This window comes from Streptomyces sp. NPDC004435, assembly GCF_042873895.1.
Taxonomy (GTDB): domain Bacteria; phylum Actinomycetota; class Actinomycetes; order Streptomycetales; family Streptomycetaceae; genus Streptomyces.
Window position 1 is genome coordinate 111,604 of sequence record NZ_JBIAMB010000013.1, and the last position, 53,770, is coordinate 165,373.

The 53,770-nt window shown below is 75.0% G+C and carries 59 protein-coding genes and 1 tRNA gene (2 of these 60 running past the window's edge); 34 read left to right on the forward strand and 26 right to left on the reverse strand.

Features of this window, described 5'->3' with window-relative positions; genetic code table 11:
- Positions 1-99, forward strand: the final stretch of a protein-coding gene (locus ACFYT9_RS23765) for a DUF5107 domain-containing protein (protein ID WP_389166940.1). Its footprint begins 1,863 nt before the window's first position; only the last 99 of its 1,962 coding nucleotides appear in the window; its start codon lies beyond the left edge, outside the window; the stop codon is at positions 97-99.
- A gap of 66 nt (positions 100-165) precedes the next feature.
- Here ACFYT9_RS23765 and ACFYT9_RS23770 read toward each other — a convergent pair whose 3' ends face one another.
- Positions 166-1,002 (reverse strand): methyltransferase domain-containing protein, encoded by an 837-nt coding sequence (locus tag ACFYT9_RS23770; protein ID WP_389166942.1) that lies wholly within the window; start codon positions 1,000-1,002, stop codon positions 166-168.
- Between the two features lie 595 nt (positions 1,003-1,597).
- On the opposite strand from ACFYT9_RS23770, the gene ACFYT9_RS23775 reads away from it, so the two are divergent.
- The 3 genes from ACFYT9_RS23775 (at position 1,598) to ACFYT9_RS23785 (ending at position 5,199) form a co-directional block, all read left to right on the forward strand.
- Complete coding sequence (locus ACFYT9_RS23775) at positions 1,598-2,815, forward strand: sulfite oxidase (protein ID WP_389166945.1); 1,218 nt, start codon at positions 1,598-1,600, stop codon at positions 2,813-2,815.
- Between the two features lie 81 nt (positions 2,816-2,896).
- Positions 2,897-4,162, forward strand: a complete 1,266-nt coding sequence (locus ACFYT9_RS23780; RefSeq protein ID WP_389166947.1) for an aminotransferase class I/II-fold pyridoxal phosphate-dependent enzyme — start codon at positions 2,897-2,899, stop codon at positions 4,160-4,162.
- The gene (locus tag ACFYT9_RS23785) at positions 4,159-5,199 is read left to right on the forward strand and encodes an MBL fold metallo-hydrolase (RefSeq protein ID WP_389166950.1); all 1,041 of its coding nucleotides are present in this window, start codon (positions 4,159-4,161) and stop codon (positions 5,197-5,199) included. The genes ACFYT9_RS23780 and ACFYT9_RS23785 overlap by 4 nt, the downstream gene beginning before the upstream one ends.
- Here the strand turns inward: ACFYT9_RS23785 and ACFYT9_RS23790 are convergent.
- Both ACFYT9_RS23790 and ACFYT9_RS23795 read right to left on the reverse strand, forming a co-directional pair.
- Complete coding sequence (locus tag ACFYT9_RS23790) at positions 5,179-5,838, reverse strand: DedA family protein (protein ID WP_387280442.1); 660 nt, start codon at positions 5,836-5,838, stop codon at positions 5,179-5,181. The two genes, ACFYT9_RS23785 and ACFYT9_RS23790, sit on opposite strands and share 21 nt — an antisense overlap.
- Positions 5,835-6,614 (reverse strand): MBL fold metallo-hydrolase, encoded by a 780-nt coding sequence (locus ACFYT9_RS23795; RefSeq protein WP_387280444.1) that lies wholly within the window; start codon positions 6,612-6,614, stop codon positions 5,835-5,837. The genes ACFYT9_RS23790 and ACFYT9_RS23795 overlap by 4 nt, the downstream gene beginning before the upstream one ends.
- A 90-nt stretch (positions 6,615-6,704) precedes the next feature.
- Here ACFYT9_RS23795 and ACFYT9_RS23800 point away from each other — a divergent pair, with 90 nt between their 5' ends.
- The 6 genes from ACFYT9_RS23800 to ACFYT9_RS23825 all read left to right on the forward strand — a co-directional run bounded on the left by ACFYT9_RS23800 (position 6,705) and on the right by ACFYT9_RS23825 (position 12,938).
- Positions 6,705-7,109, forward strand: coding sequence for a hypothetical protein (locus tag ACFYT9_RS23800; protein WP_376603788.1), 405 nt, complete (start codon positions 6,705-6,707; stop codon positions 7,107-7,109).
- Between the two features lie 116 nt (positions 7,110-7,225).
- Positions 7,226-9,391, forward strand: a complete 2,166-nt coding sequence (locus ACFYT9_RS23805; RefSeq protein ID WP_389166953.1) for a phage holin family protein — start codon at positions 7,226-7,228, stop codon at positions 9,389-9,391.
- A 223-nt stretch (positions 9,392-9,614) separates the two neighbouring features.
- A complete protein-coding gene (locus ACFYT9_RS23810; protein ID WP_389166956.1) occupies positions 9,615-10,031 on the forward strand; it encodes a hypothetical protein in 417 nt (138 codons plus the stop codon).
- 61 nt (positions 10,032-10,092) lie between these two features.
- A complete protein-coding gene (locus ACFYT9_RS23815; RefSeq protein ID WP_389166959.1) occupies positions 10,093-10,260 on the forward strand; it encodes a hypothetical protein in 168 nt (55 codons plus the stop codon).
- Positions 10,261-10,365: 105 nt separating this feature from the next.
- Positions 10,366-12,369 (forward strand): alpha/beta hydrolase, encoded by a 2,004-nt coding sequence (locus ACFYT9_RS23820; protein ID WP_389166962.1) that lies wholly within the window; start codon positions 10,366-10,368, stop codon positions 12,367-12,369.
- A 152-nt stretch (positions 12,370-12,521) separates the two neighbouring features.
- Positions 12,522-12,938: a hypothetical protein gene (locus tag ACFYT9_RS23825; protein WP_387279388.1), complete on the forward strand. Its 417-nt coding sequence runs from the start codon at positions 12,522-12,524 to the stop codon at positions 12,936-12,938.
- Here ACFYT9_RS23825 and ACFYT9_RS23830 read toward each other — a convergent pair.
- Positions 12,928-13,731 (reverse strand): helix-turn-helix domain-containing protein, encoded by an 804-nt coding sequence (locus tag ACFYT9_RS23830; protein WP_376605063.1) that lies wholly within the window; start codon positions 13,729-13,731, stop codon positions 12,928-12,930. The two genes, ACFYT9_RS23825 and ACFYT9_RS23830, sit on opposite strands and share 11 nt — an antisense overlap.
- Positions 13,732-13,834: 103 nt before the next feature.
- On the opposite strand from ACFYT9_RS23830, the gene ACFYT9_RS23835 reads away from it, so the two are divergent.
- Positions 13,835-14,140 (forward strand): 4a-hydroxytetrahydrobiopterin dehydratase, encoded by a 306-nt coding sequence (locus tag ACFYT9_RS23835; protein ID WP_376605061.1) that lies wholly within the window; start codon positions 13,835-13,837, stop codon positions 14,138-14,140.
- A 49-nt stretch (positions 14,141-14,189) separates the two neighbouring features.
- Positions 14,190-14,954 carry a class I SAM-dependent methyltransferase gene (locus ACFYT9_RS23840; RefSeq protein ID WP_389167195.1) on the forward strand — a complete coding sequence of 255 codons (765 nt, stop codon included), beginning with the start codon at positions 14,190-14,192 and terminating at the stop codon, positions 14,952-14,954.
- Here the strand turns inward: ACFYT9_RS23840 and ACFYT9_RS23845 are convergent.
- Complete coding sequence (locus ACFYT9_RS23845) at positions 14,951-16,579, reverse strand: ABC-F family ATP-binding cassette domain-containing protein (RefSeq protein ID WP_389166965.1); 1,629 nt, start codon at positions 16,577-16,579, stop codon at positions 14,951-14,953. The two genes, ACFYT9_RS23840 and ACFYT9_RS23845, sit on opposite strands and share 4 nt — an antisense overlap.
- Before the next feature lie 309 nt (positions 16,580-16,888).
- Between ACFYT9_RS23845 and ACFYT9_RS23850 the strand changes: the two genes are divergently transcribed.
- Entirely contained in the window at positions 16,889-17,920 is a 1,032-nt protein-coding gene (locus ACFYT9_RS23850) for a class I SAM-dependent methyltransferase (RefSeq protein ID WP_389166968.1), read from the forward strand.
- Positions 17,921-18,028: 108 nt separating this feature from the next.
- Here ACFYT9_RS23850 and ACFYT9_RS23855 read toward each other — a convergent pair whose 3' ends face one another.
- The 4 genes from ACFYT9_RS23855 to ACFYT9_RS23870 form a co-directional block, all read right to left on the reverse strand.
- A complete protein-coding gene (locus ACFYT9_RS23855; RefSeq protein ID WP_389166970.1) occupies positions 18,029-18,514 on the reverse strand; it encodes an RICIN domain-containing protein in 486 nt (161 codons plus the stop codon).
- A gap of 8 nt (positions 18,515-18,522) precedes the next feature.
- On the reverse strand, positions 18,523-19,314 hold the full coding sequence (locus ACFYT9_RS23860) for an aldo/keto reductase (RefSeq protein ID WP_389167197.1): 792 nt from the start codon (positions 19,312-19,314) through the stop codon (positions 18,523-18,525).
- A 169-nt stretch (positions 19,315-19,483) separates the two neighbouring features.
- Entirely contained in the window at positions 19,484-21,325 is a 1,842-nt protein-coding gene (locus tag ACFYT9_RS23865; RefSeq protein ID WP_389166972.1) for an AMP-dependent synthetase/ligase, read from the reverse strand.
- Positions 21,326-21,722: 397 nt separating this feature from the next.
- Complete coding sequence (locus ACFYT9_RS23870; protein ID WP_389166975.1) at positions 21,723-22,601, reverse strand: LysR family transcriptional regulator; 879 nt, start codon at positions 22,599-22,601, stop codon at positions 21,723-21,725.
- Between the two features lie 141 nt (positions 22,602-22,742).
- On the opposite strand from ACFYT9_RS23870, the gene ACFYT9_RS23875 reads away from it, so the two are divergent.
- Genes ACFYT9_RS23875 through ACFYT9_RS23885 form a run of 3 tightly spaced genes read left to right on the forward strand, consistent with a single transcriptional unit; the run spans position 22,743 to position 24,797 of the window.
- Positions 22,743-23,870 (forward strand): bile acid:sodium symporter family protein, encoded by a 1,128-nt coding sequence (locus ACFYT9_RS23875; RefSeq protein ID WP_389166978.1) that lies wholly within the window; start codon positions 22,743-22,745, stop codon positions 23,868-23,870.
- A 25-nt stretch (positions 23,871-23,895) separates the two neighbouring features.
- A complete protein-coding gene (locus ACFYT9_RS23880) occupies positions 23,896-24,417 on the forward strand; it encodes an isochorismatase family protein (RefSeq protein WP_387279373.1) in 522 nt (173 codons plus the stop codon).
- On the forward strand, positions 24,414-24,797 hold the full coding sequence (locus ACFYT9_RS23885) for a (2Fe-2S) ferredoxin domain-containing protein (RefSeq protein WP_376597212.1): 384 nt from the start codon (positions 24,414-24,416) through the stop codon (positions 24,795-24,797). The genes ACFYT9_RS23880 and ACFYT9_RS23885 overlap by 4 nt, the downstream gene beginning before the upstream one ends.
- An 18-nt stretch (positions 24,798-24,815) precedes the next feature.
- Here the strand turns inward: ACFYT9_RS23885 and fdhD are convergent, their stop codons facing one another.
- Positions 24,816-25,643 (reverse strand): formate dehydrogenase accessory sulfurtransferase FdhD, encoded by an 828-nt coding sequence (gene fdhD / locus ACFYT9_RS23890; protein ID WP_387279370.1) that lies wholly within the window; start codon positions 25,641-25,643, stop codon positions 24,816-24,818.
- Between the two features lie 218 nt (positions 25,644-25,861).
- Here fdhD and ACFYT9_RS23895 point away from each other — a divergent pair, with 218 nt between their 5' ends.
- From ACFYT9_RS23895 to ACFYT9_RS23915, 5 genes are all read left to right on the forward strand, one after another.
- Positions 25,862-26,806 carry a beta-ketoacyl-ACP synthase III gene (locus ACFYT9_RS23895; RefSeq protein ID WP_376597215.1) on the forward strand — a complete coding sequence of 315 codons (945 nt, stop codon included), beginning with the start codon at positions 25,862-25,864 and terminating at the stop codon, positions 26,804-26,806.
- Between the two features lie 166 nt (positions 26,807-26,972).
- A complete protein-coding gene (locus ACFYT9_RS23900) occupies positions 26,973-27,536 on the forward strand; it encodes a hypothetical protein (RefSeq protein ID WP_389166983.1) in 564 nt (187 codons plus the stop codon).
- A 152-nt stretch (positions 27,537-27,688) separates the two neighbouring features.
- A complete protein-coding gene (locus ACFYT9_RS23905) occupies positions 27,689-28,321 on the forward strand; it encodes a class F sortase (RefSeq protein WP_389166986.1) in 633 nt (210 codons plus the stop codon).
- 288 nt (positions 28,322-28,609) lie between these two features.
- Positions 28,610-28,697 (forward strand) — tRNA-Leu (locus tag ACFYT9_RS23910).
- 224 nt (positions 28,698-28,921) lie between these two features.
- Complete coding sequence (locus tag ACFYT9_RS23915; protein WP_389166989.1) at positions 28,922-29,524, forward strand: hypothetical protein; 603 nt, start codon at positions 28,922-28,924, stop codon at positions 29,522-29,524.
- A 9-nt stretch (positions 29,525-29,533) separates the two neighbouring features.
- On the opposite strand, the gene ACFYT9_RS23920 is transcribed toward ACFYT9_RS23915, so the two are convergent.
- The 3 genes from ACFYT9_RS23920 to ACFYT9_RS23930 are packed head-to-tail and all read right to left on the reverse strand — an operon-like array spanning position 29,534 to position 31,252.
- A complete protein-coding gene (locus tag ACFYT9_RS23920; protein ID WP_389166991.1) occupies positions 29,534-30,244 on the reverse strand; it encodes a class I SAM-dependent methyltransferase in 711 nt (236 codons plus the stop codon).
- 34 nt (positions 30,245-30,278) lie between these two features.
- Positions 30,279-30,719, reverse strand: a complete 441-nt coding sequence (locus tag ACFYT9_RS23925; RefSeq protein WP_387279837.1) for a hypothetical protein — start codon at positions 30,717-30,719, stop codon at positions 30,279-30,281.
- Positions 30,713-31,252, reverse strand: a complete 540-nt coding sequence (locus tag ACFYT9_RS23930) for an ATP-binding protein (RefSeq protein WP_376597225.1) — start codon at positions 31,250-31,252, stop codon at positions 30,713-30,715. Before ACFYT9_RS23930 ends, ACFYT9_RS23925 begins: the two co-directional genes overlap by 7 nt.
- Positions 31,253-31,466: 214 nt before the next feature.
- Here ACFYT9_RS23930 and ACFYT9_RS23935 point away from each other — a divergent pair, with 214 nt between their 5' ends.
- The 3 genes from ACFYT9_RS23935 to ACFYT9_RS23945 all read left to right on the forward strand — a co-directional run bounded on the left by ACFYT9_RS23935 (position 31,467) and on the right by ACFYT9_RS23945 (position 33,472).
- Positions 31,467-32,342, forward strand: a complete 876-nt coding sequence (locus ACFYT9_RS23935; RefSeq protein WP_376597227.1) for a helix-turn-helix domain-containing protein — start codon at positions 31,467-31,469, stop codon at positions 32,340-32,342.
- Complete coding sequence (locus ACFYT9_RS23940; protein WP_030495614.1) at positions 32,343-32,579, forward strand: DUF397 domain-containing protein; 237 nt, start codon at positions 32,343-32,345, stop codon at positions 32,577-32,579.
- A gap of 74 nt (positions 32,580-32,653) precedes the next feature.
- Positions 32,654-33,472, forward strand: a complete 819-nt coding sequence (locus ACFYT9_RS23945; RefSeq protein WP_389166995.1) for an SAM-dependent methyltransferase — start codon at positions 32,654-32,656, stop codon at positions 33,470-33,472.
- A gap of 61 nt (positions 33,473-33,533) precedes the next feature.
- Here the strand turns inward: ACFYT9_RS23945 and ACFYT9_RS23950 are convergent, their stop codons facing one another.
- Positions 33,534-34,877, reverse strand: a complete 1,344-nt coding sequence (locus ACFYT9_RS23950; protein WP_389166998.1) for a 6-phospho-beta-glucosidase — start codon at positions 34,875-34,877, stop codon at positions 33,534-33,536.
- A 103-nt stretch (positions 34,878-34,980) separates the two neighbouring features.
- Between ACFYT9_RS23950 and ACFYT9_RS23955 the strand changes: the two genes are divergently transcribed.
- Entirely contained in the window at positions 34,981-35,427 is a 447-nt protein-coding gene (locus tag ACFYT9_RS23955) for a YchJ family protein (RefSeq protein ID WP_389167001.1), read from the forward strand.
- 79 nt (positions 35,428-35,506) lie between these two features.
- Here the strand turns inward: ACFYT9_RS23955 and ACFYT9_RS23960 are convergent, their stop codons facing one another.
- The 3 genes from ACFYT9_RS23960 to ACFYT9_RS23970 all read right to left on the reverse strand — a co-directional run bounded on the left by ACFYT9_RS23960 (position 35,507) and on the right by ACFYT9_RS23970 (position 39,336).
- Positions 35,507-37,609, reverse strand: a complete 2,103-nt coding sequence (locus ACFYT9_RS23960) for an MDR family MFS transporter (protein WP_389167003.1) — start codon at positions 37,607-37,609, stop codon at positions 35,507-35,509.
- 63 nt (positions 37,610-37,672) lie between these two features.
- Positions 37,673-37,921: a hypothetical protein gene (locus ACFYT9_RS23965; protein ID WP_373307825.1), complete on the reverse strand. Its 249-nt coding sequence runs from the start codon at positions 37,919-37,921 to the stop codon at positions 37,673-37,675.
- A 356-nt stretch (positions 37,922-38,277) separates the two neighbouring features.
- Positions 38,278-39,336, reverse strand: a complete 1,059-nt coding sequence (locus tag ACFYT9_RS23970; RefSeq protein WP_376602279.1) for an ATP-dependent DNA ligase — start codon at positions 39,334-39,336, stop codon at positions 38,278-38,280.
- Positions 39,337-39,388: 52 nt separating this feature from the next.
- Here ACFYT9_RS23970 and ligD point away from each other — a divergent pair, with 52 nt between their 5' ends.
- Entirely contained in the window at positions 39,389-40,501 is a 1,113-nt protein-coding gene (ligD, locus tag ACFYT9_RS23975) for a non-homologous end-joining DNA ligase (RefSeq protein WP_387279827.1), read from the forward strand.
- A gap of 45 nt (positions 40,502-40,546) precedes the next feature.
- A complete protein-coding gene (locus ACFYT9_RS23980) occupies positions 40,547-40,819 on the forward strand; it encodes a WhiB family transcriptional regulator (protein ID WP_387279825.1) in 273 nt (90 codons plus the stop codon).
- Positions 40,820-40,847: 28 nt separating this feature from the next.
- Here the strand turns inward: ACFYT9_RS23980 and ACFYT9_RS23985 are convergent, their stop codons facing one another.
- From ACFYT9_RS23985 to ACFYT9_RS23995, 3 genes are all read right to left on the reverse strand, one after another.
- Positions 40,848-41,822 carry an acyl-ACP desaturase gene (locus ACFYT9_RS23985; protein WP_387279823.1) on the reverse strand — a complete coding sequence of 325 codons (975 nt, stop codon included), beginning with the start codon at positions 41,820-41,822 and terminating at the stop codon, positions 40,848-40,850.
- A gap of 205 nt (positions 41,823-42,027) precedes the next feature.
- Positions 42,028-42,282 (reverse strand): hypothetical protein, encoded by a 255-nt coding sequence (locus ACFYT9_RS23990; protein ID WP_389167007.1) that lies wholly within the window; start codon positions 42,280-42,282, stop codon positions 42,028-42,030.
- Between the two features lie 12 nt (positions 42,283-42,294).
- The gene (locus ACFYT9_RS23995; RefSeq protein WP_389167009.1) at positions 42,295-43,140 is read right to left on the reverse strand and encodes a helix-turn-helix domain-containing protein; all 846 of its coding nucleotides are present in this window, start codon (positions 43,138-43,140) and stop codon (positions 42,295-42,297) included.
- A gap of 193 nt (positions 43,141-43,333) precedes the next feature.
- Here ACFYT9_RS23995 and ACFYT9_RS24000 point away from each other — a divergent pair, with 193 nt between their 5' ends.
- Complete coding sequence (locus ACFYT9_RS24000) at positions 43,334-43,807, forward strand: ATP-binding protein (protein WP_389167012.1); 474 nt, start codon at positions 43,334-43,336, stop codon at positions 43,805-43,807.
- Here the strand turns inward: ACFYT9_RS24000 and ACFYT9_RS24005 are convergent.
- The 3 genes from ACFYT9_RS24005 to ACFYT9_RS24015 form a co-directional block, all read right to left on the reverse strand.
- Positions 43,793-45,463, reverse strand: coding sequence for an ABC-F family ATP-binding cassette domain-containing protein (locus ACFYT9_RS24005; protein ID WP_389167015.1), 1,671 nt, complete (start codon positions 45,461-45,463; stop codon positions 43,793-43,795). The genes ACFYT9_RS24000 and ACFYT9_RS24005 overlap by 15 nt on opposite strands.
- Positions 45,464-45,714: 251 nt before the next feature.
- Positions 45,715-46,131 (reverse strand): SsgA family sporulation/cell division regulator, encoded by a 417-nt coding sequence (locus ACFYT9_RS24010; RefSeq protein WP_376602287.1) that lies wholly within the window; start codon positions 46,129-46,131, stop codon positions 45,715-45,717.
- A 185-nt stretch (positions 46,132-46,316) separates the two neighbouring features.
- Positions 46,317-46,808: a (4Fe-4S)-binding protein gene (locus ACFYT9_RS24015; RefSeq protein WP_389167019.1), complete on the reverse strand. Its 492-nt coding sequence runs from the start codon at positions 46,806-46,808 to the stop codon at positions 46,317-46,319.
- A 190-nt stretch (positions 46,809-46,998) separates the two neighbouring features.
- Between ACFYT9_RS24015 and ACFYT9_RS24020 the strand changes: the two genes are divergently transcribed.
- Entirely contained in the window at positions 46,999-48,084 is a 1,086-nt protein-coding gene (locus ACFYT9_RS24020; RefSeq protein WP_389167200.1) for an oxidoreductase, read from the forward strand.
- Positions 48,085-48,153: 69 nt separating this feature from the next.
- On the opposite strand, the gene ACFYT9_RS24025 is transcribed toward ACFYT9_RS24020, so the two are convergent.
- Positions 48,154-48,453, reverse strand: a complete 300-nt coding sequence (locus ACFYT9_RS24025; protein WP_360315913.1) for a YciI family protein — start codon at positions 48,451-48,453, stop codon at positions 48,154-48,156.
- Between the two features lie 34 nt (positions 48,454-48,487).
- The gene (locus ACFYT9_RS24030) at positions 48,488-49,045 is read right to left on the reverse strand and encodes an SMI1/KNR4 family protein (protein ID WP_389167022.1); all 558 of its coding nucleotides are present in this window, start codon (positions 49,043-49,045) and stop codon (positions 48,488-48,490) included.
- A gap of 77 nt (positions 49,046-49,122) precedes the next feature.
- Between ACFYT9_RS24030 and ACFYT9_RS24035 the strand changes: the two genes are divergently transcribed.
- From ACFYT9_RS24035 to ACFYT9_RS24050, 4 genes are all read left to right on the forward strand, one after another.
- A complete protein-coding gene (locus tag ACFYT9_RS24035) occupies positions 49,123-49,839 on the forward strand; it encodes an endonuclease V (protein ID WP_389167025.1) in 717 nt (238 codons plus the stop codon).
- A 56-nt stretch (positions 49,840-49,895) separates the two neighbouring features.
- Positions 49,896-50,036 (forward strand): morphogenic membrane protein MmpA, encoded by a 141-nt coding sequence (gene mmpA, locus ACFYT9_RS24040; protein WP_389167027.1) that lies wholly within the window; start codon positions 49,896-49,898, stop codon positions 50,034-50,036.
- Positions 50,033-50,494 carry a VOC family protein gene (locus ACFYT9_RS24045; RefSeq protein WP_389167030.1) on the forward strand — a complete coding sequence of 154 codons (462 nt, stop codon included), beginning with the start codon at positions 50,033-50,035 and terminating at the stop codon, positions 50,492-50,494. The genes mmpA and ACFYT9_RS24045 overlap by 4 nt, the downstream gene beginning before the upstream one ends.
- Positions 50,495-50,566: 72 nt before the next feature.
- Entirely contained in the window at positions 50,567-50,998 is a 432-nt protein-coding gene (locus tag ACFYT9_RS24050; protein ID WP_387277534.1) for a RidA family protein, read from the forward strand.
- Between the two features lie 56 nt (positions 50,999-51,054).
- On the opposite strand, the gene ACFYT9_RS24055 is transcribed toward ACFYT9_RS24050, so the two are convergent.
- Complete coding sequence (locus ACFYT9_RS24055) at positions 51,055-52,272, reverse strand: saccharopine dehydrogenase family protein (RefSeq protein ID WP_376601022.1); 1,218 nt, start codon at positions 52,270-52,272, stop codon at positions 51,055-51,057.
- Between the two features lie 238 nt (positions 52,273-52,510).
- On the opposite strand from ACFYT9_RS24055, the gene ACFYT9_RS24060 reads away from it, so the two are divergent.
- Positions 52,511-53,770: the 5' portion of a CaiB/BaiF CoA transferase family protein gene (locus ACFYT9_RS24060; RefSeq protein WP_389167034.1), read on the forward strand. The gene runs 9 nt beyond the window's last position; 1,260 of the gene's 1,269 nt are visible here — the first part of the coding sequence; its start codon is at positions 52,511-52,513; its stop codon lies beyond the right edge, outside the window.

A 53,770-nucleotide genomic window follows, 5' to 3' on the forward strand; every position in this document is an offset into this window, starting at 1 on the left:
CCGGACCTGAGGGAGGGCGCCGAGATCCTGGGCGAGCTCTGGGCCCGGATCACCGACGAACCGCTCCCGGCGGCCTACGAGTTCCGCATGCGCCCGTAGGGGCGGCATGCGGAGCGGACCGGACCGGGTTCGCGGAGCGAGAGCCGGGACGCCCCTGGCCGGGGCTCAGGATACGCGGCAGAGGATCTCGCCGTGCGGGACCATGAACCAGGCGTCCTCGCGCGTGCCCCACTCGCGCCACGCCGCCTGGATCCCCGCCAGTTCTGCGCGGGTGGCGTGGCCGCCCTCGACCGCCAGGTCCGCGTAGGAGGAGGAGGTCGTGCGGTCCGCCCACAGGCCGCTCCACCAGGCCCGCTCGTCGGGGGTGGCGAAGCACCAGGTGCCCGCCGTGGTGGTGATCTCGGTGAAGCCGGCCTGCCGGGCCCAGGCGAACAGCCGCCGCCCGGCGTCCGGTTCGCCGCCGTTGGCGCGCGCCACCCGGTGGTACAGGTCCAGCCAGGCGTCCAGGGCGGGCCGTTCGGGGTACCAGGCGAAGGCGCCGTAGTCGCTGTCGCGGGCCGCCACGATCCCGCCCGGCCGGCAGACGCGCCGCATCTCGCGCAGGGCCTGGACCGGGTCGCCGACGTGCTGGAGCACCTGGTGGGCGTGGACGATGTCGAAGGAGTCGTCGGGGAAGTCCAGGGCGTGGACGTCGGCGACCGCGAACTCCACGTTCTCCAGGCCGCGTTCGGCGGCGGTCGCGCGGGCCTTCGTCAGCACGTCCTCGGCGGCGTCGACGGCGGTGACCCGTCCCGGGGCGACCAGCGCGGCCAGGTCGGCCGTGATGGTGCCGGGGCCGCAGCCGACGTCCAGCACGTCGAGCCCCGGGCGCACCTCGCCCAGCAGGTAGGCCGCGGAGTTGGCGGCGGTGCGCCAGGTGTGCGAGCGGAGCACCGACTCGTGGTGGCCATGGGTGTAGACGGCGGTCTCGTGGACCCGGGGCTGCTCGGAGGCGTGCGTCATCGAACCGACTCCCTCGGTGTGGTGTGTGGCTCCACGGTAGAGGCTCGCGCCGCATCGTGAGACTCCCGTCTTGCGATGTGGACAGGGGTGGTGATGGCCGGGTGGGCCGAACGGGCGGCTCGGGCAGCGGAGTTCGGGGTTGGCGGGTGCGGGCCGGGTGGCGCTCCCTTGGTGCCGAGAATGGGGATTGGAGTTGGTTTCTAGAAGCGACTTCTATATCTTTCCCCCGGAGGGAACGCGCGACGGGGGGCGCGTACCCACGCGGAGGCGGCCCGGCCCGTGGGGGGAGAACCGGGCCGCCACCGCAACCCCATGCCACCACCGCCACCGCAGGCGTCGCCGCTGCCACCTCAGGCCCCGGCCCCGACCGGCCCCCCGCCTCCACCGCACCCCCACCTCCACCACACCCCCGCCCCGACGCGCCCCGGCCGTGCGCCGCCCGCAGCGCCCGCCGCCGACCGCGTCCCCCCCCCGTCCCCTCCTGTGACAGCCTCATGAACAGGCGTCCGGGAACCGGGTCCCGCCGCCCCGCGCACCCCTACGATCGGCCCGCCGCCGCCGGTGGCCCGACCCGTGACCCGTGCCGAGGAGACCCGTGCCGCATCCGCCCGTGCCCGTCCGCCGTACGCTCCTGAAGGCCCTCGCCGCCGGACCGGCCGCCGCCGCGCTCGGCGGACTCGCCGCCGCCCGGGCCGCCGCCACCCCCGCGGGCCCCGCCGCGCCCCTCGCCGCCCCCGGCATCGTGAAACCGCTGCCCGACGCGTACTTCACCGTCCGGGGCACCAACGCCGAAGCCCGCTTCGACGCCCTCGGCGACACCGGCCTCCTCACCCCGGCCGACCGCTTCTTCGTCCGCAACCACACCTCCACCCCGGTCCTCGACGCCCGGGACTGGAGGCTCACCCTCTGGGGCGACGGCCTCCACGGCCGCAGCCCCGTCCACCTCACCTACGGACGCCTCCGCGACCTGCCCTCCGTCACCCGGACGGCTCTCGTCGAGTGCGCCGGGAACGGCCGCAGCCTCTACGCCACCCAGCAGGGCCAGTCCGTCTCCGGCACCGCCTGGACCCTCGGCGCCGTCGGCGCCGCCCGCTGGCGCGGGGTCCGCCTCGGCGAGGTGCTGCGGCGCGCCGGACTCGCCCGCGACGCCGTCGACCTGCTGCCGCGCGGCCTCGACGACCCGTACATCTCGGGCGGCACCGACTACGGCCGGGTCCGCCGCCCGCTGCCCGTCGCCAAGGCGCTGGACGACGTGATCCTCGCGTACGAGATGAACGGCGAGCCCCTCCCGTACGACCACGGGCACCCCGTCCGGCTCATCGTGCCGAACTGGGTCGGCATCGCCTCCGTCAAGTGGCTCGGCGACATCGAGGTCTCCACCCGCCCGCTCACCAGCCCCTGGTCGACCGACTGGTACCGGCTCCTGGGCGAGGCCCACCCGCCCGGCGGCAGCGCCCCGATCACCCGGCAGACCCTCAAGTCCGGCTACCAGCTGCCCTTCGGCGCCACCCTGGAGGCCGGCCGCGTCCACCGCCTCACCGGCCGCGCCTGGTCCGCCCACGCGCCCGTCCGCTCCGTCGACGTCTCCGCCGACGGCGGCGCCACCTGGCGCCCCGCCCGCCTCCACGACGCGCCCCGGCGCGGCGCCTGGGTCCGCTGGTCGGCGCCGTGGCGCCCCGGGCGCACCGGGCCCGCCACCCTGCTCTCCCGCACCACCGACGCCGCCGGGAACACCCAGCCCGACCGGGCCGTGCACAACACCCAGGGCTACCTCTTCGACGCGGTCGTCCGTCACCCGGTCACCGTCGTCTGAACGGCGGACCGGCCCGAACCTTCGTATAAAGGGCTCGGGGACGCCGTGCCCGGCGCCCCGCGCGCTCAGGAGGTGCGGGACATGCGGGAGACGGTTCCGGAAGGCCGCGGCCCGGTGCGCTACGGACCTCCGGCGCCCGAGAGCGGCCGGCCCGTCCCCCCGGGGCTCGCCGCCCTCCTCGCGGCGGCCGCCGGACGGACCTCCCCCGAACCGCCCGGCGGCGGCCCCGTCCTCCGCGAGGCCGCCGCCGGCTACTGGTGGCGCCGCGGGCTGCGCGGCCACGCCGAGGACGGCCTCGCCGCCCCCGGCGCCCCCGCCCTGCTCCTCGCCCTGCTCGCCGCCCACGGAGGCGACGTCCTGCTGCCCCGGCCCAGCCCCGCCTGGTGGACCCCGCAGATCCGGCTCCTGGGCCGGCCCGCGTACCACGTGCCCACCACCGCCGAGGCCGGCGGCGTCCCCGACCCGTACGCGCTCCTGGAGACCGTCCGCCGGGTCCGCGCCGAGGGCGGCGACCCGCGCGTGCTGCTCCTCTCCGTCGCCGACGACCCCACCGCCACCGTCCCCCCGCCCGAACTCGTCCGGGAGAGCTGCGAGGCCGCCGTCGCGGAGGGGCTCCACGTCGTCAGCGACGAGACCTGGCGCGACACCCTCCACCACCCCCGGGACACCGTCCTCGTCAGCCCCGCCGAGATGTGCCCCGACGACGTCACCGTCCTCGCCGACCTCGCCGGCGGCGGCCTCGTCCCCGCCTCCTGGCCCTGCGCGATCGCCCGCTTCCCGCCGACCGGCCGCACCCGCGCCGACCGCTACGGCGACCCCAGGGCCCGCGCCCTCGACGTCCTCACCGCGCTCGGCGCCGTCCTCCCCGCGCCCGTCGCCCCCGCCGCCGCCCACGCCCTCGACGAACCCGAGGACGTCTCCGTACCCGCCCTGCGGGCCGCCGCCGTCCACGGCCGGCTCGCCGCCGCCGCACACCGCGTCGTCCTCGCCGCCGGCGCCCTCGCCAGGCCCCCGAAGGCCGGCCGCCACCTCTACGCCGACCTCGGCCCGCTCCGCCCCGCCCTCGCCGCCCGCGGCGTCACCGACTCCCTGGAACTGGAGCAGTACCTCACCGCCCGGCTCGGCCGGCCCGTCCCCGGCGGCCACCGCTTCGGCGACGAACTCGGCGCCCTCCGCGTCCGCCTCGACACCGGACCGCTGCTCGGCGCCGACCCGCCCGAGCGCGCCGAGACGCTCGCCTCCCGCACGCCGGAGCAACTGCCCCAGGCGGTACGGGCCCTGGACGGGCTGGCCGCCGTCCTCGACGACCTGGCCGATCCCACCGCGCAGAACGGAGCCCGCAGATGACCGAGAGGACGGCCCGCCCCGCCCCGGCCGCCCGGGCCCCGCGCCCGGCCGCGCCCGCCACCCTCCCGACCTCCGTCCTCCAGCCGCTCGGCCGGCTCCGCGAGGACTGGCCCCGCACCTTCGCCGGCCGGCTCACCGCACCCCTCCCCGGCGTCCGCGCCCTCGCCCGGCTCGCCCGCGAGGGCGCCGTCCGCCCCCGGCCGGAGGGTCTGCGGGACGTGCCCCGGCTGCCCTTCGAGCCCGGCCCGCTGCCGCCCGCGGGACCCGGCACCGTAGCCGTCACCTGGGCCGGACACGCCAGCTGGATCCTCCGCGCCGGCGGCCTCACCGTCCTCACCGACCCGGTCTGGTCCCGCCGCATCCTCGGCACCCCGGCCCGGCTCACCCCGGTCGGCGTCCGCTGGGAGGACCTGCCGCCGGTCGACGCGGTGGTCATCAGCCACAACCACTTCGACCACCTCGACGCCCCCACCCTCCGCCGCCTCCCGCGCGCCACCCCGGCCTTCGTCCCCGCCGGCCTCGGCCGCTGGTTCCGCCGCCGCGGCTTCACCCGCGTCACCGAGCTCGACTGGTGGGAGGCGGCCGAACTCGACGGCGTCCGCTTCGACTTCGTCCCCGCCCACCACTGGTCCAAGCGGACCCTCCTCGACACCTGCCGCTCCCTGTGGGGCGGCTGGGTGCTCACCGACCCCGCCGGCCACCGGGTCTACTTCGCCGGGGACACCGGATACGGCCACTGGTTCGCCGAGATCGGCCGCCGCCACCCCGGCATCGACCTGGCGCTCCTCCCCATCGGCGCCTACGAGCCCCGCTGGTGGCTGCGGGACGTCCACACCGACCCGGAGGAGGCGGTCAGGGCCCACCAGGACCTGGGCGCCCGCCGGATGGCCCCCATGCACTGGGCCACCTTCGTCCTCTCCTCCGAGCCCGTCCTCGAACCCCTCGACCGCGTCAGGGCCGCCTGGGAACGCGCCGGCCTGTCCCGCGAGGACCTGTGGGACCTCCCGGTCGGCGGCTCACGCGTCCTCGTGCCGTAGCGCCCGCCCCCGGCCGTCCCGGTCGCCCCTGATCCGCCGCCACACCGCGGGACCCGCGCTGATCAGCAGCGTCAGGCCCACCGCCGCCACCACGCCCTGCCACGGCTCGGGAAAGAGCGAGCCGCCCAGGATGCCGATCAGCTGGTACGTCGCCGCCCAGGCCAGACAGGCCGCCGCGTCCCCGCGCGCGAAGCGGCGCAGCGGCATGCGGGCGAGCAGACAGGCCAGCATCACCGGGATCCGGCCGGCCGGGACCAGCCGGGACAGCACGAGCACCGACACCTGATGGGTGTCGAGGCGCTCCTGCGCGTGCGCCAGGCGGTCCGGCGTCACCCGGGAGCGCAGCGCCGCCAGCCACCGCGAACCGTTCCTCGACCGCACGCCCCGCTGCCCCAGCCAGTACAGCGCCAGATCGCCGAGGAACGCGGCGAGCGAGGCCAGCAGGAAGACGACGAGCAGCGAGAAGGGCGAGGACTGGTGGAAGGCGACCACGGCCGCCGAGCTGACGATCGCCCCCGTCGGCACCACCGGCACCAGCGCCCCCAGCGCCACGAGGAGGAACAGCGACGGATAGCCGACCGCCTGCTGCGTCGACTCCGGCGGAAGGTCGCCCACGGCGGCGAGCAGCGCACCGGTCACCGGGCGACCTCCGGCCGCACCCGCTCGCCGTGCGCCAGCCGGTGCACCACCGCCTTCGGCGCCAGCCGGGCCGCGTGCCGGACGAACTCGTCGCCCGGAGCGTGGAACTCGTGCGGCCGGACGCCGTCCAGACCGATCGGCCAGTACGTGCCGTAGTGCACCGGCACCGCCGCCGCCGGGGACAGCGCCGCCAGCGCCTGCGCCGCCCGTCCCGCGTCCAGATGCCCGTGCCCCAGGTACGGGCCCCAGCCGCCGACCGGCAGCAGCGCCACGTCGACCGGCCCGACCGCTTCCGCCATGTCGTCGAAGAGCCCGGTGTCCCCGGCGAAGTACGTGCGGGCCTCGCCCTCGATGACGTATCCGAGCGCGGGGGAGCGGTGCGGGCCGAACGGCAGCCGCCGGCCGTCGTGCGCCGCCGGCACCGCCCGTACCGCCACGCCCTCCACCGTCACCTCGTCCCCGGCCGCCACCTCCGTGAGCCGCAGCCCCGCCGCGGCCAGCCGGCGCAGCCCCGGCACGGCGTCGGGCGCGCCGGACGGCACCAGCACCCGCGTCCCCGGCGCGAGCCGGGCCAGCGACGGCAGGTGCAGATGGTCGGAGTGCAGGTGCGAGACGAGGACCGCCTCGGCCACGGCCGCCTCCGGCGGCGGCGGGGCGCCCCGGCGGCGGCGCAGGTGCGCGAGGCGCCGGGCGAAGAGCGGGTCCGTGAGGAACCGGACCCCGGAGTCCTCGACCGTGCAGGTCGCGTGCCCCCACCAGGTGACCTCCACCGGCATGCCGCCCTTCCGTCGCCCCGCGTGCTCCCTGTCGAGAGTAGAGGCCCGGCGGCCCTCCCGTGCGGCACCCCGGGGCAGTAGGGTCGGCGCATGAACGACGTCCGGGTCGCGGCGATCGCCAGCCTGACCCCGCTCGAAGAACTCGATTCCGACCCCTTCCTCGTCGACACGCGCGGCCAGCACGCGGTGTGCGCCCGCTGGGCCGTCGAGCGGGGGTACGTCCTCGCCCGCCAGCTCCTCATCTACGGCGTGCGCCCCGACCACGACGAGCTCTGGGCCGACGTGGACTCCGGCGAGGTCGACCTCTTCGTCGCCGCCAACGAGCACGTCCTGGCCCGCGCCCTGACCTCGGTTCCCGGCTTCCGCGCGGAGTGCGCCCGCCGGGGCGTCCGGGTGGAGACGGCCGACGCCGCGCCGCCCGCCTACGACTCCGCCGCCAAGGCCGCGGTCCACCGGCGGCTCTCGATGCCGACCGCCGGCTACGACGGCACCTGACCCGGCTCCGCCGCGTCCCCTCCGCACCCTCTTGCCCTTCCCCGATGTGCTCTGCGCCCCCCGGTGGGTAGGTGTGTCAGGGTAGGGGGACGTTTGGGTGAAAGGTGACGGACGGCGTGGGCGACGGGCTGAGGGGCGGCACCGACCGCTGGCGCAGGGCGGGGCGGGCAGGCGTACGGGTGCTCACGGTGTGGGCCGTGTCGACGGGCACGCTCCTCGTGCTCGCGGGGCTGCTGCCCGACTTCCAGCTGCAGTCGGCCGACGGCGACAGCCTCACCAGGACGGCGCTGACCGCCGCGTCGGCGGCCGGCGCGTTCGGCCTGCTCACCGCGCTGGTCTGGCCCCTGGTGGTCCGCGCGCTGCTCCTCGTCCCCGCGCTCGTCCTCGGGCTGCTGGTCTTCTTCCTCAACGGCTCGCTGCTGCTCGTCGCGCTCTGGCTGATCCCCGACGGGCGCGGAGCCGCCGACCCGGAGACCGCGGTGGTCGTCGCCGCCGTGATGTCCGCCGTCGCCTCCGCGACCTCCACCGCGCTCGCCGTCCGGGACGACGACGCCTACCGCCGCCGGCTCTACCGGCTGACCGGCCGCACCCGCCCCCGCGACCCGCGGACCGTCCCGGAGCCCCCGCCCGGCACGGTCTTCCTCCAGCTCGACGGCGTCGGCCACGAGGTGCTGCGGTCGGCCGTCGCCGACGGAGTGATGCCGACGGTGGCCGGCTGGCTGGCGGCGGGGCACCGCCTCACGCCGTGGCGGACGGACTGGTCGAGCCAGACCGGCGCCAGCCAGCTCGGCATCCTGCACGGCAGCAACGAGGACGTGCCGGCCTTCCGCTGGTACGAGAAGGACACCGGCCGCCTCATGGTGTCGAACCGGCCGGCGAGCGCGGTCGAGCTCCAGCGCCGGGCGGTGCGCCGCACCGGCGACGGCGGGCTGCTCAGCCTGGACGGCGCCTCCCGGGGCAACCTCTTCAGCGGCGGCGCCGACCAGGTGGCGCTGGTGCTGACGGTGGCGGCGCGCCGTGGCCGCCGGAACCGCTCGCGGGCCGGCTACTTCGCGTACTTCTCCGACCCGGCCAACGCCGTCCGCACCGCCGGCTCCTTCGTCAACGAGGTGGTCCGCGAGGTGGCGCAGTCGATCCGGGCCCGGCTGCGCCGGGACCGGCCCCGGATCCCGCGCGGCGGCACCTACCCCTTCGTCCGCGCCTTCGCGACGGTGATCGAGCGGGACGTGGTGGTCGCCGCCGTCATGGGCGACATGCTCGCGGGCCGGACCGCCGTCTACGCCGACCTGGTGGCGTACGACGAGGTGGCCCACCACTCGGGACCGCAGGGCCGCGACACCGACCAGGTGCTGCGCCGTCTCGACCGCTCCCTCGCCCTCGTCGCCCGGGTCGCCGAGCACGCCCCCCGGCCGTACCGGATCGTGCTCCTCTCCGACCACGGGCAGAGCCCGGGGGAGACCTTCGAGGGGGCGTACGGGCTGACGCTGAAGGACCTGGTCCGGGCGGGCTGCGGGCTGCCGGTCTCCCGCCGGGTGGGCAGGACCCGCAGCGGCGCGGAGGCGAGGGACGCCGCCAGGGACGCGCTGCGCAGCGCCCTGCACCGGCCGGTGGAGACGGGTGAGGAGGCCGAGCGCGAGCTGCCGGCCCGCCGGTCGGAGCCGGTCGTCCTCGCCTCGGGGAACCTGGGCCTGATCTCCTTCCCCGACGTGCCGCACCGGATGACGAAGGAGGAGATCGACCGGCGTCACCCGGCGCTGCTGCGGACCCTCGCGCAGCATCCGGGGATCGGCTTCCTGCTGGTGGCGAGCGCCGAGCACGGCTCGGTGGTGCTGGCCGGGGACGGGGTGGAGGTGCCGGTGGCGGAGCTGGCCGACGACGGGCCGCTGGCGGTGTTCGGCCGGGGCGCGGCCGAGGCGGTCCGGCGCACCGACGGCTTCCCGCACGTCGCCGACGTGATGGTCAACTCGATGTACGACCCGGCGGCCGGCACGGTGCACGCCTTCGAGGAGCAGATCGGCTCGCACGGCGGCCTGGGCGGGGAGCAGTCGCGTCCCTTCCTGCTCTCGCCGCCGGAGCTGTCGCCCCCGGTCGCGGAGGGCGGGGAACTGGTGGGCGCGGAGCGGGTCCACCGGGTGCTGCGCCGCTGGCTGCGGGAGGTCGACGGGCCGCAGGTGCCGCTGGAGCGCCCGGCCGCGACCCGGGAGAGCTCCGCGCCCGGAACGGAAGCGGGATCAGCCCTTCCGGTGGAGGGGCCGGTCGTGCCGGACACGCGGAAGCACTGATTCGGGCAGGTGCTCGCCGCCGGCGCCTCATGGTCCGGTCACCGCGAGGTGCAGGCGCGCGGTGCCCTCGTGTACGCCTGGACGGCCGGTCGCGGGCGCGCCGCCGCCACCGGGGGCGGGCGCCGCCGACGCGGTGAATCAGGGCCCGGAGGCGTAGTCCAGGAGGGCGGATCTCCCGCCCGGGCGGAGCGTCGGCGGGCCCGGCGGGGCAGTACGGATCACCGTGAGCCCCGCATCCCGGCCGGCCCACCCGGCCCGGCCGCACCACGAGCCCGCCACCCCGGCGGGCCGTCCGGCACGCGTCCGGCGGCTGCTCGTCCCGGTCTGCGGCGCACTGCTCGCCCTCGTCGCCCTCGTCGCCCTGGCCGCGCCCCGCACCGCCGCCGCCCTGCCCGGCTCCGTCGCCGAACCCCGGCCGGCCGGCGCGCCCGCCGTCCCGGACCCCGTCGGCGAGACGTACGAACCGGGTCCCGCCGAGGCCGGCCTCCCCGGCCGCACCCGGCACCGCAGGACCCGCGTCCGCCCCGTCCCGGCGCCCCCGCACCCCCGCGCCGCCCGCCGGGCCCCCCGGCGCGCCGCCCCCGCCTCCGTCCCCGCTCCTCGCCCGCTCTCGCACCGGCGCGTGGTGATGCGCTGCTGACCGGCCCCGCCGCAGCAGCCCCATTCCACCCACCCACCCCGCACCCGCGAGGAGCACCGCCATGAAGTCAGACCCGTACGCCGTCCTCCAGGCCCTGCTGCGCGCCGAGGCCGCGCGCGACCGCAGGGCCGCCGAGCACCCCTCCGAACCGGCGCCGGTCCCGCCGGCCGCCGAGCCCGCGCCCGCCCCGGCGGGACCGCGCCCGCACCGGGAGCCCCCGGTGCGCTGACCGGCAGGGCTTCGGCCGCCCGGCCCCGTGCCGGGCGGCCGGCGCGAACCCACCGCCGGAGAATCCGGATTGCGGCCGCCCGTCGGTCCGTACGAGGCTGACCGGATGACCTCGACCGACCGGAACACCCGCCCCGATCGGTCCGCCGGAGCCTCTTCCGGCCCGGGCCCCGTGACCCGCACCGACCAGCCCGCCGAAGCCTCTTCCGGCCCGGGCCCCGGCACCCGCCCCGATCGGTCCGCCGGAGCCCTCTCCGGCCCGGGCCCCGAGACCCGCACCGACCAGCCCGCCGAAACCCCCTCCGGCCCAGGCCCCGACACCCGCACCGACCAGCCCGCCGACGTCTCCTCCGGCCCGGGCCCCGTGACCGCGCGCCGCGTCCCCGCTCTCGTGCGGCGGGCCGCCGTCTTCGCGCGGCGGCCCTACTGGGACCGGCCCAGCACCGCGTACCGGGTCCGGCGCTGGCCCGACCTCACCGCGCTCTGCCTCGCCACCGTCTTCTTCTGGTCCAGCCTCAGCCCCTCCCTGGTGCCCCGCCCCTGGTACCTCCAGGGCATCGTCGGCGGCATCACCGCCACCATCGGCTACGCCCTCGGCTCCACCCTCGCCTGGCTGTTCCGGGCCGTCGCCCCGCGCCGCCCGGGCGAGCGGATCCGCGCCCGCTGCTGGCAGGCGTACTGGCTCCTCGCCCCGGTCGCGAGCATCTGGCTGATCTCCGAGTCGGCCCGGATGCAGCGCCGGCTGCGGGTCCTCCAGGACCTGCCGCCCTCGCTCACCTGGCACACCCCGATGATCGCCCTCATCGCGCTCGCCCTCCTGGCCCTCGCGCTGGTCCTCGCCCGGCTCGTCCGGCTCGCCGCCGTCACCCTCATCCGGCTGCTCGGCCGGCTGCTGCCCCGGCCCGTCGCCTACGCCACCGGCGCGCTCCTCACCGCCCTCGCCGTGCTCGTCGGCGTCCGCGACCTCGTCTACGACCGGGGGATCGTGGACGTCGCCGACCGCATCGCCGCCGCCACCAACGGCGGGACCAAGGCCGGCGTCGAACGCCCCGGCTCCCGCTACGTCTCCGGCGGCCCCGGCTCCCTCCTCGGCTGGGAGTCGCTCGGCTACGAGGGCCGCAACTTCACCGGCTCCACCCCCACCCGGGCCGCGCTCACCGCCTGGAGCGGCCGCCCCTCCCGGGACCCGGTCCGCGTCTACGTGCCGTCCACCCCGCCCGTCGCCTTCGCCGACGACCGCCCCTTCGCCGCCCAGGCCGCGCTCGCCGTCCGCGAACTCGACCGCACCGGAGCCTTCGACCGGGCGGTGCTCGCCGTCGCCGGCACCACCGGCACCGGCTGGATCGACCCGAACGTCGCCGAGGCCCTGGAGTACATGTACCGGGGCGACACCGCGATCGTCGCCGTCCAGTACTCGTACCTGCCCAGCTGGGTCTCCTTCCTCGTCGACAAGGAGAAGGCCGGCCAGGCCACCCGCGCCCTCATCGACGCCGTCCGCGCCCGCCTCGACACCCTGCCGCCCGACCGACGCCCCCAGCTCGTCGTCACCGGCGAGAGCCTCGGCGCCTACGCCGTCGAAGCCTCCTTCGGCACCGCCGACGCCCTCCTCGCCGGCACCGACGGCGCCCTGATCATGGGCCCGCCCGACTTCTCGCCGATCTCCCGCGAGCTCCGCCGCGACCGGGACCCCGGCAGCCCCGTCTGGCGACCGCAGTACGAGGGCGGCAGCCGCATCCGCTTCGGCCAGTTCCCGGCCGCCGACCTCGCCCGGCCGCCCGCCGTCTGGGAGCACCCGCGCGTGGTCTACCTCCAGAACGCCTCCGACCCGGTCGTCTGGTGGTCGCCCGACCTGCTGCTCGACCGGCCCGCCTGGCTCTCCCGCCCGCTCGGCCCGGACATCACCCCCGAGATCCGCTGGTTCCCCTTCGTCACCTTCTGGCAGACCTCGGTCGACATGGCCGTCTCGTACGGCGTCGACGCCCCGCACGGGCACCGCTACGGCACCGGAGCCGTCGACGGCTGGGCCGCCGTCGTCCCGCCCGCGGGCTGGACCGACGCCGACACCGACCGGCTCCGCGCCTTCATCGGCCACCGCGGGGCCGCCTACTGACGGCGGGCGGCCGGCCCGCATGACCTCACGGGTAATCGACCCGCACCGGCCTTCGGCGGCAAGCTCTGAACCACCGGAACCCGGGCGGCGCACTCCGTCCGGGCGCCGGGCCCCACCGTACGAACGACCCCCCTTCGGAAGGGTGATCCGTCATGTCCCAGGCCCTGCTCGCCGGTCTCTCCCGCACCACCCAGCCGAGGTCCATGGTGCGCCGGTTCCTCGCCCTCGACGCCGTCGTCACCGGCGGCAACGGCCTCGCCTACGCCCTTGCCCCCGGCCCCCTCGGCGAACTCCTCGGCGTGGACCGCACCCTGCTCCTCGGCCTCGGCGTCCTCCTCACCGCCTACGCCGCCGGAGTGGCCTGGCTCGCCGCCCGCCCGCAGCCGCCGGCGCTCGGCGTCAAGCTGGTCATCGACATCAACGCGTTGTGGGCCGTCCTCAGCCTGGTCGCCCTCGTCGCCTGGCTGGAGCCCACCACCGCCGGACTCGTCTGGACCCCGCTCCAGGCGGGCACCGTCGCCGGCTTCGCCCTCCTCCAGTGGGCCGCCCTGCGCGCCGCTACCCGCTGAGGGAGCGCAGGTACTCCACCGTCGCCGGGTCGGCCGGGAGCATCGTCTCGATGGCCAGCTCGGCGACGGTCACGTCCATCGGCGTGTTGAAGGTCGAGATCGACGACACGAAGGACAGCACCCGCCCGTCGTGCTCGATCTGCAGCGGCAGCGCGAAGTACGGATACGGCTCGGGGTCCTCCACGTCACCCGGGTGCGGCTCCGGCAGCGGATACGCCGCCACCTCCTCGTACACCGCGCGCAGCGCGTCCGAACGGGCGTAGGCGATCTGACGCTCCATCTGCGCCAGGAGATGTCCCCGCCACTCCCGCAGGTTGCGGATCCGGGGCGCGAGGCCCTCCGGGTGCAGCGTGATCCGCATGGCGTTCATCGGCGGCGTCAGCAGATGCTCCGGCAGCCCCTCGATGAGCAGCCCGATCGCCCGGTTGGCGGCCACCACCGTGTACGTGCCGTCCACCACGAGCGCCGGGTAAGGCTCGTACCCCTGGAGCAGCCGCTCGATGCCCTCCCGCAGCGTCTCCAGCTCCGGCGCGTCGAGCGTCGACTCCGCGTAGCGGGGCGCGTAACCCCCCGCGAGCAGCAGCGCGTTGCGGTCCCGCACCGGCACCTCCAGGTGCTCGGCGAGCCGGAGGATCATCTCCTCGCTCGGCCGCGACCGTCCGGTCTCGACGAAGGAGATGTGCCGTGCCGAGGAGTCCGCGCGCAGCGCCAGCTCCAGCTGGCTCAGCCGCCGCCGCTCGCGCCAGTCGCGCAGCAGGGGCCCCACTCCCGTGTCGTTCACGACTGTTGTCATGGGCAGACGGTATCTCAGAGGGGTGACCCGGGTACGTTCCCCCGGAGGCACATCCGCACCCCGTACCCCGCCCCGCGCACCACCGACCGGAGGGAGCACCCCCGTGCCCACGCAGCCGCTGTCGCAGAAGGAGATCGAGGACCGACTGCGGGAGCTGCCCGGCTGGTCGGTCGAGGACGCCCGCCTGGTCCGCTCCTACCGGCTCGCCGACCACTTCGCCGCCACCGCCCTCGTCGTCCACGTGGCCCAGATCCAGCAGGAGCTGGACCACCACTCGGACCTGACGCTCGGTTACGACTCGGTCGCCGTCTCCGTCCACACCCACTCCGCGGGCGGCGCCCTCACCGAGAAGGACTTCGCCCTCGCCGAGCGCGTCGACGCCATCGCCCCCGGCCACGGCGCCCGCTGACCCTCCGTCCGCCCGTCCGGGCCGTACGATCCCCGGCATGGCGGACACCCTGCTCGACTACGAGACCGAGGCGGCCCACTACGACGAGACCCGCGGCGGCGTGCCCCGGGCGGAGGCGGCGGCCGGCGCCGTGCGGCGGCTCCTGCCGCCCGGCGCCCGCACCGTCCTCGACCTCGCCTGCGGCACCGGGCTCGTCACCGAGCGGATCGCCGGGCCCGGGCCGCGCGTCCTCGGCGCCGACGCCGCCCACGCCATGCTCAGGGCCGCGCAGCGGCGGCTCCCCGGCCGGGTGGTCCGCGCCGACGCCCGCCGGCTGCCGTTCCGCGACGGGAGCCTCGACGCGGTCTGCGCGGTGTGGCTGCTCCATCTGGTGCCGTACACCGGGGAGATCGTCGCCGAGGCCGCCCGGGTGCTGCGCCCCGGCGGCGTCCTCGCCGTCACCGTCGACAAGGACGCCGCCCATGACGTCGGCAGCGACATCGACGCCCTGCTCCGCCCGCACCGGACGGCTTCCGCCGCCCACGACCGGGCCGGGCGCCTCGAAGCCCTCGCCGCCGCCCACGGCCTCGCCCCGGCCGGGACCACCGTCTTCACCGGCCACGGCCAGGGCGCGACCCCCCGGGGCACCGCCCGCCTGCTCCGCGCCGGCTACTACGCCTCCTGGTTCCGCGGCGACCGGGCCGTCACCGACGCCCTCGCCGCCGCCCTGGCGGCCCTCCCGGACCAGGACCGTCCCCGCGCGGACCCGGAGTACCGCCTCGCGGCCTACGCGAAGCCCGCGAAGGGCCCCTCGGCCCGCGTGGAGGGTCCTTAGGAGGTGACCCGGCCTCCGGCCAGTTCGAGCCGGCGGCCGGTGAACCGCTCGCGGAACTCCCGGTCGTGCGAGACCGCGACCACCGCGCCCGGGAACGCGGCGACCGCCTCCTCCAGCTCCTCCACCAGCGCGGGCGCGAGGTGGTTCGTGGGCTCGTCCAGGATCAGCAGGTCGGCGGGGCGGCCGACCAGCAGGGCGAGTTCGAGCCGGCGGCGCTGTCCGGCCGAGAGCGCGGACACCGGCACGGCCAGGTCCTCCTCCCGCAGCAGCCCCAGGGCGAGCAGCTCCGCCGCGTGTTCCTCCGGCTCGCCGGGCCGGCCCTCCGCCCAGACCGCGAGGGCCGTGCGGCGGGTGGGGGAGTGCGGCAGCTCCTGCGCGAGATGGCCGACCCGGCCGACCCGGCGCACCACCCCCTCGTCCGGTACGAGTTCACCGGCGAGGACCCGCAACAGCGTCGTCTTCCCCGCCCCGTTGGGACCGGAGACGAGCAGCCGCTCGCCGGCCCCGATCCGCAGCTTCTCCACGGTGAGCCGGTCGCCGACGACCACGCCCTCCAGCTCCACCGGCGGTCCCTCGGGCGGCTCCGCGCCGTCCCCGGCGAACCGGCCGCCGAAACGCAGCGGCTCCGGCGGCGCGGCCACCGGCTCCCGCAGCAGCTCCTCCAGCCTGCGGCGGGCCGTCCGCACCTGCCCGGAGAGCTTGTTCTCGCTGGAGCGGCGGTGCTTGCCGAAGCCCTGGCGAGGGTCCTTCCCGGTCACCGCGAGCCGCTGCCCGGCCGCCGCGACCAGCTCCTCGGTGCGGGCCACCTCCCCCCGCCACTCCAGGTGCTCCTGCGTCCGGCGGCGCCGCTCGGCGGCCTTCGCCGCCCGGTAGCCGGCCCAGCCGTCCCCGTAGCGCAGCACGCTCCGCAGGTCCCGGTCGACCTCCAGGACGGTGGTGGCGAAGCCGGTGAGGAAGGCACGGTCGTGGGTGACGACGAGCGCGGTGCCCCGGTGCGCGGCGAGCCGCGCCCGCAGCCAGTCGACGGCGTCCCGGTCGAGGTGGTTGGTCGGTTCGTCGAGCAGCAGCAGCTCGGCCCCGGAGGAGAGCACGCAGGCGAGCGCGAGCCGGGCCTGCTCGCCGCCGGACAGGGTGGTGAGCGGCCGGTCGGCGGAGACGTGGCCGAGGCCGAGGGCGTTCAGTGCGGCGGCGACCTCGGCGTCGGCGCGGTAGCCGCCGCGCTCCTCGAAGCGGTCGAGGAGTTCACCGTACGCGGCGAGCTCCTCCGGCCCCGCCGAGCCGAGGCCGGCCTCGGCGTCCCGCAACTCCGCTTCGAGTGCGCGGAGTTCGGCGAGGGCGAGGTCGAGGGCGTGCTGGACGGTGTCGTCCGGGCCGACGGGGTACGTCTCCGGCAGCGTCTGGGCCAGCCGGGCGACGGAGCCCGGGAAGCGGACGAGGAGCTCACCCTCGTCGGGGGTCAGGGTGCCGTCGAGCAGCCGGAGCAGGGTGGACTTGCCGGAGCCGTTCTCGCCGACGACGACGGCCTTCTCGCCGGGACGGACGGTGAAGGAGACCTGGTCGAGGACGCGGCGGTCGCCGAAGGCGACACCGACATGACGGAGGGAGAGCTGAGCGCGTTCGCGCATGGGTGTTCCTCTGATGGGTTCGTGGAATGCGGGCACACGAAACCGGCCCACGGCCGCGACGGCGGCCGGGCCGGACCCGGAATCAGCGGAAGAAGTAGTAGTGGTACACACCCATACGCCCAGGCTAACAGTCACCCAGGAGCAGGGCCCGGGACTTTTTCCCGGGGTGGAAGGCCCCCTGCCGAGGCCCCGCGCGCGGGGCCGGGGCGGGGCCTCGGCACCGGAGAGCGCCGGGCGGGGCCGACGACACGTTTGCCGTACCGGCAATTTTTCTTGCGTTTCCGGGCAGGAGCGGCGCAGGCTTCCTCCATGACCCAGCATCGCGAAGCCCACGCCGCGGCCCCGGCCCCGCCCGCCCACGACCACGGCCCCGGCCACGCCCCCCACGCCTCCCACGAGGGCCACGGAACCGGCGCGGGCCACTCCCACGGCCCCACGGACGCGCCTTCCCACGGCCACTCCCACGGCGACTCCCACAGCCACTCCCACGGCGACGGCGCCGGCCACGACTGGGGCCGGCTGGCCCCGCTCCTGGAGCGCCAGGCCGAGGTCGCCGGCACCGCCTACCGCGAGGCCGCCGCCTGGCTCGGCACCCTCGTCCCGGCGAGCGGCGTGCGCCGGCTCCTCGACGTCGGCAGCGGTCCCGGCGTCGTCACCACGCTCCTCGCGGAGGCGTTCCCCTACGCCGAGGCCGTCGCCGTCGACGCGACCCCGGAGCTCCTGGAGCGGGCCCGCGCCCGCGCCGAGGCCCAGGGCCTCGGCCACCGGGTGACCACCCTGCGGGCCGAACTCCCCGCCGACAACGCCGCGCTGGGCGAGGCGGACCTGCTGTGGGCCGGCAACTCGCTGCACCACATCGGCGACCAGCGGGCCGCGATCGCCGACCTGGCCGAGGCGCTGCGCCCCGGCGGTCTGATCGCGCTCGTCGAGGGCGGACTCTCCCCCCGGCACCTGCCCAGGGACACCGGCATCGGCCGCCCCGGCCTGGAGGCCCGGCTCGACGCGGAGCACGCCGACGCGTTCGCCCGGATGCGCGACGAGCTGCCCGGCAGCACCCGCGAACCGGACGACTGGCGCGCCCTGTTCGTCGCCGCGGGCCTCACCCCGGCCGGCACCCGCACCTTCCTCGTGGATGTGCCCGCGCCGGTCCCGCAGGTCGTCCGCGAGCTCGCCGTCACCCACTTCGGGCGGCTCCGGGAGGGCCTCGGCGACCGGCTGGGGGCCGAGGACCGCGCCACCCTCGACCGGCTCCTCGACCCCGCCGACGCGCAGTCCCTGCACCACCGCACGGACCTCTTCCATCTGACGGCCCACACGGTCCACACCGCCCGCAAGGGCTGAAACCGCGCGGGCCGCCGCCCGCGACCAACCAGGAGGACCACGCCTCAGGAGGACGGCTCCTCGGAAGGACGACTCCTCGGAAGGGCGACTCCTGAGGCGGAAGTCGCCTCAGGAGGCCACCGGCTCCAGCCGCCACCACTGGAACGGGGAGTCGGTGTCCTCCCCCTGCCGGATGTCGGCGCCCTCGGCCGCCGAACCGTCCGCGACCTCCAGGAGCAGCCCGCTGACGAAGCTCACCAGCGTGACCGTCCCGGGCTCCTCGACGTCCCGCTCGATGATCCACTCCTGGGCGCCGAAGTTGTTCGCCCGCCACTGCTGGACGAGCGCCCCCGGTTCCGTGGAGGCGTTCACGACGTCGAGCCGCTTCCCGCTGGCCGCGTTGACCAGGTGGTACAGCCCGCCGCCGTTCGGCACGGCGGACACCTGCCAGCGCTGCCCCGGGGCCTCGTCGGCCGCGGCGCCCTGCTGCACCTTGGCGCCGCCGCGCCGCGAACCGGCGTACACCTCCAGGACCAGCCCGCTGCCCACGTTCCGCACCCGGTAGAGCCCGTCCGGGACGGGAGCCGGGCGGCCCCCGTCCTTCAGTCCCGCCACCGGGCGCCTCAGGCCATGTTGAAGTGCGCCGGGTCCGGGCCCAGGCGCCGGCCCTCGTCCAGCGCGGCGATCGCCGCGATGTCCTCCGCGTCCAGCTCGAAGTCGAAGACCTCGATGTTCTCGCGGATCCGGGACGGGGTCACCGACTTCGGGATGACCACGTTGCCCAGCTGGAGGTGCCAGCGGAGCACCACCTGCGCGGGGGTGCGCTCGTGCTTGCGGGCGATGGCGACGAGCGCCGGGACGTCGAGCAGCCCGCGGCCCTGGCCCAGCGGCGACCACGCCTCGGTCGCGACGCCCAGCTCGGCGTGGAGGGCGCGGGACTCGGCCTGCGCCAGCTGCGGGTGCAGCTCGATCTGGTTCACGGCGGGCACCACGAAGGTCTCGTCCGTCAGCCGCCGCAGGTGCTCGGGGAGGAAGTTGGAGACGCCGATCGCCTTGGCGCGGCCGTCGGCGAGGATCTTCTCGAAGGCCCGGTAGGTGTCGACGTACGCGTCCTTGGCCGGGACCGGCCAGTGGATCAGGTACAGGTCGACGTAGTCGAGGCCGAGGCGCTCCAGGGAGGCGTCGAAGGCGCGCAGCGTCGCGTCGTGGCCCTGCTCGCTGTTCCACAGCTTGGTGGTGACGAAGAGCTCCTCGCGGGCGATCCCGGAGGCCGCCACGGCCTTGCCGGTGCCCCGCTCGTTCTCGTAGATCGCCGCCGTGTCGATGGAGCGGTACCCGGCTTCCAGGGCGGTGGCCACGGCCTTCGCCGCCTCGTCGTCCGGCACCTGCCAGACACCGAAGCCGAGCTGCGGCATCGCCACGCCGTTGTTCAGGATGACCGAGGGGACCTTGCTGTCCGTGCTCACGTGGAATGGATCCTTACGTCGTCGTGGTCGTTCACGCGGAGGGGGCGCGCGTGAGCCCGCCCCTGCCGTCCAACGATCACCCGCCCCGTAACATTCCGCCCGGCGCGGCGCGGCCCCGTCAGCCGTACAGCGCCTCGACCTCCGCCGCGTAGGCGCGCTCGATGGCCTTGCGCTTCAGCTTGAGGGACGGGGTCAGCAGGCCGTGCTCCTCGCTGAAGGGGTGGGCGAGGATGCGGAAGGTACGGATCGACTCGGCCTGCGAGACCAGGGTGTTCGCGGCCACCACGCCCCGCCGGATCTCCGTCTCCAGGTCCGGGTCGCGGACCAGCTCGGCGGGGGAGAGCGGCGGGCGGTTCTGGATGGCGAGCCAGTGGTCCACGGCCTCCTGGTCCAGGGTGACCAGGGCCGCGATGTACGGGCGGTCGTTGCCGACGACGAGGCACTGGGCGATCAGCGGGTGGGCCCGTACCCGCTCCTCCAGACCGGTCGGCGCCACGCTCTTGCCGCCGGAGGTCACCAGGATCTCCTTCTTCCGCCCGGTGATCGTCAGATACCCCTCGGCGTCGAGCGCGCCGAGGTCGCCGGTGGCGAGCCAGCCGTCGTTCAGCACGGCGGCGGTGGACGCCGGGTCGCCCAGGTAGCCGGAGAAGACCTGGCCGCCGTGGACCCACACCTCGCCGTCCTCCGCGATGTGCACGGTCGTGCCGGGAACGGGCCGGCCCACCGTGCCGTATCTGACCAGGCCGGGCGGGTTCGCCGTGGCGGCGGCGGTCGTCTCCGTCAGGCCGTACCCCTCGAAGACGGTGACCCCGGCGCCGGCGAAGAACAGCCCGGTCCTGCGGTCCATCGCCGACCCGCCCGACATCGCGTACTTGATCCGCCCGCCGAGCGCCTCGCGCACCTTGGCGTAGACCGTCTTGTCGAAGAACTGGTGCTGCACCCGCAGCGCCGCCGACGGGCCCGGGCCTTCGCCGAACGCCTTGTGCTCCAGCGCCTCCGCGTACTTCACGGCCACGTCCACGGCCTTGTCGAAGACGCCGGCCCGCCCGTCCGCCTCGGCCCGGCGGCGCGCCGCGTGGAAGATCTTCTCGAAGACGTACGGCACGGCGAGGACGAAGCTCGGCCGGTACGTGACCAGATCCGGCAACAGCGCGGCGGCGGTCATCGACGGCTGGTGCCCCAGCTTCACCCCGCCGCGGACCGCCGCCACCTCCACCATCCGCCCGAAGACGTGGGCGAGCGGCAGGAAGAGCAGGGTGGACGCCCGTTCGCCCGGGCGGGAGCGGAAGACCGGCTCCCAGCCGGCCAGCAGGGCGTCCGTCTCGAACATGAAGTGGCCGTGGGTGATCACGCAGCCCTTGGGACGGCCGGTGGTGCCCGAGGTGTAGATGACCGTCGCCACCGACTCGGGGGTGACCGCGCGCCGGTGCCGGTGCACCACCTCCGCGTCGATGCCCTCGCCGGCCGCGGTGAGCTCCGCGACCGCGCCGGGGCCCGCGTCCTCGCCGGGGTCGAGCTGCCACAGCCGCTGGAGCCGCGGCAGCCGGTCCACGACGGAGCCGATGGTCATGGCGTGGTCCTCGTGCTCCACCACGCAGGCGGTGACCTCGGCGTCGTACAGCATCCAGTGCACCTGGTCGGCGGAGGAGGTCGGGTAGACCGGCACGGACTGGGCGCCGAGCGTCCACAGGGCGAAGTCGAAGAGGGTCCACTCGTAGCGGGTACGGGACATGACGGCGACCCGGTCGCCGAACCGCACGCCGTGCGCGACCAGCCCCTTCGCCAGCGCCAGGACCTCCTCGGCGAACCGGGCGCAGGTCACGTCCTCCCAGGCCCCGTCCGCCGTCCGGCGCCCGAAGGCGACCTCGTCGGGGCTGTCGGCGGCGCGGGCGAAGACGGCGTCCGCAAGACCGCCGCTCAGCGGAGCCGCCTCGACGGGCGGCACGGTGAACTCGCGCACGGACCTGGTCCTCCCTCGACGGCTCGGTGGCTGAAAGGGGCCGCTGTGACGGCTGCGGCGCCGTGACCGTACCCCACCCGGAGCAGCGGCGGCAGGACCTTCACCAAGCCGCGACATTCGCTGTTCGTACAGGTCAGGACAGGTGGGCGGGCAAGTGACCGAGGAAGGGCGCTCGTTGCGTACCGACCGGTACGTCCGCGGGGCCGGAAGTCTCCACCGAATCTGTACCGGCCGGGCACGCGCCCACGACCGCCCGGCCCGCCGGGCCCGGCCGCCGCCTTCCGCCGCCCTCGGCCTCGGTCCGGCCTCCGCGCCCCGTCGTCGTCTCTGCCCCGGCCCGACCGTCCTCGGCCTCCCCGGTCGGGGCGCAGGGTCCGGCCTCCGCGCCCCGCCGCCGTCACCCCCGGCCGGGCCGTCGCAGCCCGTCGCCGCTCTCCAGGATCGCCTCGGCCAGCGCGTCCGCCGCCTCCTGTGCCTCCCCGCCGCGCCGTCCCTTCCGCAGCACGAAGTCGACCCCGCCCAGCTCCGGCAGGCCCGCCCTGGCCGGTACGGGGACGAGTCCGGGCGGCACCAGGCCGCGCGTGTGGGCCATCACGCCGAGCCCCGCCCGGGCCGCCGCCACGTTCGCGCTCAGGCTGGAGCTCGTGCACGCGATCCGCCACGCCCGGCCCTCCGCCTCCAGCGCCGCCAGCGCCCGAGCCCGGGTGATGCCCGGCGGCGGATAGACGATCAGCGGCACCGGCCGGTCCGGGGCCAGGCGCAGCCCCGGCGCGCCGATCCACACCAGGACGTCGCTCCACACCGGCACCCCGCCCTCGCCGTCCGCCCCGGCGCCCCGCTTGGCCAGGATCAGATCGAGCCGCCCCGCCGCGAGCCGCGCCTGGAGCGTCCCCGAGAGGCCGACCGTCAGCTCCAGGTCCACCTCCGGGTGGGCGCGCCGGAAGGACTCCAGGATCTCCGGCAGCCGGGTCGCCACGAAGTCCTCGGAGGCGCCGAACCGCAGCCGGCCGCGCAGCCGCGTCCCGGTGAAGAAGGCCGCCGCCCGCTCGTGCGCCTGGAGGATCGTGCGGGCGAAACCGAGCATCGCCTGGCCGTCCTCGGTCAGCTCCACGCTGTGGGTGTCGCGGGTGAAGAGCGGCCGCCCGGTGGCCTCCTCCAGGCGTCGCACGTGCTGGCTGACGGTCGACTGGCGCAGTCCGAGCCGCCGGGCCGCCCGGGTGAAGCTCAGCGCCTGCGCGACGGCGAGGAAGGTGCGCAGCTGGGTGGGCTCGTACACCCTCCCGACGTTATCGCGGTTCGTGATGACAGTCAGTGGGCTGTACGGGATTCCCGATGACCGGCCCGTGGACCAGGATGGGAGGACGCGCCACCCCCTCACGGGACGGCGTACCGACCGCCACCAGCACCGCGTGGAGCCATGAACCGACGCCCTCTCCTGCCCTCCTGGCTGCCGGTCGACGGCTATGTCCTCGCCCTGCTCGGCACCGTCGGCCTCGCCGCCCTGCTGCCCGCGTCCGGCGCCGCCGCCACCGTCGCCGAGGGGGCCGCCACGGGCGCGGTCGCGCTGCTGTTCTTCCTCTACGGCGCCCGGCTCTCCACCCGCGAGGCGCTCGACGGAGTGCGCCACTGGCGGCTCCACCTCACCGTCCTCGGCTGCACCTTCCTCGTCTTCCCGCTGCTCGGCCTCGCCGCCCGCGGACTCGTGCCGGCCGTCCTCACCCCCCAGCTCTACAGCGGCTTCCTCTTCCTCTGCCTGGTCCCCTCGACCATCCAGTCGTCGATCGCCTTCACCTCGATCGCCCGGGGCAACGTGCCGGCCGCCATCTGCGCCGGCTCCTTCTCCTCGCTCGCCGGCATCGTGCTCACCCCGCTGCTCGCCGCCGCCCTGCTCGGCGGCAGCACCGGCGGCCTCTCCGCCGACTCCCTCCTCCGGATCGTGCTCCAGCTGCTGGTGCCCTTCCTCCTCGGGCAGGTGGCGCGCCCCTGGGTCGGGGGATTCCTGACCCGCCGCAAGAAGGTCCTCGGGTACGTCGACCGGGGCTCGATCCTCCTCGTCGTCTACACCGCCTTCAGCCAGGGCATGGTGGCCGGCATCTGGCACCTGGTGACGCCCGGCCGGCTCGCCCTGCTGCTCGCCGCCGAGGCCGTCCTCCTCGCCCTGATGCTGGCGCTGACCTGGTACGGGGCGGGCAAGCTCGGTTTCGGCCGGGCCGACCGGATCGCCATCCAGTTCGCCGGGTCCAAGAAGAGCCTCGCGGCCGGCCTCCCCATGGCGAGCGTCCTCTTCGGCGCGCACGCCTCGCTGGCCGTGCTGCCCCTGATGCTCTTCCACCAGATGCAGCTCATGGTCTGCGCGGTCCTCGCCAAGCGCCGGGCCCGCGACCCGGAGCCGCCCGAGCCGGACGCCACCGCTGCCGTCGGCACGGAAGCCGCGGGTGCCGACGCCGCCCCTGTACCGTCCCCCCTCCCCGTACCGTCCCCCCTCCCCGTACCGGCCCCGCTCCCCGCCCCCGACCGGATCGCGCCACCGCCCCCGTCCCGGTGATCATCCGGGCCGCTACCGTGCTCCCATGCCCTCACTCGATCCCGCCCGCACCGCGCTCCTCCTCGTCGACCTGATGGAACGGATCGTCGCGCTGCCGCTCGCCCCCCGGCCCGGCACCGACGTCCTCGCCGCCGCCGGCCGGCTCGCCGCCGCCTTCCGCACCGCCGGCGCGCCCGTCGTCCACCTCCGCGTCGAACGGCCCGGCGTCCCCGTCCAGCCGGCCGGCAGCGAGCTCGTGCCCGACCTGCTGCGCACGGGCGAGCCGGTCGTCGTCAAGCGCACCATCGGCGGCTTCCAGGACACCGGGCTGCACGAACTGCTCACCGGCCTCGGCGTGAGCACCCTCGTCCTCGCCGGGATCGCCACCAACCTCGGTGTCGAGTCCACCGCCCGCGCCGCCGCCGACCTCGGCTACGACCTCGTCTTCGCCGAGGACGCCATGACCGCGCTCACCGCCGACGAGCACCGGGCCTCCGTCGACCTCGACTTCCCCCGCCTCGGCACCGTCGCCACCGTCCCCGGGATCGTCCTGGACGGCCGGGGATGAGCCGCGTCCCGATACGGTACGGGGCCCGCCCCTGCTCCCTGGTCGTCTGCCGGGGCTGCTGCTGCGGCGACCCCCGCAAGAACCCCGGCACCGACCACGACGCCCAGCTCGACCGGCTCCGCGCCGCCGCCGCGGCCTCCGGCGGGAAGCTCGCCGTCCGCACCAGCGACTGCCTCGGCCCCTGCGCCCAGGCCAACATCGTCGTCGTCCAGCCCTCCACCGAGGGCCGCCGGCGCGGCGGCCGGGCCGCCTGGGTCGGCTTCACCCTCGACGACGACTGCCTCGACGACATCCTCGCCTGGACCGAGGCCGGAGGCCCCGGCCTCGCCCCGCCCCCGGCGACCCTCGCCCTGCAGATGATCGACCCGCCGAAGAACTGACCCCACCGGGGCCGTGCCTCAGAGCGCGATCCGGTGCTCGCCCGCGTACACGTTCATGTCCGGCCCGCGCAGGAAGCCGACCAGCGTCAGACCCGTCTCCGCCGCCAGGTCGACCGCCAGCGAGGACGGCGCGGACACCGCGGCGAGCACCGGGATCCCCGCCATCACCGCCTTCTGCGCCAGCTCGAAGGAGGCCCGCCCCGACACCAGCAGCACCGCCCGCTCCAGCGGCAGCAGATCCTCCCGCAGCGCCCGCCCCACCAGCTTGTCCACCGCGTTGTGCCGGCCCACGTCCTCCCGTACGTCGAGCAGCTCGCCGTCCTCCGAGAAGAGCGCCGCCGCGTGCAGCCCGCCCGTCGTGTCGAAGACCTTCTGCGCCGCCCGCAGCCGGTCCGGCAGCTGCGCCAGCAGCGCCGGGGCGATCCGTACCGGGGGAGTGTCGGCGATCGGGAAGCGGGCCGTCGTCCGCACCGCGTCCAGGCTCGCCTTGCCGCACAGCCCGCACGACGAGGTCGTGTAGACGTTCCGCTCCAGCGTGATGTCGGGGACGACGACCTCCGGCGCGAGCTTCACGTCCACCACGTTGTACGTGTTCGTACCGTCCTCCTTGGCCCCCGCGCAGTACACGATCGACCGCACGTCGGCCGCCGAGGCCAGCACCCCCTCGCTCACCAGGAACCCCGCCGCCAGCGCGAAGTCGTCGCCCGGCGTCCGCATCGTGATCGCGATCGGGCGCCCGTTCAGCCGGATCTCCAGCGGCTCCTCCGCCACCAGCGTGTCCGGTCGCGCGCTCACCGCGCCGCCCCGGATCCGCGTGACCCGCCGTCGTTCGGTGACCCGTCCCATCCCCGCCGCCTTCGATTCCGTCGGTGTTCCTGTCCCTGACCGTGTCATTCTCCGCCACCCCCGGGAACCCCGCCCGATCCGGTGTGCCGCCTGACCCCTTGTCACGGTCGGCCAAGCGACTCGGGGGAATCTTGGTGGTTTACGTCACCTGTTACCCATCAGTCGCTGGCAAGACTGGGTGGTTCCTGCCGTCGAACGACCATCGAGGGGGTCCCGGGATGACGGGCACTCGCATCTCCGCGCTCGGGCACTACCAGCCCGCCAAGGTACTGACCAACCACGACCTGGCCGAGCTGGTCGACACGAGCGACGAGTGGATCCTCAGCCGGGTCGGCATCCGCACCCGGCACATGGCCGGACCCGAGGAGCCGGTCGACGAGCTCGCCGCGCACGCCGCCGGCAAGGCGCTCGCCGCCGCCGGCCTCGCCCCCGGCGACATCGACTACGTCATCGTCGCCACCTCCACCGCGATCGACCGCTCGCCCAACACCGCCGCGCGGGTCGCCGCCCGCCTCGGCATGGGCTCGCCCGCCACCCTCGACCTCAACGTGGTCTGCGCCGGCTTCACCCACGCGCTCGCCACCGCCGACCACGCCGTCCGGGCCGGAGCGGCCCGCCGCGCCCTCGTCATCGGCGCCGACAAGATGACCGAGATCACCGACTGGACCGACCGCACCACCTGCGTCCTCACCGGTGACGGCGCCGGCGCCGTGATCGTCGAGGCCACCGAGACCGACACCGGCGCGATCGGCCCGGTCCTGTGGGGCTCGGTCCCCGAGATGGGCCACGCCGTCCGCATCGAGGGCACCCCGCCGCGCTTCGCCCAGGAAGGCCAGAGCGTCTACCGCTGGGCCACCCAGAAGCTCCCCGCCCTCGCCCGCGAGGCGTGCTCCCGCTCCGGCATCGCCCCCGAGGACCTCGCCGGCGTCGTCCTCCACCAGGCCAACCTGCGCATCATCGAACCCCTCGCCGCGAAGATCGGCGCCGTCAACGCGATCGTCGCCCGGGACGTCGTGGACTCCGGCAACACCTCCGCCGCCTCCGTGCCGCTCGCCCTCGCCAAGCTCGTCGAGCGAGGCGAGCTCCCCTCCGGGGCGCCCGTCCTCCTCTTCGGCTTCGGCGGCAACCTCTCCTACGCGGGCCAGGTCGTCCGGATCCCCTGACCGGCGGGCCGGGTGCCCCGTTCGGCGGAGCACGAGGGGGGACCGGTGGCGGCGCCCCCGGGGCGCGCCTAGCTTCGGACGCGGTGGGGGTGCCGGTGCCACAGGCACCGGACCCGGACGCGGAGCGGCTCCGCGCCCCTGCCCCCGCCGCGACCCGGAGGACCGCATGCGCGCGATACGCACCGCTTCCGCAGCCCTGTTCGCCGCGGCGGCCGTGGCACTGTCGGCTCCCGCGGCGGCCTCCGCCGACGACGGCACGGGAACGGGCGCCGGTACGGGAACGGGCGCCGGCACGGGCATCACCTCCTTCGGCTTCTCCGTCAGCCCCCTCACGGTCGCCCCCGGTGGCACCGTCACCCTGACCACCGACGGCTGCGAAGTGCCGTCCGTGACCGTCACCTCGGGGATCTTCGACACCGTGACCCTCACCGAGGGCCGCCCGGGCCGCGCGACCGTGGACATCGACGCGAAGGCCGGAGCCGAGTACGAGATCGCCTTCGACTGCAAGGGCGAGCGCGGCACCACCACCCTCACGGTCTCCCACGGCACCACCACCCCGACCCCGACCCCGGTCACCCCGCACAAGGGCGTCAAGGCCGGATTCGGCAGCTCCACCGGCTCCGACGCCCTCGGCGCCGCCGAGCTGGCCACCGGCGCCGCCCTCATCACCGGAGCCCTCGCCGCCGCGCTCGTCCTCACCCGCCGCGGCCGGACCCGCGGCCGCCCCTGAGACGGCCCCTCCGTCCCGGTGTGACGAGGTCCGGGACGGAGGGGCGACCAGGAGGGGGAACGGCCGGCCGGCCGGAGAACCGGAGGGGCGACCAGGCGGAACGGAGGGGTGACCAGCGGAGCCCACCCACCCCAGCAGAGGAGGCCCGAGCGGTGGAGAGCGCGCACGGCCGGCGCGGCGCCTGGGGCGTCGTCGCGATCCTCCTCCTCACCGGAGTCCACCTCGTCCGCGGCGGTACGGAGCAGCTCACCGCCCCCGGCCCGCCCCGGCCCGTGGCGGCCGAGGCCCCCGCACCGGCGGCGCCCGCGCTCCGCGCCCGCAGCGCCCTCCCCGCCGCCGCCCCGCTCTCCGTCGCGATCCCCGCGATCGGCGTGGACGCCCCCCTCGCCCGGGTCGGCCTGGACGCGGACGGCTGGATCGAGGCCCCGCCGCCCGAGCACCCCGGCCGCGCCGGCTGGTTCACCGGTGCCGTCACCCCCGGCGAGCCGGGTACCGCCGTCGTCGTCGGCCACGTCGACACCCCGACCGGCCCCGCCGTCTTCCACGCCCTCGGCGCCCTCACCAGGGGCCGTACGGTGGAGATCCACCGCGCCGACGGCCGCACCGCCGTCTTCACCGTCCACGGCGTCGAGCTGGTCCCCAAGGACGACTTCCCCGCCGACCGCGTCTACGCCTCCACCGGCGTCCCCGAACTCCGCGTGATCACCTGCGGCGGCCCCTACACCCGCGCCGGCGGCTACACCGGAAACGTCGTCGTCTCCGCCCGTCTCACCGCCCTCCGCTGACCTGACGTAATCCGACCGCCCGACTGGCCTGGACCAACACCCCGGGGTCAGGGTGGATCCCGGAGCAGGCGTCGGGGGGCGCCGGGCTCCCGGCCGCCGAGGCGGCATCCCCGGGGATGGGCGGTCCCCGTGCGACCGGGTCACGACCCGTGGTCCACCCGGCGCACGGGCCGCCTCCCCCGCCACCCCTCTACTGACCACGGAAAACGCTGGTGAAAGCGCCCGCGAACCCCTGGTAGAGTTATCCATGTCGCCGCGGGGAACACCCGCGATCACGACAGACACCTTGTCCGGGTGGCGGAATGGCAGACGCGCTAGCTTGAGGTGCTAGTGCCCTTTATCGGGCGTGGGGGTTCAAGTCCCCCCTCGGACACCACGCGAAAGCGCCGGTCGATCTCATCGACCGGCGCTTTCGGCATGCCGCACCTACCCTGAGGAGAAGCCTCTCGGGGACTGTGGAGGCGTGCCATGGGCGACGCGAACACACCCGGTGCCGACGGCCGGCCCTCCGGGTCCGGCGAACCCCCTTCGGGGCCTCCCCCCGGCCCGCTCAGCGGACCCTCCCCCCGCCCTCCGCGCCGCCGCGCGTGGCTGCTCGCAGTGGTCGGGATCCTCGTCCTCGCCGTGGGCGTCTCGGGACTTCGCGCCGGCACCGGCGCGTTCGGGGACGGCGACGGGGAGAAGACCGCACCGCCGGCCGCCCCGGTGTCGGCCGCGGGCGACACCCCGACGCCGGTGAACCGGCCGCCGACGAGCGCGCAGGCGACCGCACCGACGTCGGTTTCGCCGAGCGAGGCGTCCGGCGAGGGCCTGGTCCCGTTCGGCCGGAGTCACCGGTACGAGGGCGGGGTCGAGGTGACGGTCTCCGCGCCGAAGCGCTTCACCCCGGCCCCCTCGTCCGCCGGTCACGCAGCGGGGAACATCGCGGTCGCGGTCGAGGTGACCGTCCGCAACGACTCCGGAGAGCGGCTCGAACTCTCGACCGTGATCGTCCAGGGGCGCGACGCCGACGGGCGGGAGACCGGACGGGTCTTCGACGCCGATGCGGGGATCCTGCCGCTCAGCGGCGGCCTGCTGCCCGGCCGGAAGGCCGTGGCCGTCTACGGCTTCGACGTGCCGCGCGAGGCGGCGACCCTGCTCGAGGTCGAGGTGGGCGTGGGCTTCGGCGGCGACTCCGCCTTCTGGTTCGGCAAGCTTGGGTGACGCGGCCCGTCAGCCCTTGCGCGCCACCACCAGCCGGCAGTGCGGGCTGCCGTCCGGGCGGGTGCCGAAGGCGGGGAGGGGGAGGTGGGTGACCTCGAAGCCGGTCTCCTCCAGGCGGGCGCGGACGTCCGCGAGGCGGAAGGTGCGGTAGTACATGACGAACGGGGGGCGCCAGAGGGCGTTGCGGACGCGCATCGCCGTGTCGAAGGCCCACAGGGTCCAGTAGGCGCGGGAGCCGACCGGGGGCGGGGCCGGGAGGGGGAAGGCCAGCAGGCCGCCGGGGCGGAGGGCGGCGTGGACCTGGGCGAAGAGGGTGCGCTGGGCGGCGGGGAGGAAGTGGCCGAAGGCGCCGAAGCTGACCGCCAGGTCGAAGGCAGGGGCGAAGGGGAGGGCGAGGGCGTCGGCGCGGACCAGGGTGGCGGTGGGGTGCCGGCGGCGGGCCTCGGCCAGCATGTTCGCGCTGAAGTCGACGCCGGTGACGCGGCCCGCGCAGACCAAGCGGAGGACGGGGAGCCCCGCGCCGGTGCCGCAGCAGACGTCCAGGCCCGTCTCGAAGGGCCCCAGGCCCTCCAGGGCTCCGGCCACCGCCGTGAGGATCCGGTCCGGGGTGCGGAACGGGGTCGCGTCGAACTTGGGCGCCAGGAGGTCGTAGCCGTGCTCGACCGAGGAGAGCGCCTGGCTGGTCAGTTCGCGGAGGGTCGGTCCCTGCGGGGTGAACATGGCACCGACTCTACGCAGCCGTGGGCCCGGGCGGTCAGAGCGCGCTGCGCACCGGCGGGGCGGGCCAGGCCGGAGTGGTGCCGGTGAGCTGGCAGACCAGCAGGTAGAGGGGGATCGGCGGGGTGTAGGGCGAGGTGCCGTCCGGGTGGTGGATCAGCCGTGGGCCGCGGTCGGGGATCTCGGCCCCGGGGGCGTAGCAGGCGGGCAGCGGCCAGGTCAGGTCGAGGTCGGAGCCGGCCGGGACGAGCCACCACCACCAGTCGGTGTCGGCGTAGACGCAGCCCTTGGCGGGGAGCCGGGAGAGGATCTTGAAGCCGAAGCGGGCGGGGACGCCGACGGCGTCGCAGCCGAGCCCGGTGTGCAGGCCGGTGGGGACCGCGAGGCGGGTCGCGGTGACGGCGGGGGAGCGGCCGGTGCCGTTCTCGGGGGAGCGGCGGGCGCGCGGGACGAGCAGGGTGGCCATGGACCTCAGCATGGCTCCCCCAGGGAGTGCGGCAGCTCCGCCCAGACGATCTGCGCCGTGCCGTGGCCGGTGCGCTCGGCGCCCCAGGAGGCGCAGAGCGCGTCGACGATCAGGAGGCCGCGGCCGCGTTCGTCCGCGCCGCAGTCGCGTATCCGGGGGCCGGCGGGACCGCCCTCGTCCCGGACGGCTATGCGGAGCGCTTCGGCCCCGTCGCGCAGCTCGCAGACGATCCGGCTGCTGGCGGTGTGCAGGACCGCGTTGGTGACCAGTTCCGAGACGACCAGGGCGGCCGTGTCGCGTATCTCGGAGCCGCGGCCCCAGAGGACCAGCCGCTCCTCGGAGAGGTGACGGGCGCGGCTCACGGACTCGGTGCGGGCGGGCAGCTCGAAGGCGAAGCGGCGGAGGGGGTCGCGGTGGAGCGGGTCGCGGTGATGGGGCTCGCGGTACCGGGGGTCGTGGTGGACGGGATCGTGGCGGTGCTGCGGGCGCTGGGCCATGACTCGGGAGCTCATGAGACCTGAGGGCTGCGCGTTACCAGAAGCCACGACCGGTTCCTCACAACAGTGGGCAGGGCTGCCGTACATCGCTGTCGCCGGGGCGCGGGGCGCACCGGCGGCAGTCCGTACTGGTTCACCGGAACACTGTCCTCCTGACTCGGACACTTGGCAAGTGGCACTCTGAAAATTGCAGAGTGCTGTGTTCTCTCTGGCCGGGCTTCGTGGCACACTCATCGAAACAGCGCGTCGGGGAGGTCTGGGAGTGAGCGAGCCGCGGTCCGCCCCCACGGTGGGACAGGTCGTCCTCGGCCGGCGTCTTCAGGACCTGCGCGAGCGCTCGGGCCTGAAGCGGGAGGAGGCCGCGAAGGTCCTCCACGTCGCCCCGGCGACCGTCCGCCGCATGGAGACCGCCGAGGTCGCGCTGAAGATCCCGTACGTCCAGCTGCTGCTGAAGACCTACGGGATCACCGACGCCGAGGCGGAGGCGTTCGTCGCCCTCGCCGAGGAGGCCAACCTGCCCGGCTGGTGGCAGCGGTTCCACGACGTGCTGCCCGGCTGGTTCTCCATGTACGTCAGCCTGGAGGGGGCCGCGAGCCTCATCCGGGCCTACGAGCCCCAGTTCGTCCCCGGTCTGCTCCAGACCGAGGGGTACGCCCGCGCCATTCTCCGCAGTGGAGCGGTCGGCGGCGGCGGTGACGCCGCGCGGGAAGAGGACATCGACCGGCATGTAGCCCTCCGGATGGAGCGCCAGTCCCTGCTGACCAGGGAGGACGCGCCCAGATTCTGGGTGATCATGGACGAGACGGTGTTCCGCCGGCCGGTCGGCGACGGGCCCGAGGTGATGCGCGACCAGCTCGACCGGCTGCTCGAAGCGTCCGAGCTGCCGAACGTCACCCTGCAGATCGCGGAGTTCGCGTCCGGCCACCACCCCGGCACGTACGGTCCCTTCGTCCTCTTCCGCTTCGCCATGCCCGAACTCCCGGACATGGTCTACAGCGAGTACCTGACCGGCGCCGTCTACCTCGACGCGCGCCCCGAGGTGGCGTCCCACCTGGAGGTCATGGACCGTATGGCGGCGCAGGCCGCGACTGCACAACGCACGAAGGAGATCCTCAAGGATCTCCGCAAGGAGCTGTGAATGGATCGCATATACAACGGCATGCCCGCCGCGGAGCTCGGTGCCGAGGGATGGCACAAGCCCTGGAGCGGCGGGAACGGGGGCAACTGCGTGGAGGCCATGAAGCTGGCCGACGGCAGGGTCGCCGTGCGACAGTCCGCAGACCCTGAAGGACCCGCGCTCATCTACACCCACGGGGAGATCGCCGCGTTCATCGCGGGAGCCAAATCCGGTCAGGCTGACTTTCTGCTCACCTGACCCCTTCCGTCTCGCCCCTACCGTCACGTAACTCTTGTAGCAGCGCCACCCGTTCGTCCCGACCAGGAGAGCCGATGACCCAGGAACCCGCTTCCGCGCGGAGCGAGATACGGATCGACACCAGCAAGCCGCACCCCGCGCGGATGTACGACTGGTTCCTGGGCGGCAAGGACAACTACCCCGTCGACGAGGAGATGGCCCGCCAGCTCCTCACCGTCGACGCCCGCGGCCGGGACATGGCCCGGGTCAACCGCGCCTTCATGCACCGCGCCATCCGCTGGCTCAGCGCCCAGGGCGTGCGCCAGTACCTGGACGTCGGCACCGGGATCCCGACCGAGCCCAACCTGCACCAGATCGCGCAGGCGGCCGCGCCGGAGTCCCGGATCGTCTACTGCGACAACGACCCGATCGTGCTCGCGCACGCCGCCGCCCTGCTGCGCTCGACCCCGCAGGGGGCCACCGAGTACATCCAGGCGGACGCTCGCGACCCCGAGACCATCCTCGAACGGGCCGGAAAGGTCCTTGACTTCGACCAGCCCATCGCCCTGTCGATGCTGGCCCTGCTCCACTTCCTCGGGGACGAGGACGGCGCCCACGACATCGTCGCCAAGCTCGTCGACCAGCTCGCCCCGGGCAGCTACCTCGTGCTCTCCCAGGTCACCGGTGACTTCGACCCCGAAGGCGCCGCCAAGGCCGTCGGCATGTACCGGGCGCGGGGGCTGACCCTGCGGCCGCGCACCCGCGACGAACTGGCGGTCTTCTTCGAGGGCCTGGAGTTCGTCGAGCCCGGGGTGTCGCTCACCGCGGAGTGGCACCCGGAGCTGGGCGAGCCGGTCCCCGTGCAGGGCGACGACCCGATCCCGGGCTGGGCCGCGGTGGCCCGCAAGCCCTGACCCGTAGCCGTCCGTCCGAGGCCCGTGGAGCGGACTCCACGGGCCTCTCGGCCGCCGGTCCTCACCCCCGCAGGTACGCGAGGCCCGGATGCGCGGCCCGGTAGCCGTCGAGCAGCCGGCGGGCCACCGCCACCGAGTCCACCAGCGGATGGAGCGCGAAGGCCCGCACCGCGTCCGCCCGCTCCCCGCTCTCCGCCGCCCCGAGCACCTCCCGCTCGACCGCCTTCACCGCCGACACCAGCCCCATGGCGTGGTACGGCAGCGGGTCCACGGCCACCGGACGGGCGCCGTTGGCGTCCACCAGACACGGCACCTCGACCACCGCGTTCGCGTCGAGCCCCGGCAGCGTGGTGCCGTTGCGCACGTTCAGGATCAGCGTGGCCCGCTCACCGCGCGCGATCGCCCGCATCAGGGCCAGCGCCACCTTCTCGTAGCCCCCCGACTCCAGGTCCTCCTCGGCCCGGTCGCCGGCCCCGGCCGCCTCCCGGTTGTGCGCCATGTACGTCGCCTCCCGGTCGGCGAGCGTGCGGTGCCAGGCGTCCAGGGCGCTGGTCTCCGGCTTGCCGGCCTCCGCGTAGAAACCGGCCTGCTGGTCGAGGAGGTACGCGCCGCGGGTCTTCCCGGCGCCCCGGTAGGAGGCGACGGCCTCCCGGTTGAAGTAGTAGTAGTGCAGGTACTCGTTGGGGACCACGCCGAGCGACCGCAGCCACTCGGTGCCGAAGAGCTTCCCCTCCTCGAAGGAGCCCAGCAGCGCCTCGTCCGCGAAGAGCCGCGGCAGCTCGTCCCTGCCGTCCACCCGCAGCCCGCGCAGCCACCCCAGGTGGTTGAGGCCCACGTAGTCGATCCACACCCGGTCGGGGTCGGCGCCGAGCACCCGCGCGACCCGGCGGCCCAGGCCGACGGGGGAGTCGCAGATGCCGACGACCCGGTCGCCCAGGATCCGGGACATCGCCTCCGTCACCATCCCCGCGGGATTGGTGAAGTTGATGACCCAGGCGTCCGGGGCGAGCACGGCGATCCGGCGGGCGATCCCGACCGCGACCGGCACGGTCCGCAGGCCGTACGCGATCCCGCCCGCGCCCACCGTCTCCTGCCCGAGCACCCCCTCGGCCAGCGCCACCCGCTCGTCGGCCGCCCGCCCCTCCAGGCCGCCGACCCGGATCGCCGAGAAGACGAAGTCCGCGCCGCGCAGCGCCTCGTCGAGATCGGTGGTGGCCGTGACGACGGGTGCGTCCGGCACCCCCTCGGCCTGCTCGGCGAGGACCCGCGCGATGGCCCTCAGCCGGTCCGCGTCGAGATCGTGCAGGGTGACGTGGGTGATCCGGCCCTCGGCGTGGTCCCCGAGCAGCGCGCCGTACACCAGCGGCACCCGGAATCCGCCGCCTCCGAGAATCGTCAGTCGCATGCTCCGTACGCTACTCGGACACCCCCGCCGGACGGCCCGAACCCGCCCCGGGCGTCCACGCCGGCGTCCGCATCCCGGGCACCGGCTGAGGGAGAATGACCTCATGTCCCGACGCAAGACCAGCCCCCGCCCCCGCACGCCCGCGCCCGCCCCGGTGACCGCCGACACGCCCTGTCCCTGCGGGCTCGACGCCGTCTACGGCGCCTGCTGCGGCCGCTTCCACACCGGTACGGGAGCCACCGCGCCCACCGCCGAACTGCTGATGCGCTCCCGCTACAGCGCCTTCGTCGTCGGCGACGCGGCCTACCTCCTGCGCACCTGGGCCCCCGAGACCCGCCCCGCCGGTCTCGACCTCGACCCGGGGATGCGGTGGACGGGCCTGGAGATCCGGGACACCACCGACGGCACCCCCTTCCACCAGCGCGGCACGGTCACCTTCCGGGCCAGCTACGTCCACGGCGGCGAGCCCGGCTCCCTCCACGAGCGCAGCCGCTTCACCCGCCACGACGGCGCCTGGGTCTACGTCGACGGCGAGTTCCTGGACGACTGACGACCGACGGCCGCCCGCGGCGACCAGACGAGGACGCCGCCGCCTCCCGGTCACGTCGGGCCGGCTTTCCGTCCCCGGGTCACCGCCCCGACGTGACCGTCCCGCGGGTGTGCGGGCGGCTCGCCGGGAGGCCGGTGGAGAGGTCCTCCGCGACGGCCTTCTTCGCGATGGCGTCGGCCGCGGCGCGGAGTTCGGGGCCGCTGGGGCGGCCGCGCTCCAGTTCCAGGCGGTCGGCGAGCCAGTCGCCCCACGCGTGGGTGATGACCTCGGCCTCGCGGGCACCGGCCGGGGTGTGCGAGAGGAGGTTGCCGTCACGGGTGAGGAAGCCCTCGTCGACCATCCGGTCGAAGACGGGGAGGATCACCTCGGGCGGGAGGCGCCGGCCCGCCGCGATGAGGCCGAGGCTGGCGTGGCCGACCGTCCGCGTGTAGAGCTCGACCTGCATGACCGCCCAGGCGCCGGCCATGTCGAGCCGGGTGTCGGAGCCGGCGACGATCCGCCGGGCGGTGTCCCGGTCCATGCGGTGCAGCAGCCGCCCCACGGCGAGTTCGAGCAGCTTGGCCGAGTCGCCGCCGCTCGTGGGGGAGGCGAAGCCCTCGCCCATGTCGGGGGCGGCCTCCCGGGCCGTGTCGCGGAGCTTCACCTGCTTGAGGAAGAGGGCGACGACGAAGCCGACGGCGGCGACCGGGACGGTCCACAGGAAGACGGTGTGGAGGGTGTCGGCGTAGGCGCGGACGATCGGCGCGGCGACCCCGTCGGGCAGTCCGTGCACTCCCTGCGGGCTCTGCGCGGCCGCCGCGACTCCCGACGGGTCGAGCCCGGCCTGCCGGGCGAGGGCGGACGCCTCGGCGACCCCGGCGGTGAGGTTGGGCTTCAGGGCGTTGGCGTAGATCGTGCCGAAGACGGCGGTGCCGAAGGCGCTGCCCAGGGTGCGGAAGAAGGTGACGCCGGAGGTGGCGGTGCCCAGGTCGGCGTAGTCCACCGTGTTCTGCACGGCGATCGTCAGGACCTGCATGCACAGGCCGATGCCGACGCCGAGCACGAACATGTACAGCGACTCCAGCCAGGTGCCGGTCGTCTCGTCCATCAGCGACAGCAGATAGAGCCCGACGCCCATCACCGCGCAGCCGACGATGGGGAAGACCCGGTAGTGGCCGGTCTTGCTGACCACGTTGCCGCTGAAGATCGAGGCGATCAGCAGGCCGACGACCATCGGCAGGGTCCGGATGCCGGAGACCGTCGCCGAGTCCCCGTCCACGTACTGGAGATAGGTCGGCAGGAAGGTCATCGCGCCGAGCATCGCGAAGCCGACGACGAAGCTCAGCACCGAGCAGACGGTGAAGACCGGGTTGCGGAACAGCTTCATCGGCAGCATCGGTTCGGCCGCCCGGGACTCCGCCCAGCAGAACAGTCCGAGGGCGAGGATGCCCCCGACGAAGAGACCGATGATGACGCCGGAGCCCCACGCGTACTCGTTGCCGCCCCAACTGGTCGCCAGGATCAGGGCGCTGGAGCCGACCGCGACGAGCGCGATGCCGAGGTAGTCGATCACCGGCCGGCTCGCCGAGCGGACCGAGGGGATCGTGCGGGCGGCGGCGATGACGACGAGGATCGCGATCGGCACGTTGACGTAGAAGGCCCAGCGCCAGCTGGCGTGGTCGGTGAACAGGCCGCCGAGCAGCGGCCCGATGACCGTGGAGACGCCGAACACGGCGCCGATCGCGCCCTGGTACTTGCCGCGTTCGCGCAGCGGGATCACGTCGGCGATCAGCGCCATCGAGGTGACCATGAGGCCGCCGGCGCCGATGCCCTGGAGGCCGCGCCAGACGATCAGCAGCGTCATGTTGGTGGCGAGGCCGCAGAGGAACGAGCCGGTGATGAAGATGACGGCGGAGATCTGGAAGATCACCTTGCGGCCGAAGAGGTCGCCGAACTTGCCCACCAGGACCGTCGCCACGGTCTCCGCGAGGAGATAGGAGGTCACGACCCACGACATGTGGGCGGCGCCCCCGAGGTCCGCGACGATCGTGGGCAGGGCGGTGCCCACGATGGTCTGGTCGAGCGCGGCCAGGAGCACGCCGAGCATGATCGTGCCGAACACGATGTTGCGGCGGCGCCCGTCGAGCACGGGCGGTGCGGGCGCGGCCGGGGCGGCAGGGCTTGCGTCGCTGGTCGTGGTCACCCTCGCAGCGTCACACCGCGCCGCCCCCGCTGCCCGGCGGGTGCGGCCGAACGGGCGATGCCGTCAGGGGCGTACGGGCAGGGTCGGGTGGTGCTTGGCCAGGATCTTGTTGGCCCGGGCGAGAGCGGCCAGTGCGTGTTCGCGGTCGGCCCGGTCCTCCGCGCAGAGCGGTCCGCGGAAGCGGTAGACCTCGCGCGCCGCGCAGTCCGCCTCGATCTCCGCCTGGAGGACGTGCGCGGGCAGACAGGAGCCGATGAGTGCGGCCACGCGGTCGGGGATCGGGACGGGGACGAGGGGAGAGGGCGAGGCGATCACGGGTCAGTCCTAGCGGTTCGTGGGGGCGGACGGGAAGGGCTCTCACCTCCATACGTACCGGACGGCGGGAGCGGTTCCGGTACGGCCCCGGCGCCGCCGTACGCCGGGGGCGCTCGCCCCGCCGGGAGTGCGCGGGCGCACCCGCCCGGGACCCCAGGCGGCGGGTGATCACGCGTGCCGGCGTTCCCGCAGGTACGGGGCACGGCGCCGGATCCGCTTTCCGCAGGGACCGTGCGCATCGCGGGCGCCGGCGGCCGGCCGCGGAACCGGGCGGGCGCGGCGCAAGCCCCCGGACGGCGGCTGTGGTGTGAAGGAAATCACGTGGCGCCGGAGCGCCACGACCGGGACGATCGTCAGCTCAGTACGTCCGACAGGTCGTACGAGACGGGCTCGTCCAGCTGCCCGTATCCGCACGAGTCGGGAGCGCGGTCCGGGCGCCAGCGCTTGAACTGCGCGGTGTGCCGGAAGCGGTCGCCCTCCATGTGGTCGTAGCCGACCTCGCAGACGCGCTCGGGTCGCAGCGCCACCCAGGACAGGTCCTTCTTCCCCGACCAGCGGCTCGGCGCGCCCGGCAGCCTGGCCCCCGCGTGGGCGGCCTCCTCGGCCCAGGCGGCCCACGGGTGCCCGTCGGGCGGGTCCATCCGCAGCGGCTCCAGCTCCTCGATCAGCTCGGCGCGGCGCTTCGCGGTGAAGGCGGCGCAGACGCCGACGTGCTGGAGGGCGCCCCGGTCGTCGTACAGGCCGAGGAGGAGCGAGCCGACGACGGGCCCGCTCTTGTGGAAGCGGTAGCCGGCCACGACCACGTCGGCGGTCCGCTCGTGCTTGATCTTGTACATCAGCCGGGCGTCGGGCCGGTAGGGCAGGTCGAGCGGCTTGGCGATCACCCCGTCGAGCCCGGCCCCCTCGTACTGCTCGAACCAGCGCGCGGCCAGCTCGGCGTCCCGGGTGGCGGGGGCGAGGTGGACGGGGGCGGTGACGCCGTCGAGCATCCGCTCCAGGGCCTCCCGGCGCTCGGCGAGCGGGGTGTCGAGCAGGGCGTCGTCGCCGAGGGCGAGCAGGTCGAAGGCGACGAAGCGGGCCGGGGTGGTCTCGGCGAGCATCCGGACCCGGGAGTCGGCCGGGTGGATCCGCTCGCTGAGCCGGTCGAAGTCGAGCCGTCCGCCGTGCTCGACGACGATCTCGCCGTCCACCACGCACCGCTCCGGCAGCCGTTCCCTCAGCGCCTCCACGAGCTCGGGGAAGTAGCGGGTGAGGGGCTTTCCGGTGCGGCTGCCGATGACGAGGTCCGGGCCGTCGCGGTGGACGATCGCCCGGAAGCCGTCCCACTTGGCCTCGTACTGCATCCCGGGCGGGATCTTCTTCACGGACTTGGCGAGCATCGGCTTCACGGGCGGCATCACCGGCAGATCCATGGGTTGATTGTCCGGTATGCGATAGATGTCGGCGAGCTCTAGGGTGGCGCCCATGGCAGGCAAGACGGCAGCGGTGGAACTGGAGGCCGGCGGGCGCACCGTCCGCGTCTCCAACCCGGACAAGATCTACTTCCCCGAGCCCGGCTACACCAAGCTGGACATGGTCACCTACTACCTCGCCGTCGGCGAGGGCATCACACGCGCCCTGCGGGACCGCCCCACCACCCTGGAGCGCTACCCCGACGGGGTGACCGGCGAGTCCTTCTTCCAGAAGCGGGCCCCCAAGTACCTCCCGGACTGGATCCCCACCGCGCACATCACCTTCCCCAGCGGCCGCTCCGCCGACGAGCTGTGCCCCACCGAACCGGCCGCCGTCCTCTGGGCCGCCAACCTCGGGGCCGTCACCTTCCACCCCTGGCCGGTGCGGCGCGCGGACACCGACCACCCCGACGAGCTGCGCCTCGACCTCGATCCGCAGCCGGGCACCGACTACGCCGACGCCGTCCGCGCCGCCCACGAGCTGCGGGCCGTCCTCGACGAGTACGGGCTGCGCGGCTGGCCCAAGACCTCCGGCGGGCGCGGCCTGCACGTCTTCGTCCCGATCCGCCCCGACTGGACCTTCGTCCAGGTCCGGCGGGCCGCCATCGCCTGTGGCCGGGAGCTGGAGCGGCGGATGCCGGACCGGGTCACCATGAAGTGGTGGAAGGAGGAGCGCGGCGAGCGGATCTTCGTCGACTACAACCAGACGGCCCGCGACCGCACGATCGCCTCCGCCTACTCGGTCCGCCCCCGGCCGCACGCCCCCGTCTCGGCCCCGCTGCGCTGGGACGAGATCGACGACGCCGTGCCGCGGGACTTCGACATCCGCACCATGCCCGCCCGGTACGCCGAGCTGGGCGACGTGCACGCCGACATGGACGACGAACGCTTCGACCTGGAGCCGCTCCTCGAACTGGCCCGGCGCGACGAGGCCGAGCACGACCTCGGGGACCTGCCCTATCCGCCCGAGTACCCGAAGATGCCCGGCGAGCCGAAGCGCGTCCAGCCGAGCCGGGCGAAGAAGGAAGCCGGAGAGGCTTCCGGCGCGGACTCCGGCGCGCGGTCCGGCGCGGATCCCGGGGGCGCTTCCGGGCCGGCTTCCGGTACGGCCGACGAGCCGCATTGATCGGACGTTGACGGTGTGTTTAGCGCCCCGCGCGAGGGTGGAGCCATGCAGACCGACACGGACGTCCTGACCTTCCCCGCCTCCCGCCCCGCCGGCGACCTCTCCTGGCGTGACAACGCCCTGTGCGCCCAGGCGGGACCGGAGTTCTTCTTCCCGGCCCCCGGCTCCTCGACCCGCGAGGCCAAGCAGCTCTGCGGGGGGTGCGAGGAGCGCGTCGCCTGCCTGGAGTACGCGCTGGCGCACGACGAGCGGTTCGGGGTGTGGGGCGGGCTCTCGGAGAAGGAGCGGGGGCGGCTCCGGCGCACGCAGCGCTCCTGAGCCGCCCCCGGGGGAGTGCGGACGGTGCTCAGCCGGCGGCGCGCGCGGCCATCCGGGCCTTGCGGGCGGCGAGCTTCGCGTCGAACTTCGTGGCCTCCGCGTCCAGCCCGTTCATGTAGAGACCCAGCTCCTCCTGGGCGCGCAGCCCCTCCGGGCCGAGACCGGAGATCTCCAGGACCTTCAGGTGCCGCAGCACCGGCTCCAGGACGTCGTCGTGGTGGATGCGCATGTTGTAGATCTCGCCGATCGCCATCTGGGCGGCCGCGCGCTCGAAGCCGGGGATGCCGTGCCCGGGCATCCGGAAGTTGACCACCACGTCGCGGACGGCCTGCATGGACAGGTCGGGGGCGATCTCCAGCGCGGCCTTCAGGAGGTTGCGGTAGAAGATCATGTGCAGGTTCTCGTCGAGCGCGATGCGGGCCAGCATCCGGTCGCAGACCGGGTCGCCCGACTGGTGGCCGGTGTTCCGGTGCGAGATGCGGGTGGCGAGCTCCTGGAAGGACACGTACGCCACGGAGTGCAGCATCGAGTGGCGGTTGTCCGACTCGAAGCCCTCGCTCATGTGGGACATCCGGAACTGCTCCAGCTTGTCCGGGTCCACGGCGCGGGAGGCGAGGAGGTAGTCGCGCATCACGATGCCGTGCCGGCCCTCCTCCGCGGTCCAGCGGTGCACCCACGTGCCCCAGGCGCCGTCGCGGCCGAAGAGGCTGGCGATCTCGTGGTGGTAGCTCGGGAGGTTGTCCTCGGTGAGCAGGTTGACCACGAGGGCGGTCTTCCCTATGTCGGTGACCGGCGACTGGGTGGGGTCCCAGGGCTCGCCGTCCTCGAAGAATCCGGGGAAGTTCCGGGCGTCCGACCACGGCACGTACTCGTGCGGCATCCAGTCCTTGACGACCTTGAGGTGCCGGTTGAGCTCCTTCTCCACCACCTCTTCCAACGCGTACAGCAAGCGCGCGTCGGTCCACCCTGCCGAGCTGCCGAGGTGGGGAGAGGTGAGCGTCACGGGGACTCCTGGGGACGGAGAGCGGGAGAACGGAACTACCTACGGACTCGTAGGTTACGAAACCGTAGGTTAAGGCCCTGTAAGGCGCCGTCCAAGTCCCTCCCGGACCTTGTCCGGTTACGTTCCGTTATGCGTGCAGCTCGCGCGGGTAAAAGAGATGCAGGTCACGTCGGTGTCGGTCACCCGTGAACACCTGATCGGCTACTCAGAGCAGATGGTCGGCGGCTCCGGACTTCACCGCGGAGATCAGTGCGCGGAGCGCCTCGACCGAGTCGCTGACGTACTCGCCGGGGGCGAGGGTCGAACCGATGTAGGCCCGGCCCTCGCCGTCGAGGCCGAAGCGGAAGCAGTTGGCCCCCTCGCTGCAGAAGGCGTCGCCCCAGGCGATCTCGGCGCCGGGGGCGGCGGGCGAGGAGGGGGCGGGGCCGGCGGGCGGCGTGACGTTCATGGTGTGGCGCATGGGTGCGGGTCCTCACAGGTCCTGGGCTATCGAGCGGATGAACGCGCGGGAGTCGGCGGTGGACAGGGCGAGCCCGCGCATCCGTTCCAGCAGGCCCTGGTACCGGCGCAGCTTCATGTCGGCGTCGAGGAGGATCGAGCCGTGCGAGGAGTCGAGCTGGACGGTGTCGAGCTGAGGCACGGGCGCGGACACATAGGTGAACGACTGTCCCGCTCCGGGGAAACCCCCGGCGGCGAAGGGGATGGCCCGTACGGTGACGGTGGCCCGCTCGGACTGTTCCAGGATGTGCTCCAGCTGCGCCCGGGCGACCTTCGGGCCGCCGAACTGCATCCGCAGCGCCGCCTCGTGGATCAGGGCCTCGTACGGCACCGGCCGGTCCAGGGTCTCCTGGCGGCGCAGCCGCAGGGCGAGTCTGGCCTCCAGGTCCGGTCCCGGCAGCGGTGGCACCGCGGTGTCGAAGACCGCCCGCGCCTGCTCCTCGGTCTGGAGCAGACCGGGGACGTGGGTGGTCACGGCGGTGGCCAGCTCGGCCGCGTGGTACTCCAGTTCGGCGATGTCCAGAAGGGCGGGCGGCAGGAGCCCGCGGTGCTCCTCCCACCAGCCGCGGTCCCGTTCCTGGGCCATGGCGGCGAGCAGGTCCACCAGGGCCGTGTCCGGGCAGCCGTAGTTGAAGGCCAGTGTCCGCACCCGCTCGGGGCTGATGCCGAAGCGGCCGGACTCCACGTTGGGGATGCGGGTGCGGTCGACGCCGAGGAGGGCGGCGGCCTGCTGGGCCGACATGCCGGACTGTTCGCGCAGCTTGCGCAGTTCGGCGCCGAGTCGCTGCTGCCGCGCTGTGGGGCTGCTCCTGGGTGGCACGTCGTTCTCCCTCGTCCTGCGGGGCGGCCCCCTGCCGTCCCGCTCCCGCGCCGCTGATCGCCTTCGGTCCGGAAACGGCGCCACTACCCGCAAGTAGTAGCACCGTGCTCCGCTTCTGCGCTACGGTCGGTAGCGCAAGTCTCACACGCGGCGACCGAGCCTCGTGTGCAGAGCACCCCCATGTACAGGAAATGTGAGCAATCCGATGAAGGGCGCCCTGCGTTGCCTTCCGGCCGCCACGGCTGCCGGGCCCATACCCCCCGCCACGGAGAACCTCAGCTACTCGATGCTGCTCCCCGGTGGCGCGTACTGCGCGGGCCTCGCCCGTGAGGCCGTCCGCGGCCTCCTCGTCCGTCACGGCCTCGCCGGACTCCGCGAGACCGCCGCCCTCGCCGCCTCCGAACTCGTCGCCGCCGCCTACCGGTTCACCCCCGACCGGGAGATGGCGCTGCGACTGCGATGGCAGTACGACGCCCTGCGGATCGTCGTCTACGACCAGCATCCGGCCCACCGCGTGCCGGACGCCGCCGAGGCGTGCCGCGACCGCCGCAGCCGCGGCATGTGGCTGCTGGCCGCGGCGGTCGAGGAGCACGGCGGCGACTGGGGCCTGACCCCCGCCCTCACACCCGAGGGCGGCACCAAGTCCTGGGCGTTACTCCCTCGCTGACCCGGAAGCAGCTCCCGGGACGAACCCCGCCGCGGCACGGAGCTCCTCCGCCGACGTCGGCCGCAAGCGGCCGTCGAGGAGCAGCCGGCGCGTGATCCCCAGCGACTCCAGGAACGTCAGGTCGTGACTGGCCACGACCAGCGCCCCCTCGTACGCACGGAGGGCCGCGGTCAGTTTCCGCACCGACGCGATGTCCAGATTGTTCGTCGGCTCGTCCAGCAGCAACAGCTGCGGAGCCGGCTCCGCCAGCAGCAGCGCCGCCAGCGTCGCCCGGAACCGCTCCCCGCCCGACAGGGTGCCCACCGGCTGATCCGCCCGAGCCCCCCGGAAGAGGAAGCGCGCGAGCCGGGCCCTGATCGCGTTCCCCGACGCCGTGGGCGCGAACCGGGCCACGTTCTCCACGATGCTCAGCCCGTCGTCGAGGACGTCCAGCCGCTGCGGCAGGAAACGGATCGGCACCAGCCGCTCCACCTCCCCCGACACGGGCTCCAGCTCGCCGGCGACCGTCCGCAGCAGCGTGGTCTTGCCGGCCCCGTTGCGGCCCACCAGCGCGATCCGCTCCGGTCCCCGCAGCTCGAGACCGCCCTCGACCCGCGCCCCGTAGCGCAGCCGCAGATCGGTGAGGCGCAGCACCTCGCGCCCCGGCGGAACCGAGGTGTGTGGCAGCTCGACGCGGATCTCGTCCTCCTCCCGCACCGCCTCCGCCGCCACGTCCAGTCGCTCCCGGGCCTCCGCGAGCCGGTCCGCGTGCAGGTTGCGGTGCTTGCCCGCCGACACCTCCGCGGCGCCCCGCCGGGTGTTGGCCACGACCTTCGGCACGACCTTGTTCTCGAAGCTCTTCTGCGCGTACCGCTTCCGGCGCGCCAGCTTCTGCCCGGCCTCCGACAGCTCCCGCCGCTGCCGCTGGACGTCCGCCTCGGCGACCCGCACCATCCGCTCCGCGGCCTCCTGCTCGGCGGCGAGCGCCTCCTCGTACGCCGAGAAGGTCCCCCCGTACCAGCTCACCCCGCCCTCGTGGAGGTCGGCGATCTGGTCGACCCGCTCCAGGAGCTCCCGGTCGTGGCTGACCACCACCAGCACCCCCGACCAGCTCTCCACCGTCTCGTACAGCCGCGAACGGGCGTACAGGTCGAGGTTGTTGGTCGGCTCGTCGAGCAGCAGGACGTCCGGCCCCGCCAGCAGCAGCGCCGCGAGCCGCAGGAGCACCGACTCGCCGCCGGACACCTCGCCGACCGTCCGGTCCAGGCCGATCGAGCCGAGACCGAGCCGGTCGAGCGTGGCCAGGGCCCGCTCCTCGACGTCCCAGTCGTCACCGAGCACCGCGAAGTGCTCCCCGGCCGCGTCGCCCGCCTCGATGGCGTGCAGCGCGGCCCGCTTCCGGTCGATCCCGAGGATCGCGTCGACCCGCCGGCCGGTGTCCAGGACCAGGTCCTGAGGGAGGTACCCGATCTCGCCCGAGGCCCGTACGGACCCCTCGGTCGGGGTCAGTTCGCCGGCGAGCAGCCGCAACAGGGTGGACTTCCCCGAGCCGTTGGTGCCGACCAGGCCGGTGCGGCCGGGTCCGATCCTCACCCCGAGGTCGTCGAAGACCCGGGTGCCGTCCGGCCAGGAGAAGGAGAGCGAGGTGGTGGAGAGAAAGACAGGCTGATGTGACACGAGGGCCTCCGGTGCCGCGAGCACGGTGTGAGCGTGGAAGAAGTGCGACGCGTGAGACACCGGGGCGCGGGCAGCGTGGGGAACGGCTCGTCCACCGAGGTCGAGAACGGCACGCACGGCACGGGGCACGCACGCGGCACGGTGTCTCGGGACCTCAGAGAATCAACGTTCCTGCTCCGATCGGGAGGCGATCTGACCTCACCGACGGTAGGACCCGCCGAGCGGGGAGGCAAACGAATATCGGGGACCGCTCAGGGCAGCTCGCCCAGGAGCGCGGCCAGGTTCCGGTCCCAGTCCAGGTACTGGTGCTCGCGCCCGGCGGGCACCAGATGCTGCGAGCGCTCCAGGAAGAGGCGCAGCTCCGAGGTGCGCACATGGACCATCGCCACGCCCTCCGGGGCGTGGAACTCCACCACTGTGCGGTCGTACCCGTACGGCCTGAGCCGTACGTCCCCGTCCCCGGCGGGCCGTTCGACCCCCTGCGCGAGGAGTTCGCGGGCGAAGGCCCACGAGACCTCGACGCCCTCCAGGGTGGCCGGCGGTGGGAAGGCCATGCTGACGGCGTACGGGTCCTCGCGGTCGTAGCGGAGCGTGGCGGGGACGGTCTCCATCCGGGGAGCGGAAGCGACCAGACGGGCCTGGACGGGCTGCTCGATCACGGCGGACACGGCGGGCTCCTCTCGCGGCGTTGCGATCCTGTGCGTCTCCCCGACACCAGGGCACCTGACACCCGTGAAGACGAGCGGAACGGCCGGAACGTGCACTCACCCCCCACGTGAGGTGCGTCACCGCCCCCGTCCGGAACCACCGGCGCCCTCATCCGGAACCGCCGCCGCCCCACCCGGAACCGCCGCTACCCGCTCCCGCGGACGTCGTCGCCGGGCTCCGCGCAGGGCCCGGAGCGGTCGCAGTACGGCTGGTTCCGCGAGGCACCGCAGCCGCAGAGCATCACCCGCGTCTCGTGCCGGTCCCCCCGCTCGTCCGAGACCAGCAGATCGCCGCGGACCACCAGCTGTCCTGCGGCGTTGCGGCGCACCGTCGTCGGGACCTCCGGCCGCTCCTCCGCGCCGCCGCCCGCCGCCGGGTGGTACTGGAGCGCCCCGGACGGGCAGCGCCGGATCACCTCGGCGACCCGTTCGGACGCGGCGGCGTCCGGGAGCACCCAGGGGCGGCGGGACAGGTCGAAGACCTCCGGCAGACCGTGGACGCACTCGGCCGCGTGCAGGCAGCGGCGTGGCTCGAAAGTGACGGTGATGCCCTCGCCGTCGTACTCCTTGAGCCGCGGCTTCTCCGCGATCGGGGATTCCGGGGACTCCGTCCCGGCCTCCGCTGGTCCCTCAGTCATGAGCCCAGCCTAGGAATGCCCGGCGCACCCCGCACTCCGGCGCACCCCGCACCCCCGCTCACTCGGGCGCGGCCCGCACTCAGGGGCCGTCACCCCGAGGCCCTCTGGACGGGCCGGGCCGCCCCCGCTAGCTTCCGGCGCCATGACACCTGTGCGAAAGATGCGTACCACGCGCCGCACGATGACCACGATGACGGCGGGGCTGGTGGGGGCGGCGCTGGCGCTGACCCTCGCGGCCCCGGCGCGGGCCGGGGAGACCCCCGCGGCCCCGGGGACGTCCGAGGCCCCCGTCGCCGCGGGCGGCTGGCAGCTCACCCCGACCGGGACGGACGTCCGCTTCCGGGGCCTCGCCGCGGTCGACCGGGGCACCGCCTGGGCCGCCGGCTCCCGGGGCACCGTCCTGCGCACCACCGACGCCGGCCGCACCTGGCGAAACGTCTCGCCGCCCGGCGGCGAGACGTTGGAACTCCGCGACGTGGAGGCCTTCGACGCCCGCCGGGCCGTCGTCCTCGCCATCGGCGAGGGCGAGGCGTCCCGGCTGCTGCGCACCGAGGACGGCGGCGCCACCTGGACGGAGACCTTCCGCAACACCGACCCACGCGCCTTCTACGACTGCGTGACCTTCCTCGACCGCCGGCACGGGCTCGCCCTCAGCGACCCGGTCGACGGGCGGTTCCGCATCCTCGCCACCCGCGACGGCGGACGCAGCTGGCGGGTCCTGCCCGACTCCGGGATGCCCGCGGCGCTCCCCGGCGAGGCCGGCTTCGCCGCGAGCGGCCAGTGCCTGGTCACCGCCGACCGGGGCGGGAAGGACGTCTGGTTCGCGACCGGCGCCGCCGCCACCGCCCGCGTCTTCCACTCGGCCGACCGGGGCCGGACCTGGACCGTCACCGACAGCCCGGTCCCGGCCGCCGACCCCGCCCGCGGCGTCTTCGCGCTCGCCTTCCGCGACCGCCGCCACGGCCTCGCGGTCGGCGGCGACTACCGGGCCGGACAGCCGTCCCCGCGCGCCGCCGCCGTCACCGCCGACGGCGGCCGCACCTGGACCCCGGCCGCCACGCCCCCGCCCGCCTACCGCTCCGGCGTCGCCTGGCTCCCGCGCGCCGAGGGCGCCGCCCTCGCCGTCGGGCCCACCGGCACCGACCTCACCCGCGACGGCGGCCGCACCTGGCGGACCGTGGACACCGGCTCGTACGACACCGTCGACTGCACGCCGGACGGCGGCTGCTGGGCCTCCGGCGAGAAGGGCCGCATCGCCCGGCTCACCCGCCGCTGACGAGCGGCCCTCGGGCCGCCGGGGTCAGGCCCCGCGCCGAGGACCGCCCGGCACGGGGGACCGCCGGGGTCAGGCCGGCGGCTGCTCGCGGTAGCCGGCCAGGCCCTCCACGGTCTTCGACGCGTAGAACTCGGTGATCCGGTACGCGCACACGCCCTCGGAGCTGAAGGGGTCGGCCGCCGCGATCCGCTCGATCGCGGCCCGGTCGACCCCGGCCGCCAGGATCACCCCGCCGTCCCGCGGGTTCTTCCGCCCGGACGCGAGGAACACCCCGGCGGCGTACTGCTCGTCCAGCCAGGCGATGTGCGCGTCCATGAGGGCGTCCGCCCGCTCGACGGGCGCGGTGTAGGTCAATTCCAGTACGAACATGCGTCCAGGCTACCGGCGGGACCGGCCCCGGCGATCAGCCGCCGAACGCCTCGGCGGCGGGTTCGAAGCGGTGCTCCGCCGGCTTCAGCACCTCGTACAGGTAGCCGAAGTACGAGGTCTCCGCCGTGCCCGTGAGGACCCCGAGCAGGAAGGCGGCGCAGCCCGGCCCGTGGCGCTCCCAGAGCGGCCCGCGCCCCTCGTTGTAGAGCACCGGCCAGGTGTCGGGGTGCCGGTCGGGACGCGCCAGCCAGTACAGGAACGCCCCCGACCCCTCCTCGTACGCCCACGGCACCACCCGCGCGCCCGGCTCCCCCAGCTCCTCGGGCCGCTCCTCGCCGATGTCCCACAGCGACTCCAGGATCTCGTCCCGTTCGGCCGTCTGCGCGACGAGGTCGAGGTCGACCTCGGCCGCGCCGGGGGCGAGCAGCCACACCGTCTCGGTGAAGACGCCCTGGCCGTACGTCTCCACCAGCCGCTTGTAGTCGGCCGGGAGCGGGACCCCGAGGGCGCGTTCGGCGCGTGCCCAGTCCACCGCGGGCGGCGGCACGGAGGGCGGCGGACAGAGGCGTACGAGCTCGTCGATCGCGTTCACCGGGGGGACGCTAGCGCACGCCGGGGAGGCGGGAGCCGGGCACCCGTGCCGGGCAGGCTCCGCCGTAGGGTGGCCGCATGGGGATCATCGGGGTTCCGGCGGGCTGGCCCGCCGACGAGGCGGGGGCGCTGGAGGTCCAGCGCGCGCTGCGGGGGCGGCTCGTGCTGGCGGAGGAGGGGCCGCCGCCGGGGGAGGGACACGTCACCGGGCTCGACGTGGCGTACGACGACGAGCGGGACCTGGTCGCCGCCGCGGCCGTGGTCCTCGACGCCCGGACCCTGGCGGTCGTGGAGGAGGCGACCGCCGTGGGGCGGGTCTCCTTCCCCTACGTCCCCGGGCTGCTCGCCTTCCGCGAGATCCCGACCGTGCTGGCCGCCCTGGACGCGCTCACGGCCGATCCGGGGCTCCTCGTCTGCGACGGCTACGGGCTCGCCCACCCGCGCCGGTTCGGCCTCGCCGCCCACCTCGGCGTGCTCACCGGCCGGCCGGCGATCGGCGTCGCCAAGAACCCCTTCGCCTTCACCTACGACCAGCCGGGGCCCGACCGGGGCGACTCCGCCCCGCTGCTCGCCGACGGCGAGGAGGTCGGGCGGGCGCTGCGGACCCGGCGCGGGGTCAAACCCGTCTTCGTCTCCGTCGGGCACCGGATCTCCCTCGGCAACGCCTGCGCGCACACGCTCGCGCTCGCCCCGCGCTACCGGATCCCCGAGACCACCCGGCTCGCCGACGCGCTCTGCCGGCGCGCGCTCGCCGAGGCGCTGGCGGTGGGCGATGAGCGGGCCCGTGCTGAGTAGCGTCTGAGTACCCGTACGGATGTCCGCTGTCAGACCCCCACGGCACAGTGGCCGTCATGACAACCCCCGTCACCACGCGCCCCCGTGGCCGCTCCGGCGGCCGGGCGATGCCCGCCGTCCTCGCGGTCGCCGCGCTCTCCGCGCTCGCCTGGACCTGCGCCATCCTGTACGTGCTCGCCGACTGGACCACCCGATGAAGGGGCGGCTGCGCTGCGTCGTCCTCGACTGCCCCGACGCCCATGAACTCGCCGCGTTCTACCGGGAGGTGCTGGGCGGGGAGATCACGGCGCCCGACCCGGGGCTCGCCGTCGGCGCCGGCTCCGCCGTGCTGCGCGACGCGCACGGACCGGTCCTCGCCTTCCAGGACGTCGCCGACCACCGGCCACCCGTCTGGGGCGCCCCGGAGCAGCAGTTCCTGCTGGACATCCGGGTCCCGGACCCGGCCGCCGCCCACGACCGGGTGCTCGCCCTCGGGGCCGTTCCCCTCAGCGAGGGCGGACTCGCGGAGGGTGCATTCAGCCAGGGCGGACTCGCTGAGGGCGGGCCCGGGGAGGACGGATCGGGCGCGGAGCCCGGGACCGGCGGGGACGCCGGACCGCTGTGGCGGGTGTACGCGGATCCGGCCGGACATCCCTTCCGGCTGATGGGGAACTGAGGGACCCGGGGCGCGCCCGGAGCCGTTCCGCCGACCGGCTTCGACCGGGCGCGTGGTGGGCAGTATGAGCGGATGGACCCGCAGACCACACCCCGACGACTCGTCTCCTCCGGCTCCCCCCTCGAACCGGAGATCGGCTTCTCCCGCGCGGTACGGCACGGCCCGTACGTCTCCGTCGCCGGCACCGCGCCGATCGCGCCCGACGGCACCACCTCCGCCCCCGGCGACGTCTACGCCCAGACCGTCCGATGTCTCGACATCGCCGAGGCCGCCCTCCGCGAGGCGGGCGCCCGCCTGACGGACGTCGTCCGCACCCGGGTCATGCTCACCGACGCCACCACCTGGCGGGAGGCGGCCCGCGCCCACGGCGAGCGGTTCGCCGCCGTCCGGCCCGCCTGCACCTTCGTCGAGGTGTCCGGGTTCATCGACCCCCGGTGGCTGGTCGAGGTCGAGATCGACGCGATCGTGACCGACCACACCGCCCCGGACATGATCGGCTGGTGAACGGCCGGAGGGCGGAGGCGGCGGGGACGGCCGGCGGGTGACGGGGCCGCCGGCCGCTACTCCGCGTGTGCCACCCGGAAGCGGAGGCCCGCCGCCCGCAGCCGGGCGATGAGCGCGTCGCCCATCGCCACCGCCGTGGTGACCTGGCCCGCCGTCTTCGGCAGCGGGTCCAGGGCGAGGCAGAGCGCCGACTCGGCGAGCATCTTCGCCGTCTCGTCGTAGCCGGGGTCGCCGCCCGACACCTCGGTGAAGACCCGCCGTCCGCCGCCCTCGCCGACGAAGCGGACGGTGAACCAGCTGCGGGCGCGCCGCTCGGCCGAGGGCCCGGAGCCCGCCTGGTAACGGTCCATCAACCACCGCCGTGCGGCGGGCACCTGGGCCGCCGTGACGGCCGCTCCGATCGCCGCCGTGCCGCCGAGCGCCATCGGCAGCGTCTTCACCGAGGCGTAGTGGCGGTAGCGGAAGTCGGGGCCGTACCGGTCGAGCGCGGCCGCCGACCGGGCCACGACCTGCGGGTCGAGGGTGGGCAGCGGCAGCGCCCAGGTGCCCGTCTCGGTGCTGAAACGGGGGGCGCCCAGCGGCGCTCGGGCCCGCCGGCCCACCGACCGGGGCGCGTGCAGCCGGCGTTCGCGGGCGGCCCGCAGGATCTCCCGGCCGCGCCCGAAGGCCGTCAGCGCCGAGGCGAAGGTGCCGCCGGAGAAGACGGCACCGGCCCGGACGAAGCCGTCGACGCGCAGCGGTACGCCCTCCGGCAGCTGCTCCACGGTGAAGAGCACGCCGAGGTCGTGCGGGACGGAGTCGAAGCCGCAGGCGTGCACGATCCGGGCACCGGTCTCCCGGGCGCGGGCGTCATGGCGGACGTACATGAGATCGACGAACTCGGCCTCGCCGGTGAGGTCCAGGTAGTCGGTGCCGGCGTCCGCGCAGGCGGCGACGAGCCCTTCGCCGTACCAGACGTACGGGCCGACCGTGGAGGCCACCACCCGGGCGGACCGGGCGAGCTCACGCAGTGCGGCCGGGTCCCCGGAGTCCGCGACCACCAGCGGCAGGTCCGCGCAGTGCGGCCGGACGGCGGCGAGCCGGTCCCGCAGCGCGGCCAGCTTCGCCGCCGAGCGCCCGGCGAGGGCCCAGCGGCACCCGGCGGGCGCGTGCTCGGCCAGATACTCGGCGGTGAGCTCGCCCACGAACCCGGTCGCCCCGTAGAGGACCACGTCGTACGCCCGCGCTCCGGCCTCCCCGCCGGGCTCCCGCCCCGCGTCCGCCCCTGTCTCCATCGAGCCTCACTCCCGTCCCTCGCGATGCCTCGGCGATGCCCTTCGGCGTCGCCCCGGGTCACGTACCCCGCGATGCCGTCGGCGATGTCCTCGGCCGTGCCGTCGGCGGAGGATAGCGGACCCGACCGCCCCACCGAATTTCCAAGCGCTTGCTCGGCCGGGGGGCTTGTGCCGAGTGGAACACGTTCCTAGCATCTTCGGTGTTACATCACTGGTGTCACACACTCCTGGGGGCTCGATGGGCACGAGGCAGACCGAGCGGACCGGCCCGCTCGCCGGCGTCCGGGTGGTGGAACTCGCCGGCATCGGCCCCGGCCCCTTCGCCGCCATGCTCCTCGGCGACCTCGGCGCCGACGTCGTCCGCGTCGACCGCCCCGGCGGCGCCGGCATCGGCGTCGACCCGGCCAAGGACCTCACCAACCGCAACAAGCGCTCGGTCCTCCTCGACCTGAAGAGCCCCGAGGGCCCCGCCGCCGTCCTCGACCTGGTCGAGCGCGCCGACGTGCTGATCGAGGGGTACCGCCCCGGCGTCGCCGAACGCCTCGGGGTCGGCCCGGGGGAGTGCCTCGCCCGCAACCCCCGGCTCGTCTACGGCCGGATGACCGGCTGGGGCCAGGACGGCCCGCTCGCCCCCACCGCCGGCCACGACATCGGCTACATCGCCGTCACCGGCGCCCTCGGCATGATCGGGCCGGACCCGGAAGGCCCCCCGGCCATCCCCGCCAACCTCGTCGGCGACTACGCCGGCGGCTCCCTCTACCTCGTCATCGGCGTCCTCGCCGCCCTCCAGCACGCCCGCGCCCACGGCGAGGGGCAGGTCGTCGACGCGGCGATCGTGGACGGCGCCGCCCACCTCACCACCATGATCCACGCCATGGTCGCGGCGGGCGGCTGGCAGGACCGGCGCGGGGTGAACCTCCTCGACGGCGGCTGCCCCTTCTACGGGGTGTACGCGACCTCCGACGGCGGCCACATGGCCGTCGGCGCCCTGGAGGAACGCTTCTACGACGAGTTCGCCCAGCTCCTCGGCCTGACCGAGCCCGCGTCCGGAACCGAGCCCGCGTCCGCAGCCCGCCCCGCAGCCGCAGCCGGCGCCCGCGCCGAGGCCCGAGACGGCGGCTACGCCACCGCGCTCCGCCGCGACCTCGCCCGCTGGCCCGAGCTGCGCGAGGCCGTCGCCGCGCGTTTCCGGAGCCGTACCCGCGCCGAGTGGACCGAGGTCTTCGAGGGCTCCGACGCCTGCGTCGCCCCCGTCCTCTCGCTCCGCGAGGCCCCCGCCCACCCGCATCTCGCCGCCCGCGCCACCTTCACCGAGCACGGCGGACTCGTCCAGCCCGCGCCCGCGCCCCGCTTCTCCGCCACCCCGGGCACCCTCCGTACCGGCCCCGCCCTGCCCGGCGCCGACACCGCCGAGGTCGCCCGCGACTGGGGCGTCCCCGCCCTGCACCCCGAGGACGATCCGCACACCCCGGACGCCCCGTTCACCCAGGAGTCGAAG

What these genes read in the sequence shown, in the direction of transcription:
- ACFYT9_RS23920 (WP_389166991.1), bottom strand. Translation starts at nt 30,244, where the DNA reads ATGTTCACCCCGCAGGGACCGACCCTCCGCGAACTGACCAGCCAGGCG.
- ACFYT9_RS23990 (WP_389167007.1), bottom strand. Translation starts at nt 42,282, where the DNA reads ATGCGCCACACCATGAACGTCACGCCGCCCGCCGGCCCCGCCCCCTCC.
- ACFYT9_RS24035 (WP_389167025.1), top strand. Translation starts at nt 49,123, where the DNA reads ATGGGGATCATCGGGGTTCCGGCGGGCTGGCCCGCCGACGAGGCGGGG.
- fdhD (WP_387279370.1), bottom strand. Translation starts at nt 25,643, where the DNA reads ATGGGACGGGTCACCGAACGACGGCGGGTCACGCGGATCCGGGGCGGC.
- ACFYT9_RS23955 (WP_389167001.1), top strand. Translation starts at nt 34,981, where the DNA reads ATGTCCCGACGCAAGACCAGCCCCCGCCCCCGCACGCCCGCGCCCGCC.
- ACFYT9_RS23850 (WP_389166968.1), top strand. Translation starts at nt 16,889, where the DNA reads ATGACCCAGCATCGCGAAGCCCACGCCGCGGCCCCGGCCCCGCCCGCC.
- ACFYT9_RS23815 (WP_389166959.1), top strand. Translation starts at nt 10,093, where the DNA reads ATGAAGTCAGACCCGTACGCCGTCCTCCAGGCCCTGCTGCGCGCCGAG.
- ACFYT9_RS23925 (WP_387279837.1), bottom strand. Translation starts at nt 30,719, where the DNA reads ATGCTGAGGTCCATGGCCACCCTGCTCGTCCCGCGCGCCCGCCGCTCC.
- ACFYT9_RS24045 (WP_389167030.1), top strand. Translation starts at nt 50,033, where the DNA reads ATGAAGGGGCGGCTGCGCTGCGTCGTCCTCGACTGCCCCGACGCCCAT.
- ACFYT9_RS23895 (WP_376597215.1), top strand. Translation starts at nt 25,862, where the DNA reads ATGACGGGCACTCGCATCTCCGCGCTCGGGCACTACCAGCCCGCCAAG.
- ACFYT9_RS23820 (WP_389166962.1), top strand. Translation starts at nt 10,366, where the DNA reads ATGACCTCGACCGACCGGAACACCCGCCCCGATCGGTCCGCCGGAGCC.
- mmpA (WP_389167027.1), top strand. Translation starts at nt 49,896, where the DNA reads ATGACAACCCCCGTCACCACGCGCCCCCGTGGCCGCTCCGGCGGCCGG.
- ACFYT9_RS23945 (WP_389166995.1), top strand. Translation starts at nt 32,654, where the DNA reads ATGACCCAGGAACCCGCTTCCGCGCGGAGCGAGATACGGATCGACACC.
- ACFYT9_RS23785 (WP_389166950.1), top strand. Translation starts at nt 4,159, where the DNA reads ATGACCGAGAGGACGGCCCGCCCCGCCCCGGCCGCCCGGGCCCCGCGC.
- ACFYT9_RS23880 (WP_387279373.1), top strand. Translation starts at nt 23,896, where the DNA reads ATGCCCTCACTCGATCCCGCCCGCACCGCGCTCCTCCTCGTCGACCTG.
- ACFYT9_RS24020 (WP_389167200.1), top strand. Translation starts at nt 46,999, where the DNA reads ATGACGGCGGGGCTGGTGGGGGCGGCGCTGGCGCTGACCCTCGCGGCC.
- ligD (WP_387279827.1), top strand. Translation starts at nt 39,389, where the DNA reads ATGGCAGGCAAGACGGCAGCGGTGGAACTGGAGGCCGGCGGGCGCACC.
- ACFYT9_RS23800 (WP_376603788.1), top strand. Translation starts at nt 6,705, where the DNA reads ATGAACGACGTCCGGGTCGCGGCGATCGCCAGCCTGACCCCGCTCGAA.
- ACFYT9_RS24050 (WP_387277534.1), top strand. Translation starts at nt 50,567, where the DNA reads ATGGACCCGCAGACCACACCCCGACGACTCGTCTCCTCCGGCTCCCCC.
- ACFYT9_RS24015 (WP_389167019.1), bottom strand. Translation starts at nt 46,808, where the DNA reads ATGACTGAGGGACCAGCGGAGGCCGGGACGGAGTCCCCGGAATCCCCG.
- ACFYT9_RS23885 (WP_376597212.1), top strand. Translation starts at nt 24,414, where the DNA reads ATGAGCCGCGTCCCGATACGGTACGGGGCCCGCCCCTGCTCCCTGGTC.
- ACFYT9_RS23950 (WP_389166998.1), bottom strand. Translation starts at nt 34,877, where the DNA reads ATGCGACTGACGATTCTCGGAGGCGGCGGATTCCGGGTGCCGCTGGTG.
- ACFYT9_RS23845 (WP_389166965.1), bottom strand. Translation starts at nt 16,579, where the DNA reads ATGCGCGAACGCGCTCAGCTCTCCCTCCGTCATGTCGGTGTCGCCTTC.
- ACFYT9_RS23980 (WP_387279825.1), top strand. Translation starts at nt 40,547, where the DNA reads ATGCAGACCGACACGGACGTCCTGACCTTCCCCGCCTCCCGCCCCGCC.
- ACFYT9_RS23940 (WP_030495614.1), top strand. Translation starts at nt 32,343, where the DNA reads ATGGATCGCATATACAACGGCATGCCCGCCGCGGAGCTCGGTGCCGAG.
- ACFYT9_RS23825 (WP_387279388.1), top strand. Translation starts at nt 12,522, where the DNA reads ATGTCCCAGGCCCTGCTCGCCGGTCTCTCCCGCACCACCCAGCCGAGG.
- ACFYT9_RS23970 (WP_376602279.1), bottom strand. Translation starts at nt 39,336, where the DNA reads ATGGATCTGCCGGTGATGCCGCCCGTGAAGCCGATGCTCGCCAAGTCC.
- ACFYT9_RS23770 (WP_389166942.1), bottom strand. Translation starts at nt 1,002, where the DNA reads ATGACGCACGCCTCCGAGCAGCCCCGGGTCCACGAGACCGCCGTCTAC.
- ACFYT9_RS23900 (WP_389166983.1), top strand. Translation starts at nt 26,973, where the DNA reads ATGCGCGCGATACGCACCGCTTCCGCAGCCCTGTTCGCCGCGGCGGCC.
- ACFYT9_RS24055 (WP_376601022.1), bottom strand. Translation starts at nt 52,272, where the DNA reads ATGGAGACAGGGGCGGACGCGGGGCGGGAGCCCGGCGGGGAGGCCGGA.
- ACFYT9_RS23875 (WP_389166978.1), top strand. Translation starts at nt 22,743, where the DNA reads ATGAACCGACGCCCTCTCCTGCCCTCCTGGCTGCCGGTCGACGGCTAT.
- ACFYT9_RS23780 (WP_389166947.1), top strand. Translation starts at nt 2,897, where the DNA reads ATGCGGGAGACGGTTCCGGAAGGCCGCGGCCCGGTGCGCTACGGACCT.
- ACFYT9_RS23795 (WP_387280444.1), bottom strand. Translation starts at nt 6,614, where the DNA reads ATGCCGGTGGAGGTCACCTGGTGGGGGCACGCGACCTGCACGGTCGAG.
- ACFYT9_RS24025 (WP_360315913.1), bottom strand. Translation starts at nt 48,453, where the DNA reads ATGTTCGTACTGGAATTGACCTACACCGCGCCCGTCGAGCGGGCGGAC.
- ACFYT9_RS23830 (WP_376605063.1), bottom strand. Translation starts at nt 13,731, where the DNA reads ATGACAACAGTCGTGAACGACACGGGAGTGGGGCCCCTGCTGCGCGAC.
- ACFYT9_RS23860 (WP_389167197.1), bottom strand. Translation starts at nt 19,314, where the DNA reads ATGCCGCAGCTCGGCTTCGGTGTCTGGCAGGTGCCGGACGACGAGGCG.